Source organism: Streptomyces sp. NPDC088785 (assembly GCF_044750685.1).
GTDB lineage: Bacteria > Actinomycetota > Actinomycetes > Streptomycetales > Streptomycetaceae > Streptomyces.
Genome location: NZ_JBIVKH010000014.1, coordinates 10985 through 66698, shown reverse-complemented (window position 1 = coordinate 66698; position 55714 = coordinate 10985). Strand labels below are relative to the sequence as shown.

The window sequence follows — 55714 nt, the reverse complement described above, 5'->3', positions numbered from 1 at the left end:
CCGGGGTTGCGCACGAGGGCGCGCTGGACGGTGTCGTACGCGGCCCGCCGCTCGGCGTGGTCGCCGCTGCGGCGGGCGTCCTCCAGGGCGGCGTCGACCTTCGGGTCGTCGTACCCGGCCATGTTGTTGAAGCCGTCGCCCGCGAGCGAGGACATGAGGAGCGGGTACTGGTCGAAGTCGGGGTCGGCGGGGGCGCCGCCGCCCGCGAGCACCGCGTCCTCGGCCATGCGCGGCTCGATGACCTCCCAGGTGCCGCTCTCGACCGTGATGTCGATGCCGAGCTTCTTGGCGTCGGAGGCGTAGGCGAGGGCGTGCTCCTGGCGGAGCCTGTCGCCGGTGAGGTACCAGAGCGGGAAGGCGGCGCGGACGCCGTCGCGGGTGCGGACGCCGTCGGCGCCGGGCCGCCAGCCGGCCCGGTCGAGCAGCTTCCTTGCGGCGGCGGGGTCGTGGGTCCGCTCCGTGCCCCGGGTGAACCAGGGGCTGTCGGTCGGCACCGGGCCGTACGCCTCCTTGCCCGCGCCCTCCAGGATCCGGTCGACCATGGTCGCGCGGTCGACGCCGGTGTCGAGGGCGCGGCGGATCGCCGTGTCGCCCGCGACCTCGTTGCCGGTGGGGAGGGTGACGAGGCGGTAGTCGAAGGTCTTCGCCGCGTACGTCCTGCGGTCGCCGTCGTCGTCGAAGGTCTTGGCGAGGTTGGGCGGCAGGATGGCGCCGTCGAGGTCGCCGGAGCGCAGCCGGGTGGCGCGCACGTCGTCGTCCTTGACGATCGCCATGGTGAAGCCGGTGATGTTCGGCGCGCCGCCCCAGTAGTCGGGGTTGGCCTCGAAGACGAGCTTCTCGCCCTTGGACCACGTCACCAGTCTGTAGGGTCCGGTGCCGATGGGGCTGGTGGTGAACTTCCCCGTGTTCACGTCCTGCCGGCCGGCCACGTGCTCGGGCGCGATGGGCAGGACGGTGCGCTCGGCGAACGGCGCGTAGGGGTACTTGAGGTGGAAGACGACGGTGTCGTCGCCGCGCGCCTGGACGCTCTCGACGGCGTCGAGCTCGGTCTTCGAGGCGTTGTTGGTCTTCGCGTCGAGGATGGTCTCGTAGGTGAAGACGACGTCCTTCGAGGTGAACGGCTCGCCGTCGCTGAACGTCACGCCGTCGCGCAGCTCGTACGTGTAGGTGCGGCCGCCGTCGGTGACCTTCGGCAGCGCGGCGGCGAGGGCGGGCTTCAGCTCCATGCGCGCGTCGTGCGTGAGCAGCCCGTCGAAGATCTTGGAGTTGCCGTCCTTGCCGTAGCCGAGCAGCGGGCTGAGGGTCTCCGGTTCGTAGGCGATGCCGACGACGGCGCTGTCGGGCGTCCCGCCGTCCCGCGCGCCGTCGTCCGGTGCCGTGCACGCGGCCGCGGTCACCACCAGTGCGGTGACCGCGGCCGATATCGACGCGTTCCGTGCCGGCCTCGCCACGACACCCACCCCTATTCAAGATCAACAGTTATTGCGAACAAATCGCAATAATGCCATCCCGTCAAGGGAAGGTAAAACCCGGCCGTGCCGGTCTCGCTCACGGCGCGCGCAGATCGACCAGCTCGGCCAGCTCCTCCCGGTGCCGGCCCGCCGTACCGAGGGCGAGGGCGGAGGACTTGGCGCGCTTGAGGTAGAGGTGGATCGGGTGCTCCCACGTCATGCCGATGCCGCCGTGCAGTTGCAGCGCCTCCTCGGCCACGTGCACGGCGACGGGCGCGGTGTAGGCCTGGGCGACGGCGACGGCCACATCGGTGTCGTCGCTGCCGGCGGCGAGGGCGTCCGCGGCGTTGCGGGCCGCGGCGCGGGCGTTGACCACTTCCAGCCACAGCTGGGCGAGCCGGTGCTTGAGCGCCTGGAAGGAGCCGACGGGCCGGTTGAACTGGTGGCGCTCGCGGGTGTAGCGCACCGTCTCCGTCAACAGCCAGTCGGCGGCGCCGAGTTGCTCGGAGGCGAGCAGTCCGGCGCCGGCGCGCAGGGCCCGCCGCACGGCGGGCGCGGCGGTGCCGGCGAGGAGTTGTCCCGCGGCCGACTCGAAGGTGACGGCGGCCAGCGGGCGCGTGGGGTCGAAGGACGTCTGCGGCGCGACGGCGACCCCGTCGGCCGAGGCGTCCACGGCGAACAGGCCGTCGGCCGTGGGCACGAGGAACACGTCCGCGAAGGCCGCGTCCGCGACGCCGGTCACCCGGCCGCTCAGGACGCCGTCCTGGACGCGCACGTCGGTGAACTCCCGGCCGGGCGCGGCCGACAGCGGCACCGTGAGGGCGCCGACGGTGCGCCCGGAGGCGAGGGCGGAGAGCAGCGTCGCGGCCTCGTCGGCCTCGCAGGCGAGCAGTGCCTCGGTCGCGATGACGGCGCTGGTCAGGTAGGGGACGGGGGCGACGGCGCGGCCCAGCTCCTCCAGGACGACGGCGGCCTCGCGGTGCGAGGCGCCCTGTCCGCCGCGCTCCTCGGGCACGAGCAGTCCGGCCAGGCCCATGCTCTCGGCGAGGTTCTTCCACAGGGCGCGGTCGTGCGGCTCGTCGCCCTCGACGCGCGCGAGCACAGCGGCGGGGCCGCAGTGGTCGGTGAGCAGGTCGCGGACGGCCGAGCGGAGCGCCTCTTCGTCCTCGGAGTACAGGAGGTCGGGCTGTGTGCTCATCGGGAGAGGTCCTTCCAGGCGACGTCCTTGTCGGTGCGGGGCTCGGGCGGCAGGCCCAGCACGCGCTCGGCGACGATGTTCAGCAGGACCTCGCTCGTCCCGCCCTCGATGCTGTTGCCCTTGGCGCGCAGATAGCGGTACCCGGCGTCGCGGCCCGCGAAGTCGACGATCTCCGGGCGGCGCATCGTCCAGTCGTCGTACAACAGGCCCTCCTCGCCGAGGAGTTCCAGCTCCAGTCCGCTGATCTGCTGGTTGAGGCGGGCGAAGCCGAGCTTCATGCCGGCGCCCTCGGGGCCGGGGTGTCCGGCGACCAGCTGCTGGCGCAGGCGTTCGCCGGTGAGGCGGGCGACCTCGGCCTCGACCCAGAGCGTCATGAGGCGCTGGTGCAGGTCGTGGGTGCGCAGTCCGGGGCGCTCGCGCCAGGTGTCGGCGACGATGCCGATGAGCCCGCCCTCGCGCGGGATGCGCATGCCGCCGATGGCGACGCGTTCGTTGTTGAGGGTGGTCTGGGCGACCTTCCAGCCGTCGCCGACCTCGCCGAGCCGGTGGGCGTCGGGGATCCGGACGTCGGTGAGGAAGACCTCGTTGAACTCGGCCTCGCCGGTGATCTGGCGCAGCGGCCGCACCTCGACGCCGGGGTCGGTCATGTCGCACACGAAGTACGTGATGCCCCGGTGCTTGGGCACGTCCGGGTCGGTGCGGGCGATGAGGATGGCGAACCGGGCGTTGTGCGCCCCGGAGGTCCACACCTTCTGTCCGTTGACGACCCAGTCGTCGCCCTCGCGCACCGCGCGGGTGCCGAGCGCGGCCAGGTCGGAGCCGGCGCCGGGCTCGCTGAACAGCTGGCACCAGATCTCCTCACCGGCCCAGAGCGGCTTGAGGAAGCGCCGCTTCTGCTCGTCGGTGCCGTAGCGCAGGAGGGTGGGGGCGGCCATGCCGAGCCCGATCCCGTTGCGCCGCGGGTCGTTGTCCGGGGCGCCCGCCGCCTCCAGCTCCGCGTCGACGACGGCCTGGAGGGCGCGCGGCGCGTCGAGTCCGCCGAGGCCCTCGGGGTAGTGCACCCAGGCGAGACCGGCGTCGAAGCGCGCGCCGAGGAAGTCCGCGCGCGAGGTGGTGGCGACGGGGTGCGCGGCCAGGAACTCCTGGGTGAGGGTGCGCAGTCGCGCGGCGTCGACGCTCATGCGGCGGCTCCTTCCGTACGGGCGTGGAGACCGGGCACCACGACGACGCGGCCGGTGGTGACGCCGTCCGCGACGCGCTGCACGGCGGCCGGGGCGTCGGCGAGGTCGACGCGGTCGCTGACGAGCGGCTTGATCGCGCCGCGCGCGGCGAGTTCGGTGAGCTTCTCGTGGCAGTGCGGGATCAGCTCGGGCTTCTTCTGGGCGTACAGGCCCCAGTGCAGACCCATGATCGAGTAGTTCTTCACCAGTGCGTGGTTGAGCGCGGGGGCCGGGATGCTGCCCGAGGCGAAGCCGACCACGACGATGCGGCCCTCGAAGGCGACGGTCTTGGCGGACTGCTGGTAGGCGTCGCCGCCCACCGGGTCGTAGATCACGTCGGCTCCGCGTCCGCCCGTCGCCTCCTTGATGGCGGCGATGACGTCGTCGGACCGCCGGTCGATGACGACGTCGCAGCCCAGCTCCCGGGCGGCCTTCGCCTTGTCGGGGCCGCCGACGACTCCGACGACCCGGGCTCCGGCGGCCTTGCCGAGCTGGACGGCGGCGCTGCCGACCCCGCCCGCGGCGGCGTGCACGAGCAGCGTCTCGCCCTCCTGGAGACGGGCCCGCTGGTGCAGCCCGAACCAGCCGGTCTGGTAGCCGATGTGCAGGGCGGCCGTCTCGGCGTCGTCGAGCGCGTCCGGGGCGGGCAGCAGGGCGCGGGCGTCGGCGACGGCGTACTCGGCGAAGCCGCCGTACGGCAGGGCCGGATTGGCGATGACCCGGCGGCCGTCCTCGGTCTCGCCGCAGATCTCCACGCCGGGGGTGAACGGCAGGGGCGGCCTGACCTGGTACTGGCCGCGGCAGAGCAGCGCGTCCGGGAAGTTGATGTTGGCGGCGCGCACCTTGAGCAGGACCTGCCCCTCGCCGGGCTCGGGACGTGCCACCTCGGCCAGGCGCATCACCTCGCTCGGCTCGCCGTTCTCGTGCACTTGCCATGCCTGCATGCGGGGCCTCCACGGGACTGCTTCGTCGAACCGGGTTCCGCTGCATACTAAGCGGTCGCTTGCCGGTCTGTGAATGCCCTGGTCCCGCCCGCCGCGCCGTCACTCCTCCTTCGCGGTCACTCCTCCTTCGCACGGGCGGGGCGCGCCCGGACGTGCATCCGCTCGCCCTGCGGCCCGAAGAGGCTCAGGAACTCGGCGGGCCCCTCCCCCGTCGAGCCGAACCAGTGCGGCACCCGGGTGTCGAACTCGGCGGCCTCGCCGGGCCCCAGCACCACGTCGTGCTCCCCGAGGACGATCCGCAGCTTCCCGGAGAGCAGGTAGATCCACTCGTAGCCCTCGTGGGTCTGCGGGTCGGGCTCGGCCCGCCGGTTCGGCTCGATGATCTTGTAGGCCTGGAGGCCGCCCGGCTGCCGGGTGAGCGGGATCATCGTCCGGCCGTGCCGCACGACGGGCTTGGCGCGCACCCGCGGGTCCCCGACCGGCGGGGCGCCGACCAGCTCGTCCAGCGGGACCTGGTGGGCGCGGGCGATGGGCAGGAGCAGCTCCAGGCTCGGCCTGCGCAGCCCGGACTCCAGGCGGGAGAGGGTGCTGACGGAGATGCCCGTGCTCGCGGAGAGACCGGAGAGGGTGGCGCCGCGCTCCTTGCGCAGGGCGCGCAGCCGCGGTCCGACCCCGGACAGCACGTCGTCCATGGTCGGGTCCGGTCCGGTGGTGGTCTCGTCCTCGTGTGCGCTCATGAATCCATTGCAGTTTCGGCAAAGCCGTTTGTCAATCCGGCGAGGGGGCGTGCACCGTCGGAAGGGACGAGGCCAGCCACCACCGGACGAGGTGAACCCCATGAGCAGCACCGAGAAGGACATGTACGAGGTCGTGGTTGTCGGCGGCGCCACGGCGGGCCTGTCGGCCGCGCTGATCCTGGGGCGTTCGCGCCGCTCGGTCCTGGTCGTCGACGCCGGCGAGCCGCGCAACGCCCCGGCCGCGCACATGCAGGGCTACCCGTCGCGCGACGGCACGCCGCCCGCCGAGTTCCTGGCCGAGGTGCGCCGGGAGGTCACCGGGTACGGCGTGGAACTGGTGGCGGACCGGGTGACGGCGGCCGAGCCGGACGGGGACGGCGAGTTCACGGTGACGCTCGCGTCCGGCGGCCGGGTGCACGCGCGCCGGCTGGTGATCGCGACGGGCCTGGTGGACGAGCTGCCGGAGGTGCCCGGTGTCGCGGAGCGCTGGGGCAGGGACGTGCTGCACTGCCCGTACTGCCACGGCTGGGAGGTCCGGGACCGGGCGATCGGCGTGCTGTACCGCCCGGCGACCGGCATCCACCAGGCCCTGCTGTTCAGCCAGCTCTCCGACGACGTGACGCTCTTCCTCGACGGCACGGACGCGGACGGCCTCCCGGACGGGGACTGGCAGCTGCTGGCCGCGGCCGGGGTGAGCGTGGTCGCCGGCGCCCTCGACCGGCTCGTCGTGGCGGACGACCGGCTGACCGGGGTGCGGCTCGCGAACGGCCGGGAGTTCCCGCGTGCGGTGTTCGTCGTGCCGACCAGGACCGTGCCGCGCGACGGCCTGCTGTCCGCGCTGGGCGCCGCCACGAAGCAGACCCCGGCCGGACCGTTCGTCGACGTCGATCCGACCGGGCTGACCAGCGTGCCGGGGGTGTGGGCCGTGGGGAACGCGGCGGGCCCGGCGGAGCAGGTCGTCAACGCGGCGAGCGCCGGATACCGGGCGGGCGCCTTCATCAACGCGCAGCTGGTGACCTTCGACGCGGCGCGGGGTGCGCAGCGGCGGCGGGCCGGCGTGTTCTCCCCGGAGGGCGAGCGCGCGGTGGCCCGGGCCCGCACCACGTCCCGCACGACTGTGGCACGTTGACGACGCAGCGGGTATCCATGCCCGCATGACGACGCCGACGCCCTCCCCGCCCGGACTGCCCACTCCTCCCCCGCTCGGCGTGTCGGCGCTGCCCCCGGACACGTACCGCGGCCGGCTGGTCCTGGTGACCGGGGGCGGCACCGGGCTGGGGCGGGCGGTCGCGGCGGAGTTCGCCCGGCTCGGCGCGGATGTGATGATCGTCAGCCGGCGGAGTGAGCATCTGGCGCCGGCCCGCGAGGAGCTGGCGGCGGTGGAGGGCGCGGGCAAGGTCACGGCGGCGACCTGCGACATCCGGGACGCGGGCCGGATCGCCGAGGTCCTCGACACCGCACGGGCGGCGCACGGGCGCGTCCCGGACGTCCTGGTGAACAACGCGGCCGCCAACTTTCCGGTGCCGGCAGAGGAGTTGAGCCCCAACGGCTGGCGGTCGGTCGTCGACATCACGCTCACCGGCACGTTCCTCATGACCCGCGAGTTCGGCCGCCGGCATCTCGCGGCGGGCACCCCGGGGTCGGTGCTCGCGGTGGGCGCGTCGTACGCGTGGACCGGCGGGCCCGGTTTCGCGCACAGCGCGGCGGCGAAGGCGGGCGTGAAGAACCTGGTGGAGACGCTGGCCGTGGAGTGGGGTCCGTACGGCATCCAGGTCAACGGCCTGGTGCCGGGGCTGATGCCGCACGAGGACATGACGGAGGCGATCCGGGCGAACCTGGACCGCGCCGACACCCCCGCCGCCCGGCAGCCCGCGCTCCGGGTGGGCGCGCCGCGCGAGCTGGGCTGGGCGGCCACGTTCCTCGCCTCCCCCTACGCCCGGTTCATCAGCGGCCACACGCTGGTGGTGGACGGGGCGAACTGGCAGCGCCGCGATCTGGTGAACGGGCCGGTGACGACGGTGCGCGAGCAGTTGGGCCGGGGGCCGTTCACCCTCTGAACGAGCCGAGCCGAGGCGAGCCGAGCCGAGGCGCGGCCCGCGGGACCGGGCCGGCGCTGCGCCGACGCGTGGGGACCGCCCCGGTCCGGGCCCCGGGGCGGTCCGCGTCACGCACCCCGGAACTCGGGCGGCCGCCGCCGCGCCTTCGCCGTGAACCCCTCCGCCGCGTCGTCGGAGGTGAGGGTGAGCGCCGCGCTCATCGCCACCCGGTCGAGGGCGGCGTCGAGACCCGCGTCGGCGTAGGCGTCGATGTCCCGCTTGACGGACTGCACCGCCAGCGGGGCGTTCGCCGCGATCTCCCGCGCCACCTCGCGGGCCGCCTCCTCCAACTCCGCCGCCGGGACGAGCTGTTGGAGCAGTCCGAGCCGGTGCGCGGTGCCTGCGTCGACGCGGCGGCCGGTCAGCGCGAGGAACTTGGCCCAGCCCGCGCCGGCCTCCCGGGCGATGCGCAGATCGCCGCCCGCGTCGACCGCCACGCCGAGCCTGGCCTCCGGCAGGGCGAACACGGCGTCGTCGGCGGCGAGCCGGATGTCGGCCATGAGGGCGAGTTCGAAGCCGAAGCCGAGGCAGTACCCCCGCACGGCGGCGACGACGGGCTGCGGCAGCCGCGCGAACGCGGCGAACCGCTCGTGCACCCACCGGATGCCCTCGTAGTAGGCGCGGTTGCGGGCCGATCCGCTCGCCCCCTCGATCCCGCCGCCGGGCGCGGTGACGTCGATGCCCGCGCAGAAGGCGCGCCCCTCGGCCCGCAGCAGGACCACCCGGACGCGGTCGTCGAACCGGATCCGCTCGGCCATCACCCCGAGCTGGCGGCTCGACTCCCAGCTCCAGGCGTTCAGGTTGGCCGGCCGGCACAGCGTGAGCACGCCGACGCCGTCCTCCCCGACCTCCAGGCGCAGCCGCCGCTCGTCGCCTTCGGGGATCGAGGTGTCGGTCGTGTCGATCATGCGGCCCCCAGCCGGTCGTCGGCGCCCTCTGGCGGCGCGCAGCGTACCGGCCCGGCCCCGCACCTTGAAGAGCCACGCGCCCCGGAAAGGAACGCGCGCGGGCGGTGCGCGAGCGGGCCGCCCGGGGTGCTCAGTGGGCGATGCCGTCGATCAGCTCGCGGGCGCCCTGCCGCAGCAGCGCGACCGCGACGGACATGCCGAGCGTCGCGGGGTCCAGCGGGCCCGCCCACTCCTGGGCGTTGAGCACCCGCTTGCCGTCGGGGGTGAACACGCAGGCCCGCAGCGACAGATCGCCGTTGCGCTCGGAGCGGGCGTACCCGGCCACGGGCGAGTTGCAGTGCCCCTGGAGGACGTGCAGGAACATCCGCTCGGCGGTGGCCTCGCGCCAGGTGTCGCGGTGCCCGAGGCCGCTGACGGCATCCAGGGTCGACCCGTCGTCGGCCCGGCACTGGAGGGCGAGGATCCCGGCGCCGATGGGCGGGCACATCACCTCGGGCGCGAGCACGTCGGTGACCACGTCACGGCGGCCGATCCGCTCCAGCCCGGACAGGGCGAGGAGCAGCACGTCCGCGTCGCCCGCGGCCATCTTCTCCAGTCGGCGGTTGGCGTTGCCGCGCATCGGAACGCACTCCAGGTGCGGGTGGGAGGCCGCGAGTTGGGCGACGCGGCGGACGGACGAGGTGCCGACGCGGGTGCCCTCCGGGAGCTCGTCGAGGCGGCGGCCGGCCGGGTCGATCAGCGCGTCGCGGACGTCGTCGCGCTTCAGGTAGGCGCCGAAGGTGCAGCCCTCCGGCAGCGGCCGGTCCGCCGGGATGTCCTTCAGGCAGTGCACGGCGAGGTCGGCGCGGCCGTCGAGCAGCGCCTGGTCGACCTCCTTGGTGAAGGCACCCTTGCCGCCGAGCTGCGCCAGGTCGCCCATCCACCTGTCACCGCTGGTCGTCACGGGGACGACCTCGGTGCGGAGGCCGGGGTGGAGTGCGGCGAGTTCGGCCCGGACGCGCTCCACCTGGGCGAGGGCCATGGGCGACGAGCGGGAGACGATACGGATCAACTCAGGTGCCATCCCGCCACGATAGTCGCCTCCGCTCGGGTGCTGGTGCACCGTCCGGGCGGGAGGCGTGGGGCGCGTGCGGCGCGCCGTGCGGGCGCCGGCCCTGTCGTCGCTGGTGGGGCGCCGGACCGGCGGCGGCGCGGCGGACGTACGGAACGCGCCGGACCGCACGGACCGCACGGCGCGGTGGACGGGCGCTCGACGCGTCCTCCGCGCGCCGACCCGTGGGCGGGGCCGGGTCCTGTCCGCGCGGCGACCGGTGGGCGGGGCCGGGGCCTGTCCGCGCAGCGAGCTCCGCACCGCCCCCGCCACCCCGCCCCCTCAGAGATCGCCGTGCAGCATGCCCAGCAGCCGGTCCAGGACCCGCGGGCCGCCCGCGCGGAGACCGTCGTGCTCGAACTCGTTCGTCACCCAGGGCCGCAGCCCCCGTACCGCGTCCGCCGTGCGCAGCGCGTGCCCGGTGTCCACGTACATGTCGTCGTGGTAGACGGCGGCGACCACCGGCACCTCGTTGGCGGCGAGTCGCGTCCGGTCGTACAGCGGCGTCCATCCGGTGTGCTCCGCGAGCGCCGTCGCGACGTCCTTCAGGGGCCGCAGCGCGGGATCGTGGTCGAACTGCCAGGGGTGGACGGACTCGCCGGTGAAGTACAGCGGGCCGCCGGAGGCCAGCGCCTTCGCGCCGTCGAACTGCGGGAACTCGGCGCGGACCCGCTCGGCGGCCCAGGCGGTCGCCCGGCCGTCCTGCGCGTAGATGGCCTCGTGCAGCAGCGCGTACAGCGGGTGGGCGGCGTACGACAGTGCCGCGGCGACCTGTTCCCGGAAGGAGTCCGACAGCTCGCGGCCGCCGGGGGTGCGGACGAAGGCGTCCTCCAGCAGATAGTGCAGCCGGTCGCTGCCGTCGCCGGCGCCGAGCCAGATGCCGAGGGACTGGAAGGCTTCGAGGGTGAGCCGGTGGCCGCCGGGCAGCACCGGTTCCCGTTCGGAGACGAACGCGCCGATCTCGCGGGCCCGCTCCACGTCCATCGGATAGCGGGCGTAGTGCGCGCGGACCTTGCGCTCGACCCGCGGGTAGGCCGCGCGGTAGACGTCGTCCGCGGCGCCGTCCAGCGTGGGCAGGCCGCCGGTGACGACGGCGGCCGCCAGGCCCTCGGGCGCGGCGGAGAGGTAGTGCGTGGCGCAGAAGCCGCCGAAGCTCTGGCCGAGCACGGTCCAGGGGGCGCCGCCGGTCACCTCGGGCCGGATGGTCTCGCAGTCGCGGACGATGGAGTCGGCCCGGAAGTGCGTCAGGTACGCGGCCTGCTGAGCGGCGTCGCCGCGCAGCGGGAGCGTCTGGCGGTTGGCGGGCGAGGAGGCGCCGGTGCCGCGCTGGTCGAGGAGCAGCACGCGGTGGTCCCGCAGGGCGCGGCCCAGCCACGCCTGCGCGCCGGAGAACCGGTTGGCGCCGAAGCCCGGGCCGCCCTGGAGGTAGACGAGCCAGGGCAGCGACTCGTCCTCGCGGCCGGCGGCGACGGCCTCGCGCGCATACAGCTCGATCCGCTCGCCGTCGGGGACGCGGTGGTCCAGCGGGACGGTGAAGCGGCGGTCGGTGAGGACGACTCCGGGCTGGCGGTAGCGGGCGGCGCTCAATTCGGCTCCTGTGCGCGGGGGCGGTACGGGATGTCCGGAGTGCGGCATTCCGGATCTGTGGACCAGTTCAGCACACGGGCCGCGCGGGGTCAGCGCGGGCCCAGGGTGGAGCCGCGTACGACGAGTTCCGGCTGGAGCACGACGCGCCGGTGCTCGTGGCCGCCGTCCGGCCGGTCGGCGGCCCCGATCTCCTCCAGCAGGAGTTCCGCGGCGAGTGCGCCCATGGTGACGGCCGGCTGCCGCACCGAGGTGAGCGGCACCGCCGCGGCGGCGGCGAACTCGATGTCGTCGTAGCCGACGATCGCGATGTCCTCGGGGACGCGCACCCCGGCCGCGTAGAGCGACTGGAGGACGCCGAGGGCGAGCAGGTCGTTGGCGCAGAAGACGGCGGTGGGGCGGTCGGCGAGGCCGAGCAGCCGGGCGCCCGCGTCGCGTCCGGCGACGACGTCGAGGCGCTCGGTGGGCAGTTCGTGCAGGGCGGCGGCGGGCAGTCCGGCCTCGCCGAGGGCGCGCAGCGCGCCCTGGCGCCGGTCCTCGACCTGGTTCAGGGCGGGCGGTCCGCTGACGTAGGCGATCCGCCGGTGGCCGGCGGAGACGAGGTGGCGCACGGCGAGCGCGCCGCCGTTGACGTCGTCGACGGAGACGGAGCACTCGGTGGCGCCCTCGGCGACCCGGTCGACGAGCACGAAGGGGATGTCGTGGCGGCGGAACTGCTCGACGGTGCGGCCGGTCGCCTCGGCCGGGGTGAGGAGCACGCCGCGCACCCGCTGCTCGGCGAAGAGGGACAGGTAGTCGGCCTCCTCGGAGGGGCTCTGCGCGCTGTTGCACACCATGACGCCGAGTCCGGCCGCGCGGGCGGCGCGCTCGGCGCCGCGCGCGACGTCGACGAAGAACGGGTTGCCCATGTCGAGCACCAGCAGCCCCATGATGCGGCTGCGTCCGGCGCGCAGTTGGCGGGCCGACTCGCTGCGGACGTAGCCGAGCCGGTCGATGGCCGACAGGACGCGGGCCCGGGTCTCGTCGGCGACGGACTCCGGCCGGTTGATCACGTTCGAGACGGTGCCCACGGACACCCCGGCGACACGGGCGACGTCCTTGATCCCCACGGACTGTGCCATCGAGTGTGATCCTCCAGGTGAACGGGTGCGGCAGACGGAGTCTACGTCGGGCGCCCCCGCCCGTGCCCGGCCCGCCGGACGGACCGTGACGCGGGCGGACCCTCTCCGTTGAATCGTTTCGGTCGGACTCGTCCCTGGTGCGCCGGGCGGACGCTCCGCCACCGGACCGATCACACCAGGGTCATCACTGCACACCTCTTGCCACTGACTACGGCGGCCCGTAGGTTCCTGGGCCCCGCGTTGAATCGTTTGAAACCGTTCAATCGCGGGGCTGTGCCGCACCGCTCCCCCACCATCCGGAGCACCTTCACCGTCGAAGGGAAACCTCACCGATGAGCAGCGACATCCGACGCAGGACCGTCCTCGCCGCGACCGCGGGCGCCGTGCCCGTCGTGGCCGCGGCGGGCACGTTCGCGTCCGCGTCCCCCGCCCAGGCGGCGCCCGCGGCCCCGGGCGGCGACGACGCCGTGACCGGGCTGACCGTCGAGCACCGCGTCGATCCGCTCGGCACCGACGCCGCCCGGCCGCGCCTCGGCTGGCGGCTCGGATCGACGCGGCGCGGGCTCGCGCAGGGCGCCTACCGCATCCGGGTGGCGTCCTCCGCGGCCCGGGCCGCCGCCGGGCGCGGCGACGTCTGGGACAGCGGGCGCGTGCGCTCCGCCGACTCGGTCGCCGTCGCCTACGACGGACCCCGACTCCAGGCGTCCACACGGTACTTCTGGACCGTGGCCGTCTGGGACGACAGGGGCCGCCCGGTCGGCACCTCGGCCCCCGCCCGGTTCGAGACGGGTCTGCTGAGCACCGACGGCGTCACGCGCTGGGACGGCGCGCAGTGGATCGGCATGAAGGGCAAGGCCCCGAACTCGGCGGGCGCGCCGCAGCTGCGCGCCGAGACCCCGCTCGGCGCGCGCAAGAAGGTCCGCGAGGCCCGGCTGTACGTCTCGGCGCTCGGCGTCTACGAGTTCTACGTCAACGGCGCCCGGGTCACCGTGCCGCAGGACGGCGGCCGCGCCACCGAACTGCTCACACCCGGCTGGACCAACTACGACATGACCGTGAACTACATGACGTACGACGTCACGGACCTGGTCGCGGGCGGTGGCGGCCGGGTCACGGTGGGCGCGGTGCTCGGCAACGGCTGGTACAACGCCCGGATATCCGAGGGCAGTACGTACTACTCCGAGGACGGCAACCCCCTCGCCCTCAAGGCCAAGCTGCTCGTGCGCTACACCGACGGCTCCACCCAGTCGCTGGTCACGAAGGAGGGCAGCGGCTGGAAGGCCACCGACACCGGGCCCCACCGCGCCGACGACATCTACGACGGCCAGACCTACGACGCCCGGCGGGAGCTCGACGGCTGGGCGGACCACGGCTTCGACACCGGGGACTGGGCCGACGTCGAACAGGTCGGCTACGCGGCGAAGTACCCCGACGCGAAGCTCGTCGCCTACCCCGGCGAGACGGCCCGGCTGATGGACGCCTGGGACCGCACGCCGACGTCGGTGACCGTCTACGCCGAGGTGACCGGGGAGTCGTCCAGCGCGAACGGCAGGGGCGAGATCGTCCCCGACCCGGACCGCTCGACGACGACGCGGCCCGGGCCGCTCACCCTGCGCACCGGCGACACCGCCGTGTTCGACCTCGGCCAGAACCTGGTGGGCGTCCCCCGCTACGCGGTGCGGGGCCCGGCCGGGGCCCGGCTCGTCGTCAGGACGGGCGAGATGCTGAACGACGACAGCGCGGGCGCGGACGGCCCGGCCGGCTCGCTCTACCGCGCCAACCTGCGCTCGGCGAAGTCCACCAGCACCTACGTCCTCAAGGGCTCCGACAGCGCGGAGACCCATGAGGACTCGCTGTCGTTCTACGGCTTCCGGTACGTGTCCGTGGAGGTGACCACGCCCGACACCGAGGTCACCTTCTCGGGGCTCGTGGGCCGGGTCGGGACGTCGTCGCTGCACGACACGGGCAGCATCAGCACGGACGACGACGCCGTCAACCAGCTGATCAGCAACGTGCGGTGGGGGCAGCGCGGCAACTACCTGTGGGTGCCCACCGACTGCCCGCAGCGCGACGAGCGGCTCGGCTGGACCGGCGACACCCAGGTCTTCTCGCACACCGGCCTGTACAACACGCGCGACGCGGTCCCCTTCCTCAGCCAGTTCGAGTCGATCCTCATCGAGTCGCAGCGGATCTACGGCGTGGACGGCGCCCAGTTCACGGCGGTGGCCCCCGGCAACCGCTACAACGCGGCGTCCCCGTGCAGCGGTTGGGCGGACTGCGGCGTCGTCGTGCCGTGGACGGTGTGGCAGATGAGCGGCGACGCGACGATCATCGACCGCAGCTGGGACGCGATGGCCCACTACCTCGACTGGATCCGGCGGAAGGGCGGCGACACCTACGTGGGCCAGGGCGCGATCTTCGCGGACTGGCTGGCGTTCCAGAACACCGGCACGCAGTTGATGAGCGACGTCTACTACGCGTACAGCGTGCGCCTGATGGCCCAGATGGGCCGGGCCACGGGCCGCGCCGCCGAGGCCGCCGCGTACGACGACCTCTTCACCCGGATCCGCAGGGCGTTCCTCGCGAAGTACGTCCGGACCGACGGCGACGCGATCACCGTGAGGTCGAGCATCGGCGGCAAGCCGCCGATGGGCGGCGACCCGGAGGACAACAGCCAGTCCGCGCTGCTGTGGGTCCTCAAGCTCGGCTTCTACGACACCGAGGCGCAACGCCGCGCGCTGGTGGACCTGCTGGCCGAGAACATCGGCAACGACGCCGCGTACAAGGCGGCCCATCCGGACAGTGCGCGCGTGCCCTACGCGGAGAACACCCTCTCGGTCGGCTTCCTCGGCTCGAACGTCATCGCGCCGGTCCTCACCGACGAGGGCCGCGCCGACCTCGCGTACCGGCTGCTCCACCAGGACGCGATGCCGTCGTGGCTGTACTCGGTGAAGAACGGCGCCACGACGATCTGGGAGCGCTGGAACTCGTACTCCGAGGAGGACGGGTTCGGGCCGGTGGAGATGAACTCGTTCAACCACTACTCCTACGGCGCGATCATGGAGTGGATGTACACCTCCATGGCGGGCATCGCCGGGGATCCCGACCACCCGGGCTTCCGGCGGTTCCGGCTGCGGCCGCACCTGGACCCGACCGGTGGCATCACCCGGGTCGAGGGACGGCACCTGTCTCCGTACGGCGAGATCACCAGCGCGTGGTCGCTGGCGGCCGACGGGACGCTGACGTACGAGGCGACGGTGCCGGCCGGCACCGAGGCGACGCTGGCGCTGCCCGCGCTGTCGGCGGACGCCGTCCGGGAGGGGCGCACCCCGCTCGGTTCCGTGGCCGGGGTGCGGCTGGAGGGCTTCGCGGACGGCACGGCCACGTTCCGGCTGCCGTCGGGCCGGTACCGGCTGACCAGCACGGTCCGCTGACGCGGGCGGGGGCCGGACGTGTCGTCCGGCCCCCGTGGCGGGCGGGCGCGGTCAGGGCCGCGCCCTGCTGGAGTCCCGCACGACCAGCTCGGGCCGCAGCACCACGTGGCGATGCCGGTGCTGCGCCGCCCGCTCCCCCGTCTCCTGGAGCAGCAGTTCGGCGGCGATCGTGCCCAGGGTGAGCGCGGGGCGCCGTACCGAGGTGAGCGGGACCGTGGCCGCCGCCGCGAACTCGATGTCGTCGTAGCCGACGATGGACAGGTCCTCGGGAACCCGCACCCCGGCCGCGTACAGCGCCTGGAGCACGCCGAGCGCGAGGAGGTCGTTGGCGCAGAACACGGCGGTCGGCCGCGGGGAGAGGCCGAGCAGCCGGGCGCCCGCGTCGCGGCCCGCCGCCACGTCGAGGCGCTCGGTGGGCAGTTCGCGCAGCAGGGTGTCCGGCAGGCCGGCGTCGGTGAGCGCCTTGCGGGCGCCCTTCCTGCGGTCCTGCACCTGGCGCAGGTGCGGCGGTCCGCTGACGAACGCGAGCGAGCGGTGGCCGCCCGCGACCAGGTGCCCCAGGGCGAGGGCGCCGCCCGACACGTCGTCGACGGCGACGGAGCAGCCCTCCTCGTCCCCGGCGACCCGGTCCACGACCACGTACGGAATGCCGTGCCGGCCGAAGTCGCGCAGGGTGCTGCCGCTGGGGTCCGCCGGGGTGATCAGCGCGCCCCGCACCCGCTGCTCGGCGAAGAGGGAGAGGTATTCGCCCTCCTCGGCCGGGTCCTGGCCGCTGTTGCACACCATGACGCCCAGGCCCGCGTCGCGTGCGGCGCGCTCGGCGCCGCGCGCGACGTCGACGAAGAACGGGTTGCCCATGTCGAGGACGAGCAGGCCCATCATGCGGCTGCGGCCCGCCCGCAGCTGGCGGGCGTACTCGCTGCGGACGTAGCCGAGACGGGCGATGACCTGCTGGACGTGCCGGCGGGTCGGCTCGGCGACCCGGTGCGGCTGGTTGAGGACGTTGGAGACGGTGCCCACGGAGACTCCCGCCGCGTGGGCCACGTCCTTGATTCCGGCCGTGGACCGGCCGCCCGGCCGCTCAGGCAAGGTGGAAGACCTCGGTGAGCGGCCGCATCGCGGCGTCCGGTGCCCGCCCGTCGAGTTCCTCGAAGAAGGAGGCCGTCCCCGCCTGCCAGCGGGCGTTGACGTCGGTGGCGTCCATGGCGGCCCGCGCGGCGTCGAAGTCCTCCGTCTCCAGATAGCCGACGAGGGTGCCGTCCTCGTGCAGGAAGAGCGAGTAGTTGTGCCAGCCGGCCGCCGTCAGCGCCTCCCGCATCTCCCGCCACACGTCCTCGTGGCGGGCGCGGTAGGCGTCGACGCGGTCGGCCCTGACCTTGAGCAGGAAGCAGACGCGCTGCATGTCCGTCGGGTCCCTTCGCCGCTCAGAACTTGTAGTCGTCGATGTTCTTCTCGTCGAAGACGGTCGGCTTGCCGAGCGAGACGACGCCGTCCTTGCCGATGGTGAACTCGCCGAGGTCGCCGGCCTTGAAGGTCTCGCCGTCCTTGCCGGTGATCTGGCCGGACTGGAGGGCGACGGCGGTGTGGGCGGCGAGCGCGCCCAGCTTCGCCGGGTCCCACAGCTCGAAGGCGTCGACGGTGCCGTTCTTGACGTAGGCCCGCATGTCGTTGGGGGTGCCGAGGCCGGTCAGCTTGACCTTGCCCTTGTACTTGGAGCCGGCGAGGTACTGGGCGGCGGCCTTGATGCCGACGGTGGTCGGGGAGATGATCCCCTTCAGGTTCGGGTGCTCCTGGAGCAGGCCCTGCGTCTGCTGGAACGACTTCTGGGCGTCGTCGTCGCCGTAGGCCGTCTTGACGAGCTTGATGTCCTTGTAGGCGGGCTTCTTCAGCTCGTCCTTCATGTAGTCGATCCACGTGTTCTGGTTGGTGGCCGTCTGGGCCGCCGAGAGGATCGCGATCTCGCCCTTGCCGCCGATCTGCCGGGCCAGCTGCTGGACCTGGGTGCGGCCGAGGTCCTCGGCGGAGGCCTGCGAGACGAACACGTTGCGGCAGTCGGCCTTGGTGTCGGAGTCGTACGTGACGACGCTGACGCCGTTCTTCATCGCCTGCTTCAGCGCGGTGCACAGGGCGCCCGGGTCCTGGGCGGACACGGCGATGCCGTCGACCTGCTGCTGGGTGAGGGTGTTGACGTAGGAGACCTGGCCGGAGGTGTCGGTGCCGCTGCTGGTGCCGACCTCCTTGTACGACGAGCCGAGTTGCTGGAGCGCCTTCTTGCCGCCGTTGTCGGAGGTGGTGAAGTACGGGTTGTTGACCTGCTTGGGCAGGAAGGCGACCGTGAGGCCCTTCTTGGTGGCCGCGTTCGGGTCGGCCTTGCCCGCGGCGTTGGACTTCGCCGCCTCCTTGTTCGCGTCGTCCTTCGTGGTGCCGCCGCACGCGGTGGCACCGACGACGAGGGCGGTGGTGACGGCGAGCGCCGCGGTGAGCCGGCGGGTTCGGGCGGTGACGGACATGAGGGTTCCTTCGCGCTGGTGGTGCGGACGGGTGGGGTGGGCGAGCGGGGTGCGGGGCCGCGCGTCAGGTGACGGCGGCGGGTGCGGGCGGTGGCGCGGCGGCGGTCCTGCGGCGGGCGCGGGACTGGGCGACCTGACGGCCGACGCGCGGGGCGAGCACGGAGATCACGAGGAGGACGCCGGTGACGACGATCTGGGACTGCGAGGAGACGTTGAGCAGGCTCATCACGTTCTGGAGGGAGCCGAGCAGGAACACTCCGGCGACGGCGCCGCCGAGGGTGCCCCGGCCGCCGTCGAAGTCGATGCCGCCGAGCAGCACGGCGGCGATGACGGACAGCTCCAGGCCGGTGGCGTTGTCGTAGCGGGCGCTGGCGTAGTGCAGGGCCCAGAAGACGCCGGTGAGGGCGGACAGCAGGCCGGTCGTCACGAACATGGACAGCTTGAGCCGCTTGACGCGGACCCCGGCGAACCGGGCGGCCTCCTCGTTGGCGCCGATCGCGAACAGCGAGCGGCCCACGCGGGTGGCGTGCAGGACGACGAGGGCGAGGGCGAGCAGGATCACGAAGGGCAGCGCGGCGTACGGGACGAACGTGTCGCCGAACCGGCCCGCGCCGAAGTCCAGGTACCGCGTGGGGAAGTCGGTGACCGAGTCGGAGCCGAGGACGATCTGCGCGATGCCCCGGTAGGCGGCCATGGTGCCGATGGTGACGGCGAGGGAGGGCAGTCCGAGCCGGGTCACGAGCAGGCCGTTGACCAGGCCGCAGACGACGCCGAGGAGCAGGCAGAGCGGGATGATCGTCTCGATGGCCATGCCGTTGTTCCACAGGGCGCCCATGACGGCGCCGGACAGGCCCGCCGTGGAGCCGACCGACAGGTCGACCTCGCCGGACACGACGAGCAGCGTCATGGGCAGGGCGATGAGCGCGATCGGCAGGGTGTTGCCGATCAGGAACGACACGTTGAGCGCGTTGCCGAAGTTGTCGACGAACGAGAAGGAGCAGAGCAGCAGGACGATCAGCAGGGCGCCGACGGCGGTGTCCCAGCGCACCAGGTTCTTCGCGGATGCGGCCTTGAGCGGGTCAGGCATGGCGGGCGCTCCTCATCTGTGCGGCCTGCTTGCGGAGCACGGCGGCGACGCGCAGCGCCAGGATCCGGTCGACGGCGATGGCGAGCAGCAGCAGCACGCCGTTGATGGCGGTGACCCAGACGGAGCTGACGCCGATGGCGGGCAGCACGCTGTTGATGGAGGTCAGCAGCAGGGCGCCGAGGGCCGCGCCGTAGACGGTGCCGGAGCCGCCGGTGAAGGCGACGCCGCCGACCACGACGGCGCTGACGACGGTGAGTTCGTAGCCGTTTCCGGTGCCGGAGTCGACGTTGCCGAAGCGGGCCAGGTACAGGGCGCCGGCGAGTCCGGCGAGCGCGCCGCACAGCACGTAGGCGGTCATGATGCGTTTGCGGACGGGGATGCCGGCGAGGTTCGCGGCCTCGGGGCTGGAGCCGAGCGCGTACATCTCCCGGCCGCTGCGGAAGCTGCGCAGGTAGTAGCCGACGCAGAGCAGCACGGCGAGGGCGAGCAGCGCCAGGTAGGGGACGATCCACAGCCCGTCGTGGCCGAAGTCGACGAAGGTGTCCGGCAGGTCGGCGGCGACGATCTGTTCGGAGCCGACCCAGATGGAGTCGATGCCGCGGACCACGTAGAGCGTGCCGAGGGTGACGACGAGGGCGGGCACCTTGCCGAGGCTGACGAGCGCGCCGTTCAGGACGCCGAACACGGCGCCGATGGCGACGGCGTAGACCACGGCGACGAGGGAGCTGCCGCCGCTCTGGAGGTAGTCGCCCGCGGCGAAGGCGGAGATGCCGAGCACCGAGCCGACGGAGAGGTCGACGTTGCGGGTGAGGACGACGACGGCCTGGCCGGTGGCGACGAGGACGAGGATGGTGGCGTTGAGGAGGAGGTCCTTGACGCCCTGTTCGGACAGGAACTCGGTGTTGGACAGTTCGGTGGCGAGCAGCATCAGGACGAGCACGCCGGCCACGGCCAGCTCGCGCGCCTTGAACACCTTGTCGAGGAGGCGGCGCCCGGCGGTGGGCCCGGGGGCGGCGTCCTCGTGCACGGGCTGCGCTGTCATGGTCACGGTGCGGACAACTCCCTCGGGGACGCGGGACCGCGTCGGTCGGCGGCCGCGCCGCGGGGTGCGTTCGGGAGGATCACGCGGCCCTCCCCGTCGCGGCGGCCATGACGGTCTCCTCGGTGGCCTCGGCCCGGGAGAGTTCGGCGGCGAGGCGGCCCTCGTGCATGACGAGCACCCGGTCGGCCATGCCGAGGACCTCGGGCAGGTCCGACGAGATCATCAGGACGGCGACGCCCTCGGCGGCGAGCGACGACAGGAGGCGGTGCACCTCGGCTTTGGTGCCGACGTCGATGCCGCGCGTCGGCTCGTCGACGATGAGCACCTGCGGCCCGGTGGCCAGCCACTTGGCGAGGACGACCTTCTGCTGGTTGCCGCCGGAGAGGGTGCCGACGACGTCGGCGAGACGCGCGTACTTCACCTGGAGGCGCACCGCCCAGTCGAGGGAACGGCTGCGCTCGGCCCGGCGGTTCATCAGGCCGGCCCGGCTGGTGTCGGCGAAGCCGGTCAGGCCGATGTTGCGCTCGATGGAGAGGTCCATCACCAGGCCCTGGGCGCGCCGGTCCTCGGGGACGAGGGCGAGGCCCGCGTGCATCGCGAGGCTGGGGGCGCCGGGCCTGAGCCGCTTGCCGAGCACCTCGACCTCGCCGCCGTTGAAGCGGTCGACGCCGAAGACGGCGCGGGCCACCTCGCTGCGTCCGGCGCCGACGAGCCCGGCGAGGCCGACGATCTCGCCGCGGCGCACGTCGAAGGAGATGTCGGTGAAGACGCCCTCGCGGGTCAGCCGGCGCACGCTGAGCGCCACGTCGCCCAGGCGGGTCTCCTGCTTGGGGTAGAGCTCGTCGAGGTCGCGGCCGACCATGCGGCGCACGAGGTCGTCCTCGGCGAGCCCGTCGAGCGGTTCGCTGCTCACCCAGGCGCCGTCGCGCAGGGTGGTGACGCGCTGGCACAGCTCGAAGATCTCCTCCAGGCGGTGCGAGATGAACAGGACGGCGGCGCCCTGTTCGCGCAGCGTCCGCACGACGCCGAAGAGGCGGGCGACCTCGCTGCCGGTGAGGGCGGCGGTCGGCTCGTCCATGATGAGGACCCGGGCGTCGAAGGAGAGCGCCTTGGCGATCTCGACGAGCTGCTGGTCGGCGATGGACAGGCCGCGGGCGGGCTGGTCCGGGTCGAGTGCGACGCCGAGCCGCTCGAACAGGGCGGCCGTCGCGCCGTGCACCGCGCGGTGGTCGACGCGGCCGAGGGAGCGGCGCGGCTGGCGGCCCATGAAGATGTTCTCGGCGATCGACAGGTCGGGGAAGAGCGTCGGCTCCTGGTAGATGACGGCGACGCCGGCGTCGCGCGCGTCGGCGGGGCCGTGGAACTCCACGGGCGCGCCGTCGAGCAGCACCCTGCCGGAGTCCGGCCGGTGCACCCCGGCCAGGGTCTTGATCAGGGTCGACTTGCCCGCGCCGTTCTCCCCGGCCAGGGCGTGCGCCTCGCCGGGGTACAGGCGCAGGCTGACGCCGCGCAGGGCGCGTACGGCTCCGAAGGACTTGCTCACCTCCTCCAGCGCGAGCACCGGAGTCGTCTCCGGTTCGGGATGCGTCATGACATGTCTCCGTGGGTCTGCGAGAGGGGGGCGGGCCGGTGCCGTGCCGGGTGCACGAGCGGTGGCCGAGGGCGTCGGACGGACTTCCCCGCCACCCGACGTGAAATGTTTCAGTGAAGTTGCCCGGAAGCTAGCCCCGCCCCGGCGAGGAGGTCAAGGGGTGGGGGCCAGAGGGATCGCACGACGTGCGACACGATTGCGTAACGCAGTTGACGTCTCGCGCGACCTCTTGACGGCCGCTTCCGCCGGGGCTAACTTCCCCACCAAAGTGAATCGATTCACGCATCGTGGTTCACGTTTTCCCGCTCCTCGCCCGTGCCCGCCCCGACCGGGGGCATGCGGCAACCCGCGCACTCAGAGGTGGACATGCCTGACATCGCTGCCGTGAAGGCCGCACTCGCCGACCAGCGGATCGAGACACCGTCCTGGGGCTACGGCAACTCCGGCACCCGGTTCAAGGTGTTCGCCCGGGCCGGTGTGCCGCGCACGCCCCAGGAGAAGCTGGACGACGCGGCGAAGGTCCACGAGTTCACCGGTATCGCCCCGAAGGTCGCGCTGCACATCCCCTGGGACACGGTCGACGACTACGCGGCGCTCGGCGCGTACGCGAAGGAGCGCGGCCTGGAGCTGGGAACGGTCAACTCCAACACCTTCCAGGACGACGACTACCGGCTGGGCAGCGTCTGCGCCCCCGACCCGAAGGTCCGCCGCAAGGCCGTGGAGCACCTGCTGGCCTGCGTCGACATCATGGACGCGACGGGGTCGAAGGACCTGAAGCTGTGGTTCGCCGACGGCACCAACTACCCCGGCCAGGACGACATCGTGGCCCGCCAGGACCGGCTCGCCGAATCGCTGGCGACGGTCTACGAGCGGCTCGGCGCCGACCAGCGGCTGCTCCTGGAGTACAAGTTCTTCGAGCCGGCCTTCTACGCGACGGACGTCCCCGACTGGGGCACCTCCTACCTCCAGTGCGTGAAGCTCGGCGACAGGGCGCAGGTCGTGGTGGACACCGGGCACCACGCGCCGGGCACCAACATCGAGTTCATCGTCGCGCTGCTGCTGCGCGAGGGGAAGCTCGGCGGCTTCGACTTCAACTCCCGCTTCTACGCCGACGACGACCTGATGGCGGGCTCCGCCGACCCCTTCCAGCTCTTCCGGATCCTGTACGAGGTCGCGCGGGGCGACGGCTTCGACCCGGCGACGAACGTGGCGTTCATGCTCGACCAGTGCCACAACGTCGAGGAGAAGATCCCGGCGGTCGTCCGCTCGGTGATGAACGTGCAGGAGGCGACGGCGAAGGCGCTGCTCGTCGACCGCGAGGCCCTCGGCGCGGCGCAGGCCGGGGGCGATGTCCTGGCGGCGAACGCGGTGCTGATGGACGCCTACAACACCGATGTGCGCCCGCTGCTGGCCGAGTGGCGCGAGGAGCGGGGCCTGCACCCGGACCCGGTCGCCGGGTACGCGGCCTCGGGGTGGCAGGAGCGGATCGTGGCCGAGCGGGTGGGCGGCCGACAGGCCGGCTGGGGCGCGTGAGCCGCACCCGCACCACCCGCACCACCCGCACCACCCCGGAGCGGCACCCACCCCGGAGCGGCACCACCCGGGCCGCCCCACCGGGCCGCTCGCGCAGAACCCCTCGGCCCCCGAACCACTAGGACCCTTCATGGCTGTGCACCCTGACGTCGCCGCTCTCCTGGAGCGCTCCAACCGGCTCGGCGCCGACCCCCGCAACACCAACTACGCAGGCGGCAACACCTCCGCGAAGGCGTTCGGCCCCGACCCGGTGACCGGCGGCGAGGTCGAGCTGATGTGGGTGAAGGGCTCGGGCGGCGACCTGGGCACGCTCACCGAGCCCGGTCTCGCGGTGCTGCGCGTCGACCGGCTGCGCGCCCTGACCGAGGTGTACCCGGGCGAGGCGCGCGAGGACGAGATGGTCGCCGCGTTCGACTACTGCCTGCACGGCAGGGGCGGCGCCGCGCCCTCCATCGACACGGCCATGCACGGTCTGGTGGACGCCGCCCACGTCGACCACCTGCACCCCGACTCCGGGATCGCGCTGGCCTGCGCCGCCGACGGCGAGAAGCTGACCGCGCGCTGCTTCGGCGACCGGGTGGTGTGGGTGCCGTGGCGGCGCCCCGGCTTCCAGCTCGGCCTGGACATCGCCGCCGTCAAGGCCGCGAACCCCGGGGCCGTCGGCTGTGTCCTCGGCGGGCACGGCATCACCGCGTGGGGCGACACGGCCGCGGAGTGCGAGGCGAACTCGCTGTTCATCATCCGTACCGCGGAGGCGTTCCTCGCCGAGCACGGCAGGGCCGAGCCGTTCGGCCCGGTCCTCGACGGGTACGCGGCGCTCGACCCGGCCGGACGACGGGCGCGGGCCGCCGCGCTCGCCCCGCTGATCCGCGGCCTCGCCTCCACGGACCGCCCCCAGGTCGGCCACTTCGACGACTCCGACGCCGTCCTCGACTTCCTCGCCCGCGCCGAGCACCCGCGCCTGGCCGCGCTCGGCACCTCCTGCCCCGACCACTTCCTGCGCACGAAGGTCCGCCCGCTCGTCCTCGACCTGCCGCCCACGGCCGGCCTCGACACGGTGGCGGCCCGGCTGCGGGAACTGCACGCCGCCTACCGCGAGGAGTACGCCGCCTACTACGAGCGCCACGCGCGCCCCGACTCCCCCGCGATGCGCGGCGCCGACCCGGCCGTCGTCCTCGTCCCCGGCGTCGGCATGTTCTCCTTCGGCAAGGACAAGCAGACGGCGCGGGTGGCGGGCGAGTTCTACCTCAACGCCGTCAACGTGATGCGCGGCGCCGAGGCGGTCTCCACCTACGCGCCGATCGAGGAGTCGGAGAAGTTCCGCATCGAGTACTGGTCCCTTGAGGAGGCCAAGCTCCGGCGGATGCCCTCGCCCAAGCCGCTCGCGACCCGGGTGGCGCTCGTGACGGGCGCGGGCAGCGGCATCGGCCGGGCGATCGCCCACCGGCTGGCGGCCGAGGGCGCCTGCGTCGTGGTGGCCGACGTGAACGCCGGGGGCGCCGCCGCCGTCGCGGACGAACTCGGCGGGCCCGACACGGCGATCGCCGTCACCGTCGACGTCACGTCGCAGGAGCGGATCGCCGAGGCGTTCGCGGCGGCCGCGCTCGCCTTCGGCGGAGTCGACCTGGTCGTCAACAACGCCGGTATCTCCATCTCCAAGCCGCTCCTGGACACCACCGTCGAGGACTGGGACCTCCAGCACGACATCATGGCCCGCGGCTCCTTCCTCGTCTCGCGCGAGGCGGCCCGTGTGATGAAGGCGCAGGGCATGGGCGGCGACCTCGTCTACATCGCCTCCAAGAACGCGGTCTTCGCGGGCCCGAACAACATCGCCTACTCCGCCACCAAGGCCGACCAGGCCCACCAGGTCCGCCTCCTGGCCGCCGAGTTGGGCGGCGACGGCATCCGGGTCAACGGCGTCAACCCCGACGGGGTGGTACGCGGCTCCGGAATCTTCGCGGGCGGCTGGGGGGCGCAGCGCGCGGCGACGTACGGGATCGAGGAGGAGAAGCTGGGCGAGTTCTACGCCCAGCGCACCCTGCTCAAGCGGGAGGTCCTTCCCGAGCACGTCGCGAACGCCGTGTTCGCCCTCACCGGCGGCGACCTGACCCACACGACGGGTCTGCACGTCCCGGTCGACGCGGGAGTGGCGGCGGCCTTCCTGCGCTGAACCCCGGTCCGGGGAAGTGGAGGGGCGGGGAAGCGGAGGGGGCGGGGGAAGCGGAGGGGGCGGGGGAAGCGGAGGGGGCGGGGGGGAAGCGGGGTGGGCGGGGCGCGGCGGGCGGCCGCACACCGCCCCGCCGCGTACCGCCTCGCCAGCCACCCCCGCCGCACACCGCCTCGCCGGCCCTCTCCCGCCGTGCCCCGCCGCCCCTCGCCCGCCGCCCCTCGCCCGCCGCGCCCCGGCCACCCCGACCCGCACCTCCCCCGGAGCCACACCATGCCCGAACTCCCCTACGCCGCGGTCGACCTGGGCGCGTCGAGCGGCCGCGTCATGACCGCGCGGGTCGCCCCCGGCACCCTCACCCTGACGCAGGCCCACCGCTTCCCGAACCGGCCGGTCCGCACCGGGAACGCCCTCCGGTGGGACGTCCTCGCGCTGTACGCGGGCGTCCTCGACGGGCTGCGTGCGGCGGGCCCGGTGCGTTCCGTCGGCATCGACAGCTGGGCCGTCGACCACGGGCTGCTCGACGCCGACGGACAGCTGCTCGGCAATCCGTACCACTACCGCGACACCCGCACCGAGCACATCGCGGAGCAGGTCTGGGCGAAGATCCCCGCGTCCGAGCTGTACGCGGCCACCGGCATCCAGTACGCGCCGTTCAACACCCTGTACCAGCTCGCCGCCGCCCGCGACACCAGCCAACTCCGTGCCGCCGAAAGGCTGTTGCTGATACCGGACCTGCTGGCGTTCTGGCTGACGGGCCGCGCGGGCACGGAGCTGACCAACGCCTCCACCACCCAGCTGATCGACCCGGGCACCCGCGACTGGGCGCGCACGGTGGCGGCCCGCGCGGGCATCGACCTCGGGCTCTTCCCGCCGCTGCGCCGGCCCGGGGACCCGGCCGGGGAGCTGCTGCCGCACGTGCTGGAGGAGACCGGCCTGACCGGTCCGGTCCCGGTCACCACGGTCGCCTCCCACGACACCGCGTCGGCGGTGGTCGCGGTCCCGGCCGCCACCCCCCGCTTCGCGTACATCTGCACCGGGACGTGGTCCCTCGCGGGCCTCGAACTCGACGCGCCGGTCCGCACCGAGGAGAGCCGCGCCGCGAACTTCACCAACGAGCTGGGCATCGACGGCACGGTCCGCTACCTGCGCAACATCATGGGTCTGTGGCTGCTCCAGGAGTGCCAGCGCGACTGGCGGGAGCCGGACGTGACCGCGCTGCTCGACGCGGCGGCGAGGGTGGCGCCGCTGCGCTCGGTGGTGGACGCCGGCCACCGCGACTTCCTGGCACCCGGCGGCATGCCCGCGCGGATCGCCGCCGCCTGCCGCGCGAGCGGCCAGCCCGAGCCGCGCACCCGCGCCGAGATCACCCGCTGCATCCTCGACTCGCTCGCGCTGGCGCACCGCGGGGCCGTCACGGACGCGGCCCGGCTGGCGGACCGGGAGGTCGATGCCGTGCACATCGTCGGCGGCGGCGCCCGCAACGCGCTGCTGTGCCAACTCACCGCCGACGCCTGCGGACTGCCCGTCGTGGCCGGTCCCGCGGAGGCGGCGGCGCTCGGCAACGCCCTCGTGCAGGCCCGCGCCGACGGCGTCGTGGGCGACCTGCCCTCGATGCGGCGACTCGTCGGGGCCACGCAGCCGTCGACCCGGTACGAGCCGCGCGGCGACCGGGCGGCGTGGACGGCCGCCCACGCCCGGGTCACCGACTCGTGACCGGGGGTCGCCGACCACGTACGCTGCACGCAACCGCAGTACCCGTCCGATGACCGAGCCGCACCGACGACCGAAGGGGCCACGATGCGTGTCGCGCTCTTCCTGACCTGCGTCAACGACACGCTGTACCCGGACACGGGCCGTGCCGTGGTGAAACTGCTGACCAGACTGGGCGTGGAGGTGGACTTCCCGGCCGCCCAGACCTGCTGCGGACAGCCGCACTACAACACCGGGTACCGCCACGAGGCCGAACCGCTGGCTCGCCACTACTCCGATGTCTTCGGCCCGGGTCTCGCCTCGGGTGATTACGACGCGATCGTCACGCCGTCCGGTTCGTGCGCGGCGATGGTGCGCGAGCTGTACCCGCGCATGGGCGAGCGGGCCCGCGCGGAGGGCCGCGGCGACCACCTCGCCACGACGCTGGCGCCGGTCGTCCCGAAGACGTACGAGCTGACCGAGTTCCTGGTGGACGTGCTCGGTGTCACCGACGTCGGGGCCAGCTACCCGCACACGGTGACGTACCACCCGACCTGCCACGGCCTGCGCTCGCTCGGCCTCGGCGACCGGCCGACCCGACTGCTGCGCGCCGTCAGGGGACTTGAGCTGGTGGAGCTGCCCGGCGCGCAGGAGTGCTGCGGCTTCGGCGGCACCTTCGCCGTGAAGAACGCCGACGTGTCGGCGGCGATGGGCACCGACAAGGTCCGCAACGCCGAGTCCACCGGCGCCGACACGCTCTGCGCGGCCGACAACTCGTGCCTCATGCACCTGGGCGGCACGATGTCGCGCCTGCGGGTCGGCATGCGGCCGGTGCACCTCGCGGAGATCCTGGCGAGCACGGAGGAGGACCCCCTGTCATGAGCGGCACGAACGGTACGAGCGGCACCTATCTCGGCATGCCCGCCTTCCCCGCGGCCGCGCACGACGCGGTGCGGAACACCACGCTGCGTGCCAACCTGCGGCACGCCACGCACACCATCCGCGACAAGCGGGCCCGCGCCGTCGCCGAACTCGACGACTGGGCGCAGCTGCGCGAGGCCGGCAAGCAGATCAAGGACCACACGCTGCGCCATCTGGAGCACTACCTGGTCCAGTTGGAGGAGTCGGTCACGGCGGCGGGCGGCACCGTCCACTGGGCGGTCGACGCGGACGAGGCCAACCGCATCGTCACCCGGCTGGTGCGCGAGACCGGGGAGACGGAGGTCGTCAAGGTCAAGTCGATGGCCACCCAGGAGACCGGCCTCAACGAACACCTGGAGGCGGCCGGCATCCACGCCTACGAGACCGACCTCGCCGAACTGATCGTGCAGCTCGGCGAGGACCGCCCCTCGCACATCCTGGTCCCCGCCATCCACCGCAACCGCGGCGAGATCCGCGACATCTTCGACCGGGAGATGGGCCGCTGGGGCCGGCCGGCGCCGGACGGGCTCACCGACACCCCCGCCGAACTCGCCGAGGCCGCCCGGCTGCACCTGCGGGAGAAGTTCCTGCGGGCCAAGGTCGGTGTCTCGGGCGCCAACTTCATGGTCGCCGAGACCGGCACCCTCGTCGTGGTCGAGTCCGAGGGCAACGGCCGGATGTGCCTGACCCTGCCCGAGACCCTGATCTCGGTCGTCGGCATCGAGAAGATCGTGCCCACCTGGCGGGACCTGGAGGTCTTCCTCCAGACCCTGCCCCGCTCCTCGACGGCCGAGCGGATGAACCCCTACACGTCGATGTGGACGGGCACCCGCGACGGCGACGGCCCGCGCGCCTTCCACCTGGTCCTCCTCGACAACGGCCGCACCGACACCCTCGCCGACGAGGTCGGACGGCAGGCGCTGCGCTGCATCCGCTGCTCGGCCTGCCTCAACGTCTGCCCCGTGTACGAGCGGGCCGGCGGACACGCCTACGGATCGGTCTACCCCGGCCCCATCGGCGCCATCCTGAGCCCGCAGCTGCGCGGCACCGGGAGCGCCGTCGACGCCTCCCTCCCGTACGCGTCGTCGCTGTGCGGCGCCTGCTACGAGGTCTGTCCCGTCGCCATCGACATCCCCGAGGTCCTCGTCCACCTGCGCGAGCGGGTCGTGCAGGGCGGTGAGGCGACCCGGCGCGGCGCGCGGGTCACCCTCAAACCCGCCAAGGGGCACGCGGCGGAACGCGCCGCGATGCGCGCCGCGCGCTGGGCCTTCACCCATCCGGCCGCCCTCGCCACCGGGCAGCGCCTCGCCGCGCGCACCCGCCGCTTCCATCCCCGCACGCTCCCGGGTCCGGGACGGGCCTGGACGGCGACCAGGGACCTCCCCGCGATCCCCGCGGAGTCCTTCCGCGACTGGTGGCAGCGGACCGACGGCGGAAAGGACACCGGCAAGTGAGCAGCAGCAGGGACGTGGTCCTGGGCCGGGTCCGGCGGGCGCTCGGCGGCCCCGTCGCGCCCCCGGCCTCGTACGCCACCGACATCGACCGCGCGTACCGGAGCGAGCACGGCGAGCGGACCGCGCAGGAGACGGTCGAGCTGCTCGCCGAGAACCTCTCGGACTACCGGGCGATCGTGCACCGCGCGGACTCCGCCGGGCTGCCGGAGCTGCTCATGCGGCTCCTCGCGGCGCGCGGAGCGCGCAGCGTGCTGGTCCCGCCGGGGCTGCCCCCGCGGTGGATGTCGGCCGTCACGGCGACACCGGTCCCCGACCGGGCGGACAGCACCGCGGCGGAACTCGACCGGGTCGCCAGCGTGGTCACCGGGTGCGCCGTGGCAATCGCCGAGACGGGCACCCTCGTCCTCGACGCCTCCCCCGACCAGGGCCGCCGCCGGATCACCCTCGTGCCCGACCACCACATCGTGGTCGTACGGGTGCCCGACCAGGTCGTCCCCGCCGTCCCGCAGGCCCTCGGCCGGCTCGACCCGACGCGCCCGCTGACCTGGATCTCGGGCCCGTCCGCGACCAGCGATATCGAACTGGACCGGGTCGAGGGGGTGCACGGACCGCGCACCCTGGAGGTGGTCCTGGTGAGCGGGGAGTGAGCGGCGCGGTTAGCGTGACTGCATGATCCGGTTCGATCAGGTCACCAAGCGGTACGCGGACGGCACGACGGCGGTGGACGGCCTCTCCTTCGAGGTCGCCGAGGGCGAACTGGTCACGCTCGTCGGCCCGTCCGGCTGTGGCAAGACCACGACGATGATGATGGTGAACCGGCTCATCGAGCCGACGTCGGGCCGCATCTTCGTCGACGGCGAGGACATCGCCACCGTCGACCCGGTGCGGCTGCGCCGGCGCATCGGCTACGTCATCCAGCAGGTCGGCCTGTTCCCGCACCGCACCATCCTCGACAACACCGCGACCGTCCCGGCCCTGATCGGCTGGAAGAAGGCCCGGGCGCGGGCGCGCGCCGCCGAACTGCTCGACCTGGTGGGCCTGGACCCGTCGACGTACGGCGACCGCTACCCGGAGCAGCTCTCGGGCGGCCAGCGCCAGCGCGTCGGCGTGGCCCGCGCGCTCGCGGCCGACCCGCCGGTCCTCCTCATGGACGAACCGTTCGGCGCGGTCGACCCGGTGGTGCGCGAGCAGTTGCAGGACGAGTTCCTGCGGATGCAGGCCGCGGTGCGCAAGACGGTCCTCCTCGTCACCCACGACATCGAGGAGGCGGTCCGGCTCGGCGACCGCATCGCGGTGTACGGGCAGGGGCGCATCGAGCAGTTCGACACGCCGGGCGCGGTCCTGGGCACGCCCGCGACGCCCTACGTCGCCGATTTCGTCGGCGCGGACCGGGGCCTGAAGCGGCTGTCGGTGACGCGGATCGAGCCGGACGACCTGGAGCAGCCCGCGGTGGCCCGGCTGGACGACTCGGCGGCGGACGCGGCGGCCCGGATGCGGGAGGCGGGCGCCCGCTGGGCGGTGGTCCTCGATCCGGAGGGCGATCTGCACGGCTGGGTCGGGCTCGACGAGGCGGCGCTGGCCGGGCGGGGCGGCCGGGTGTCGGACCTCGCGCACCGCATGAACGCCTGGGTGCCGGTCGGCGCCCCGCTCAAGCAGGCGTTCGGCGTGATGCTCCAGCACGACGCGGGCTGGGTCGCGGTCCTGGACGGCTCCCGCTTCCTCGGGGTCCTCACCCCGGCGAAGCTGCACGAGGCGCTGCGCCGCTCGGTCGACGCCGACGCGCAGGGGATCGGGCGGGACGAGGTGTCGTTCGACTCGGTCGCCGACGCGTGACAGCGCCGCGGGAGCGGAAAGCCTCACCCTAGACCTCAGCTTGAGCCTCGGCGTCGTGGACCGCGGCCGAGGGGCGGGCGCCCCGCCGGTCCATGGCGCGCAGGTTCTCGTCGTGCACGGCGTCGTCGGCCGGCCGGTCCGGACGGTAGGCGGCGAGGTCGGTCACGGCCGTCCCGCCGACGATCTCCCGCGCGGCGAGTTCGCCGAGGACGGGGGCCAGGGTGACACCGCTGTGCGACACCAGGTGGTACAGGCCGGGCGCCGCCACCGCCGCTCCCACCAGCGGCAGACCGTCCAGGGGTACGGGCCTGACGCCGGTGCGGGCGTCGGCGATCCCCACGCGGGCGACGCCGGGGAGGAGGGCGGCGGCGCGCCGGTGCAGTTCCCGCGGGAGGCCGGCGTCGGCGCCGCGCAGCCGGGCGTCGATCTCCCAGGACAGCGCGAGCACCCCGCCGTCGGCGGTGGGCCGCAGGTCGAGGCCGGGCACGGTGAGGATCGCGGTGAGCGGCGCCCCGGGCAGCGGCCGGGTCGTCATGATGAGGCCGGGCACCCGTCGCAGCGGCAGCCGCACCCCGGCGAGGGCGGCGACGCGGTCGGCGCCGGGGCCCGCGCAGTTGACGACGGTGTCGGCGTGCCAGGTGCGCGCTCCCGCCCGGACCCCCGTGACGCGCTCCCCGTCGCGCGACAGGCCCGTCACCCCCGTGCCGTAGTGCAGTTCGACGGTGCCTCGGCGGGCGGCGGCGTCGAGCAGCGTCCGCACGAAGCGGGGCGCGTCGAACCAGGCGCCGCCGCCGTGCACGACGATCTCCTCGCCGGCGCAGGCGGCCGGGTCGGCGGCGGGGGCGAGGTCGCGCAGCGCGGAGGCGGGCGCGAGGCGGCAGTCATGGCCCCACTCGCGGGCCCGTGCCGCGTTCTCGCGCAGGGTGCGCCGCCCGTCCTCGTCGTCCGCCCACTGGAGGTGCGGCACCGGATGCCGCCAGCCGGGCCCGCCCAGTTCGTCGGCGAGGCGCAGATGGCCCTCGGAGCCGCGCCGGTTCAGCCGGTGGTAGGCGTACGGGGTCTTGAGGTGGGCGACGTCGGCGGCGAAGGTGGCCCCGGACGTCCCGGCCGCGGGTCCGGGGGCCTGCTCCACGAGGACGACGTGGGCGCCCGCGCGGGCGAGGTGGTAGGTGACACTGGCGCCGAGGACGCCCGCGCCGATGACGACGACCCGGTTCATAAGAGTCCCCGTTTCCGGTGCTCAAGGAGGGGAGGGTGGGCGTCCGCGTTCCCCGAACCGGCCGCCGCACACCCGCTTCCCACCGGTCTACTTCAGCAGCCCCTTGTCCTTCAGATAGGTGCGTGCGACGTCCTCGGGCAGCCGCCGCCAGCTGTCGACCTGCTGGTTGAGGGAGGCGAGGTCCTCGGTGGTGAGCACCGGATCGAGGGCGCCGAGCGCCCCTGCGACCTTGTCGCTGCCGGCGCGGGAGCGGTTGACGACGGGCACGATGTAGTCGGCGTTCTGGAGGTGCTTGTCATCGTCGAGGAGCACCAGCCCGAAGTCGGTGAGGGTGGCGTCCGTGCTGGTGGTGAGCACCATCTGGTCCTGCCCGTTCTGCACGGCCTGCTTCGCCTGGGTGGTGCCGACGCCCTTGGGGTCGACGCCGGTGATGTCGATGCCGTAGACCTTCTTCAGCCCTGGCTCGCAGTACGGGCGTTGCACGCACTCGTCGCCCGCGGCGAGCCGCACCTTCAGCCCGGAGGCGCCCAGGTCGCTGAGGGTCTTGAGGTGGTGTTCCTTCGCGTAGGCGGCGGTGACGGCGAAGGCGTTCTGGTCGACGGCGCGGCCGGGGTCGAGGACCGTCAGGCCGCGGGGTGCGGCGAGGGCGCGCAGTGCCTCGACGGTGGCGTCCAGGTCGGGCGAGCCGACCGGTTGCGCGTCGGCGCCGTGCGTCTTGGCGTTGAGCCAGTCGGCGAAGGTGGCGGCGTACTCCGGGACGACGTCGATCTGCCCGGATTCGAGGGCGGGTTCGTACAGCTCGCGGTTGGCGACGGAGAGGATCTCGGTCTTGTAGCCGGCGTTCTCCAGCAGCAGGGAGTACATGGTGGCGAGGAGGTCGCTCTCGGTGAACCCGGCCGAACCGATCACCAGGTGCTTGCTGTCCCCCGGCGGCGCGGTCACCTCCCCCCGGTTCTCCAGGGAGGGCCCGCCGCCGCACCCGGCGAGCAGCGCCGCCGAGGCCGCCGCCGCGGCGCACCACCGCAGCCGCCTCATCCGGCCCTCCCCCGCGTCCAGGCGGGAGCGAGCCGCTCGGCGACCTCGAACAGCCCCTCGACGACGAGGGCGAAGCCCGCGACGAGCACCGCCCCGGCGACCACCTGCGGGGTGCTCGCCAAGTTGAACCCGGCGGTGATGATCCGCCCGAGCCCGCCGCCGCCCGCGAGGGCGGCGATGGTCGCGGTGGCGACGAGCTGTACGGCGGCGATCCGCACCCCGTTCATGATCATCGGGAGGGCGAGCGGCACCTCGACCTTCCACAGCATCTGCGAGCCGGTCATGCCCATGCCGCGGGCGGCCCGCACGACGCCGCGGTCCACGCCGCGCATGCCCACGTACGCGTTGGTGAGCAGCGGCGGCACCGCGAACAGGACCAGCGCGACGACGGTGGGCCCCTCCCCGTACCGCCCGAGCGGGGTGAGCAGGAGCAGCACGAGCACGGCGAAGGTGGGCACGGCCCGTCCCACGTTGGAGATGTTGACGGCGAGCGCGCCGCCCCGGCCGAGGTGTCCGAGGACGAGGGCGACGGGCAGGGCGATGAGGCAGCTCACGACGAGGCAGACGACCGTCAGCAGCAGGTGTTCCTGGAGGCGGTGCCAGATGCCGTCGCCGCCCGACCAGTGGGCCGGGTCGGTGAGCCAGTTCCAGGCGTCGGTGAGGGTCTTCACGCGTTCGCCGCCCTCGTCCAGGGGGTGAGCAGCCGTCCGAGCCAGAGCAGCAGCAGGTCGGCGACGACGGCGATGACGACGCACAGGACGGACGCGGTCAGCACCTGCGCCTTGAAGTACGTGTTCATTCCGGAGTAGATGAGGTTGCCGAGTCCGCCGTGTCCGACGATGGCGCCGACGGTCACCAGGGACACGGCCGACACGGTGGCGATGCGCAGCCCGGCGAGGGCGGCGGGCAGGGCGAGCGGCAGTTCCACGGTGAGCAGCAGCCGGACGGGCCCGTAGCCCATGCCCCGGGCGGCCTGCCGGGTCTCCTCGGGGACGGCCCGCAGCCCGGCGAGGATGTTCCGGACGAGCAGCGTCAGGGAGTACAGCACGAGCCCGGCGACGACGAGCGTCGCGGACAGCCCGTACGCGGGCAGCAGCAGCGAGAACATCGCCAGCGACGGAATCGTGTACAGGACGGTCGTCAGCGCGAGCACCGGGCCGGTGGCCCAGCCCCAGCGCCGGGCGACGACGGCCAGCGGCACGGCGATGACCAGCGCGATCGCGACGGCCACGACGGTGATCTGGAGGTGCTGGAGCACCGCGTCGAGCAGGATGTGGCGGCGCGTGCTCAGGTACGCGCCGCAGATCCAGTCGTTGCGGGCGAGACAGTCGTCCGGCGGCGCGCCGGACACCGCGTTCACCGCCGGTACTGCGATCACGAGGGGCACTCCACCATTCCAGGGGCCCGCGCGGGAGTCGGCGCGTTGGGATGGCCCGTACGGGCGGTGTCCGCCCGGCCCGCGCCGGGCGGGCGCGGGGCCCGGTGGGGCGATTTCCCGTCGCCCGACTGACGCGGCACGGCCGCGGGGCTAGGTTGTCGGGCATGAGCAATCTTGATCGCGAGGCGGTTCCCTCGGTGTGCGGCGGCCGCGGCTTCGTCGTCGCGGAACCGGTCCGCGAACTCCTCAGCCCGCGGCACGTGAAGCTGGGCGAGTCCACCGAGGTGCGCCGGCTGCTGCCCAATCTGGGCCGCCGGATGGTCGGGGCCTGGGCGTTCGTCGACCACTACGGCCCGGACGACATCGCCGGCGAGCCCGGCATGCAGGTGCCGCCGCACCCGCACATGGGGCTCCAGACCGTGAGCTGGCTGCACGAGGGCGAGGTCCTGCACCGCGACTCGACGGGCAGCCTCCAGACGATCCGCCCGCGCGAGCTGGGCCTGATGACGTCGGGCCGGGCGATCTCCCACTCCGAGGAGTCGCCCCGGGAGCACGCCCGTCTCCTCCACGGCGCCCAGCTCTGGGTCGCGCTCCCCGACGCCGACCGGCACACGGACCCGCGCTTCGAGCACCACGCGGCCCTCCCGACGGCGACGGCCCCCGGCCTGACCGCGACCGTCATCCTGGGCTCACTGGACGGCTCGGCCTCCCCCGGCACCACGTTCACCCCGATCGTCGGCGCGGACCTGTCGCTCACCGAGGGCGCCGACGTCCGCGTCCCGCTGGAGCCGGACTTCGAGTACGCCGTCCTGTCGATGTCGGGCGAGACCCACGTCGACGACGTCCCGCTGCTCCCCGGTTCGATGCTCTACCTGGGCTGCGGCCGCACCGAACTCCCCGTCCGCGCCGCCTCGGACGCGGGCCTGATGCTCCTGGGCGGCGAGCCGTTCGAGGAGGAGCTGGTGATGTGGTGGAACTTCGTCGGCAGGTCGCAGGACGACATCACTCAGGCCAGGGAGGACTGGATGAGTGGGTCACGATTTGGGGATGTGAAGGGGTACGACGGAGGACGGCTGGATGCGCCCGAGCTGCCGCCGGTGCCGCTCAAACCACGGGGTCGAGTACGTTGAACTGGACTTTCCCAGTCTGACCTCACAAAGTCGAGCGGGTGACCGGGGCGATCTGCTCGGCTTCGCTTCACCTCGATCGCAAACACCTCTCGCAGCGCCTGGGGCAACGTCTTCGAGTCGCAGGTTTCGCCACCTGTAGGCAGCTCTAGTCAGACTGATGCTGACCCAATGCCGACTTTCGTGACGCCCCGTCAGTTCTCATTCAGCTTCCGAACTACGCTCGCTCGCAGCATGCCGAGCTTCTGCTTCTCCAGCCCAGGCGGTACAGCAATGCTCAGGGAGGGGGAGCCGAACCAGCACAGCACTGGTCGGCGCCGTCGCCGTCAGCGCAGGCGTTTGGGCCTGGGGTCACCACTCGGGCGGTCACCAGGCCGAGGCGAACGGGAAGAAGGGCGTGCTGGTCAGCGCTGGCGCGGCCCTTCTGCTCGGCGCGGCCAACGGCGTGGTCGCCTTCTTCTCGACGCTCGGGACGCAGGTCCACTGATGGCTCAGCACTCCACCCACCCCGGCGGCGTATCTCGCATGCGCCGCCGGGCGCTGCTCGGCATTGCCGTCCTGGCGGTCCTCGTCGCACTCGCCGACCTGGCCGCTTACCCCACCCGCGACGACCGAAGCCCCTCCGACACTGCTGCGCCACCGCCGAGTTCGCCCACGGCGTCCCCGCCGTCCGCGGCACCGTCCGGGCCGCACACCCGGCCCCGCGCTCTCCCCGTTCCGCCGAAAACCCACGACCCGATCACGCACGGCAAGGCCGCCGCAGAGGCGCTGTGGTCGTACAACACCCGCGCGTTCGACTGGATCGAGGCCTTCCGCCAGGGGAAAAAGTGAAGGTATATATAGCTTCGCCGCCCACCACGCGAGAGCCTGCGCCCCCCGCGTGACCCGGCAGTGTCCATCGCAGCTTCCGGGACGGGTGCCGGTCCGGGGTACGGGGCCCGAAGATGCGGCTGCACCCTACGGGCTCGTGCCTGTCGACATCGTGCTGCCCGGCGACGAGTCTCCTTCCCCGTGGAGAGCCCCCGCCGTGACCGAGGTCGCCGATGGTCAGTGCCCTCCACGCTTTGTTCAGGGTGTGGGCGCGGTGAGATATCGCTGGATCGTGGGTCCGAGCCAGTCCACGATCTCCTCGCGTCCGAGCGACACACTCGCCGGGAAGCGCAGTACGTAGCGCGTCAGGGCGAGCCCTAGCACGGTCGACGCGCACAGCGCCGCCCGCGCCGGTGCCTGCTCCGGGTCAGGGCCCAGTCGGCGTGCCAGCGGGATCAGCTGGTCGCGCAGCACGCTCTGCATGCGATCGGCGGCGGCCGCGTCGGTGGCGCCGACCCGCATCAGTGCGGTGAGCTCGCCGTTCTCCTCCCACAGGGTGAGGAAGCGGCGTACCAGCGTGCGGCCGATCTCCTCGCCCGGTTCGAGAGGCAAGCCGGGCAGGCCGGGGTCGATCGCGACGGCGGCCGCGAACAGGCCCGCCTTGTTGCCGTAGTAGCGCATCACCATCGACGGGTCGATCTTGGCGTCGCGCGCGATGGCCCGGATGGTCGCCTTCTCGTAGCCGTCGGCCGCGAACCGCTCGCGGGCCGCGGCGAGGATCGTGGCGCGGGTGGCGTCGGAACGCCGTGCGGCCTGCTGGTTCTCCGTGGTACTGGTCACGCCAACAAACATAGGCCAACGCGCGTTGACGAGTCCAGAGTCCACGAACCGAAGCTCGCCAACATCTGTTGACCAACGGGCGTTGACAGCCCAGAGGTGCGGCCGTAGGTTTGCCAACACGAGTTGGCCAACACCCGTTGGCGTGCATCGTCAGACCCCTCGTGCCACAGGTAGCAACCGTTAGTGAGAGGACGTACCGGAAATGGTTAAGCTGCAGAGTCTCGACCCGAACACCCCGATGTTCGCGCAGTTCAAGGAGAAGACCGGGCCCATCGTTCTGGCCAACACCTTCGTCGTGCCGAAGGAAAGGGCGGAAGCATTCCTGGCCCTCTTCCACCGGCAGGCTGAGTTCATGAAGGCCCAGCCGGGATTCGTCTCCCTGCGGATGCACAAGGGAACGGCTGACAGTCAGCTTCTGATGAACGTCGCCGTCTGGGAGTCGACCGAGGCACTCGCCACTGCGTTCGCCAGCCCGGAGTTCCAGCGCATGGTGGCTGAGTCCCCCGACGACATCGTGTCCTACCCGCACATCTTCGAGCAGATCGACGTGTGACACGGCAGCCGTCGCCGGGGGGGCAGAGCGGCCGCAAACGGGGCCCTGCCTCCCCGGGCAGGCGGCCCCACCTCGTGGACCGTGAGACCAGCGGCCCGGGGCGGATCACGCCCTCACTGGTGACAGCGACATCGCGTGCGTAGCCGGGGCGATGCCGGTCGGCCATGTCGGTGCCCGTTCCCCCGTCTGCCATCTGCAGGACAGCACTGCGAAGCACTTCTGCTCCGCGGGTCCACGGATGCCCCGAGTCAGGCGGCCGTGTCCGCCCCGGCCGCGCCCGCCGCCGAACCCTGCCCCACTCCCGCCTGAGCATCAAAGGAGAAGCGTCATGTCGCTGAAGAACGTCAACACCGCCCTGGCTGCCGTCTGCGCCCTGTTCGTCCTCTAGCCTTGGGGTCGGGTGCGCTGAGCCACTTGTGCCGGACGTGATCCAAGTGATGGAACGGGTCCTCCCCCAGCAGCGCCCAAGCCCCTTGAGGCGAGGCAGGTTGTGCGAGATGACCCTGTTGTGGAGGGTCGACTACTGACCTTTGACTCGCCGGAAGCGACACCCGATGCTGTTGTCCGGGTCGTCGCCAGGAATCTGAAGGAGAATCAGACCGCCATGGTCCGAACGCAGGAGGGACAGCTGTTCACCACCGGCGCTCGTCTCCACGTTGAGAACCTGACTGCCGCCCAGGGTGTCCAGCGTCCAACTCCCTCGGCCGTCCTCCCAGCTGGTGATACGGGACTCGTCCACGCTGAAGTTCTTGGCCCAGTGTGCGAACCTGGCTGAACCCTGCCGGTCCAGCACGAGTGAACTGTCACACGACTCGCCGGCGTGCCAGCGGCCCACGAGGTCCGCGCGGTGCACATCCGTCGCTTCAGCCTCCATGCACCCGGTCGTGAGACCGAGACTCGCGCACAGAAGAGCTGTCACTGCGCAACGCCGCTTCATCCATTCCCCCGCCATGCGATGACGAGTCGGACACGACGCGGCCGCGGTCGGCGTGTCCAACTCAGGAGTCCAAGATTCTTCTACGGGAGGACGTGCCTGCCGCCTCGTTCACTCCGGCACGGCCGCTCACCCCGCGCGGATGTCGCCGCCTTTCCCCCCTGCGGCGGGCGATGCAGCATTACGCTAACACGGAGTTGAACGTGTTCAAACAAACCCACTGAGGCGTTCGTGACACGATCGCGCGACCCCTCAACTGACCTTCAAAGCGTGGGCGACGAGCACCCGGTCATCGCTCACGACCTGCGGGTCAGTGTCCGGTCGGTGCAGCTGTGGCGCAGGGCCTGGTCAAGGCATGGTCCTCACTGAGCGTCGTCCCGTAATCCCACGAGGCTGAGGGTCATGCCGTGTCCGGGTCCGCGCCGATGACACCGGCCGAGCGAAGCGAACGTCCGAGGTCTCCGGTGAGGATGCGGGGGTGGCGCCGCCACCACCACAGGTCGGGGCCAGGCAGCCTGTGGAACTGATCGAGTGCGTGGCCGTCGTCGTCGAGGGTCGCGGCCTTGTACCGCGCGTCCAAGGCCCTGACCCGCGGGGTCCAGAGCTGGACGACGTATTCGTCCAGCAGGAGCCACGCCTCGTGCAGCCAGTTTCGGCAGTACAGGTCGTTGGTGTACGCGTAGATGTCGTCGCCGTAGCCGCGTTCGACGGCGCCCACCAGGGCAGCCCACGCGTTCACCCTTTCAGCGACCGTGAACGCCGTCCTCCAGCCGCGTTGGTGCAGCAGCTCTCCCACCTCGGTCTCCGTAGCCACGGGCGTGAGGCTCTCATGCCGAATCCGTCCGGGCGACCGAGATGTGTCAGGTCAGAGGCCGGTCCTGGTCGTGATCCAGGCGCGGTAGGCGCCGACGCCGGTGAATACGGACGGGTACTGTCCGCTGCAATTGGAGACGCCCCAGCTGACGATGCCGACCACCCGGCCGGTCTGGGCGAGCGGGCCGCCGCTGTCGCCCTCGCACGCGGACAGGTGGGCGGCTCTGTCGTAGGTGCAGACGTGCGTAGTGTTGATGTTCTGTCCGGGCCAGCGCAGTTGGCACTCGGACACCGGCAGGATGGTCACGGTGGCCTGCTGGAGGGTGTTGGGCTCCGGGCCGCTCCCGCTGAGCAGGCCCCATCCGGTGAGCACCGCGCTGCCGCTGGGGGGATCGGTGGCGGCCGGGAGGGCGATCGGCTGAATCTGCGGGGTGTAGCTGATCGGGGTGCTCAGCTTCAGCAGCCCGATGTCGTTCGGTAGGCCGGGGGCGTTGGGCGCGTAGTCCTGGTGCGGGATCAACTCCCGTACCGGGTACGCCGTCCCCGCGGGGTCGAGGGTGTTCGACCCCGCGACCACTCTGGTCCGGGAGGCGGTCTGGCCCGACAGGCAGTGGGCCGCGGTCAGCACCCACTGCTGGCCGATGATCGATCCGCCGCAGGTGTGGTACCAGCGGCCTGAACTCTGTACCTGCAACGACACTTGATACGGATACGTGCCCGCCGGGGCGTCCGTCCCGCCCACCACCGCGCCCGCCGGGCCCGTACCGCCGGCGATCAAACCGGCCGTCAGGAGCGCCGCTCCCAGACCGGCCGCCAGTATGCGTCCGAGCCGCTCGACCGTTCGCGTCACGTCCCCCACCGCCCCACCCGTATCCGCGCCCCGCGCCCCTCCTCGCAGGGGCGTCCACCCCGGAGCCTGGCCCAGTCGACGCGGCGTCCACAAGCAGTGAATCGGGCGCTTTCGCTGTACACGTTCGGCCTGGCGGTCAAGCGACTTGAGGCCACCCCGCCGGAGTCACCGGCCTGCTAGCGGGCGCTGCCCGCGCGGTGCCGCCGAAGGCGCCGCGACGTTCCAGGGGGGGGGAGAAAGCCGGGGCCCGTCGTCTCTTCAAGGCCCCTCCCCCGGTGTCTTACGAAGCGGTGACGTGCGGGCCGCGTCCGCGTGGCGTCGGCGGTGCCGGTCCTACCGTGGGCGGCATGCGTGTACTGGTCACCGGCGGTGCCGGGTTCATCGGGTCCCATGTCGTCGACGTCCTCGCGGAACGCGGCCACGCCCCGGTCGTCTTCGACGTGCGCGACCGCGCGGCGGACGACGTCCGCGACGTGCACGCGGTGCGTGCGGCGCTGGTCGGTGTCGACGCCGTCTGCCATCAGGCGGCGATGGTCGGGCTCGGCGACGGGGTGGCCGACGCCGCGGCGTACGTCTCCCGGAACGATCTCGGCACGGCCGTGCTGCTGGCCGAGATGGCGGCGGCCGGTGTGCGCCGGCTCGTCCTCGCGGGGTCGATGGTCGTGTACGGCGAGGGCAGGTACCGGTGCGCGGCGCACGGGGTGGTCCGGCCGGGGCCGCGCGCGGTGGCGGACCTGGAGGCGGGTCGCTTCGAGCCCCGATGCCCGCGCTGCGGCGACGCCCTCTCCCCCGGCCTGGTCGGCGAGGACGCGCCGCTCGATCCGCGCAACGTGTACGCGGCGACGAAGGTCGCCCAGGAGCACCTGGCGTCGGCCTGGGCCCGCTCGGCGGACGCGTCGGCGGTGGCGCTGCGCTACCACAACGTGTACGGCCCCCGGATGCCCCGCGACACCCCGTACGCGGGCGTCGCCTCGTTCTTCCGCTCGGCCCTGGCCCGCGGTGCGGCGCCGCGGGTGTTCGAGGACGGTGCCCAGCGGCGGGACTTCGTGCACGTACGGGACGTGGCGCGGGCCAACGCGGTGGCCCTGGAGGCGGATGTCCCGGCCGGGGCGTGTGTCGCGTACAACGTCGGCAGCGGTGAGCCGCACACGGTCGGTGAGATGGCGGCCGCGCTGGCGAGGGCGTGCGGTGGACCTGATCCCCAGGTCACGGGCGAGTTCCGGCGCGGCGACGTCCGGCACGTGACGGCGGACTCCTCGTTGCTGCGCGCGGAGTTGGGCTGGCGGCCGCGGGTCTCGTTCGACGCCGGGGTGCGGGAGTTCGCGCACGAGCGGCCGCCGGCGGCCTGAGGCGACGCGGGGGCGGGCCGCTCAGGGCTTGGCAACGGGGAGCGTCACCTCGAAGCGGCAGCCGCCCGAGACGTTGCGCACCGACGCCCGCCCCTGGTGGGCCTCCACGATGCCGCGGACGATGGCGAGGCCGAGGCCCGCCCCGGCGGGCGGGGTGCGGGCGGCCGAACCGCGCCAGCCCGCGGTGAACACCTGGGGCAGGTCCTGTTCGGGGATGCCTCCGCAGGCGTCGGTGACGGAGAGGGTCACGCCGTCGGTCGAACGCTCGGCGGCGACGGCGACCGTTCCGTCGGGCGGGGTGCGACGGATCGCGTTGACCAGGAGGTTGCCGAGCACGCGGCTCATCTCTTTGCCGTCGACCTCGACGGGTACGGCGTCGACGCGGCCCCCGTCGAGCCGGACCCCGAGCTCGCGGGCGAGCGGGTCGACGCCGGCGAGGGCGTCGCCGACGAGATCGTAGACGGACATGCGGGACGGGCTGAGGGCGAGGGTCCCGGCATGGATGCGGGAGAGCGCGAAGAGGTCGCCGACCATGCCGTCGAGGCGCTCGACCTCGGTGCGGATCTGCCGCAGGTAGCGGTCGGGGTCGGCGGCGACCCCGTCCTCCAGCGCCTCGGCCATGGCGCGCAGTCCGGCGAGTGGGGTGCGCAGGTCGTGTGAGATCCAGGCGACCAGTTCGCGGCGGGAGTTCTCCAGGGCGCGCTCCCGCTCGCGGGAGCGGGTGAGCCTGTCGCTCGTGGCGGCCAGTTCGCGGCTGAGCGCGTCGAGTTCCGCTGTGGCGGGTCCGGTCGGTGTGGTGAAGTCGCCGCCGTCGCCGAACGACCGTGCCGCGTCGGCCAGTTCACGGCTGTGGCGCACCACCCGGCGGCCGAGCAGCAGCGCGGTGGCGAGCGAGACGACGGCGGCCATCGCGACGACGGTGGTGACCACGGTGAGGTCGTGCGGGGAGAGGAACATCGCCCAGGCGACGGCGAGGGTGCCCGCGAGCATGGCGCCGACCGCGACCGAGGCGACCACGGCCAGCGACACCGTCAGGGAACGGCGCCTGCTGAGCCGCAGCACGGCGGCGCCGGCCAGCCCCGCGGCGGCCGCGCCCGCGAAGGCGTACAGGGCGATGAGCAGGATGTCGCGCACGTCAGCGCTCCGTCGCCGGGTCGGCGGTTTCGAAGCGGTAGCCGACGCCCCACACCGTCTGGATCAGGCGGGGGTGTGCCGGGTCGTCCTCGATCTTGCCCCGCAGCCGCCGTACGTGGACGGTCACGGTGGACAGGTCGCCGAAGTCCCAGCCCCACACCTCGCGCATGAGGTCCTCGCGGCTGAAGGCGCGCCCGGGGTGGGCCAGGAAGAACGCGAGGAGGTCGAACTCGCGCAGCGTCAGGTCGAGCGGGCCGTGGTGCTTGGTCGCGCGGCGGGCGGACGCGTCGAGGGTGAGTCCGCCGGCGCTGAGGGTGCGGGGAGCGGTGCCGGGACGGGCGCGGCGCAGGACGGATGCGACGCGTAGCACGAGCTCGCGGGGGCTGAACGGTTTGGTGACGTAGTCGTCGGCGCCGACCTCCAGGCCGAGGATGCGGTCCTCCTCGTCGCCGCGTGCGGTCAGCATGATGACCGGTACGGGGCCGCGCTCGCGGAGTCTGCGGCACACGTCGAGGCCGTCCATGCCGGGCAGCATGAGATCGAGGACGACGAGGTCGGGCCACCGGCGGGCGGCCAGCGCCAGGGCGGTGGGGCCGTCCGGGGCGCGCTCGGCGCGGCAGCCCGCGCGCTCCAGGTAGGTCACGACGACCTCGGCGACGGTGGCGTCGTCCTCGACGACCAGGACGCGGGCGCCCGCCGCGCGGGAGGGCGCCGCGGTCTCGGCGGACGGGTGCGGGGGCTGGTGCATGCCTCAAGGCTGCCACTCGCCGCGGCGGGCGCCGCACGGCTCAGGGGGACGTCCTTGTTTCGTAAGACGGTGACGCCCGCTTTGCCGGTTTCGCGTTCGTAGGGTGAGTGCCGTGACTGACTCCCCTCCCCCGCCTGAGACCTCATCGGTGCGCCCGCCGGCGCCGGTCGACGTCGTCCTGCCCTGCCTGGACGAGGCCGCCGCGCTGCCCTGGGTGCTGGAACGCGTCCCACCCGGCTGGCGCGCCATCGTCGTCGACAACGGCTCCCGGGACGGTTCGGCCGGGATCGCCCGCGCCCTCGGGGCGAGCGTGGTGCACGAGGAGCGGCGCGGGTTCGGCGCGGCCTGCCACGCGGGGCTGCTCGCCGCGACGGCGGAGATCGTCGGGTTCTGCGACTGCGACGCCTCGCTCGATCCCGGGCTGCTGGCGCCGTTCGCGGCCGAGGTGCGGGCGGGCGCCGCCGACCTGGTGCTCGGACGCCGCCGCCCGCAGGCGCGCGGGGCCTGGCCCGTGCACGCGCGGGCCGGGAATCTGGCGCTGGCCCGGCTGCTGCGCCGGCGCACCGGCCTGCGCCTGCACGACCTGGGTCCGCTGCGCGCGGCCCGCCGCACGGCGCTGCTGGGCCTGGGCGTCACCGACCGGCGCAGCGGCTATCCGCTGGAGACGGTGGTGCGGGCGGCGGACGCCGGCTGGCGGATCGTGGAGCACGACGTGGCGTACCTGCCGCGTACGGGCGTCTCGAAGGTGACCGGCACCTGGCGCGGGACGGCGCAGGCGGTGCGGGACATGAGCCGGGTGCTGGCCGCGCCGGGCGGCCCGGTGGCGGGAGGCGCCCGGTGACCACACTGCTCGTCGTCGCCAAGGAGCCCCGGCCCGGCCGGGTCAAGACCCGGCTCACCCCGCCGTTCACCCCCGCCGAGGCCGCGGGTCTCGCCGAGGCGGCGCTGCACGACACCCTGCGCGTCGTCGCCGGGACGCCGGCGACGCGCCGCGTGCTGGTCCTGGACGGGCGGCCCGGCGGCTGGCTGCCGCCGGGCTTCGACGTCGTACGGCAGTGCGCGGGTGGTCTCGACGAGCGGCTCGCGGCCGCGTTCGCCGCCTGCACCGGGCCCGCGCTGCTGATCGGCATGGACACCCCGCAGGTCACACCCGAGCTGCTGGACGGCGCCCTCGACGGGTGCGACGCGTGTCTGGGACCGGCCGAGGACGGCGGATTCTGGGCCCTGGGGTTCACCGAACCCGACCCGTCGCTGGTCCGGGGAGTGCCCATGTCGACCGCGACGACCGGACACGTACAGCACCGACGCCTCGTGGACGCCGGCCTGCGGGTGCGGACGCTGCCCGCGCTGCGGGACGTGGACACGGCCGGCGACGCGGCGGCCGTCGCCGCGCTCGCCCCGGGCACGCGCTTCGCCCGCGCGCTGGCCGCCACGGCGGCGAAGGCAGCCGCCCGGTGACCGCGGTGCGGGATCCGTCCCGGCCGCTCACCTGGTCGGGCGACGATCCGTACGCACGCGCCCTGCGCAGCGGACGCGGCCCCCTGTTCCTGCGCCGTGTCGACGGCTGGCTGCTGCCGCTGGACGTGGAGCGCTGGTGCGCCACGGCGGATCCGGTCGATCTGGACGTCCTGGCCCGCTGCCCCGGATCGGTGCTCGACATCGGCTGCGGCCCGGGACGCCTGGTCGCGGCGCTGGCCGCACAGGAGCGGCGGGTGCTCGGCATCGATGTGAGCGGGGCGGCGGTCGCCCACACGGTCCGGCGCGGCGGGCACGCGTTGCGGCGCAGCGTGTTCGCACCGGTGCCCGGCGAGGGCGCGTGGGACAGCGCGCTGCTCCTCGACGGCAACATCGGAATCGGGGGCGACCCGTCCGCCCTGCTGGGCCGGGTCGCCGAACTCGTCACCGCCGACGGGGTGTTGCTCGTCGAGACGGCCGCCGTGGACGTCGACGAACGCCACGAAGTGGAACTGATGCCGGGTGGTACCGGGGACTCGTTCCCCTGGGCGCGGCTCGGCGCCCCGGCGCTGCGCCGCCACGCCCGGCGGGCCGGATGGCGGGCCGAGGATCAGTGGTCGGCGGGCGGCCGGAACTTCGTCCTGCTGCGCCGCGCGCCCCGCCGGACGAGCAGGACGAGCGCGCTGCCCGCGAAGAGCGCGGCGGTGATCAGCAGCCAGCGGGCGAAGTAGCCGCCGCCGGACAGGGTGGTGGCCGACCGGTAGCGGTCGGCCACCCTCGCGCTGATCATCGGGGACCAGATCAGCAGCAGGAGTCCGGACAGCAGGGCGGGCACGCGCACGTACCCGGCAGCGGGCCGGGCGGCGCCGACGCCGTCGGTGAGCCGCAGCAGTCCCCTGTCCAGGGCCGAGTACAGCGGCAGCAGCAACAGATCGTGCAGGAGCGCCGCGCCGACGAACCAGAGGGCGACGCCGACGAGGTCGCCGTCGAGCAGGCGTGTCCCCGCGTAGGCGGCGAGCGCGGACGAGGAGCACAGCAGCAGGAGGTGCACGGGGCTGCCCAGGGGCGGGCGTCGACGCATCAGAGCTCTCCGAAGGTGATCCGGGCGACCCACTTGGTGTGGAGCACGCCGGGTGCGGCCGGTACGACGATCCGTGCCGGGTAGCCGTGATCGGGCGTCAGGGGCGCTCCGTTGACGTGGAGGGCGAGCAGGCTGCGCGGATCGGCCACCTGGTTCGAGCGCAGCGCGGCGCGGCGGAACGAGCCGTGCGCCTGGAGCGAGGCGACGAGCGCGTCGGTGGCGGGCTCGGCGCCGACGAGTGCGGCCAGGTCACGCAGCCGCACCCCGTGCCACCGCTGGTCGGATGTCGACCATCCCTCGACGCAGGCGATCGGCAGGGCGGCGCCGTGCCGGGGCATGGCCAGGAGGGCGGCCCGGCTCAGCCGGACCGTGCCGCCCGGGCCCGTCACCGTCAGACGCCACACGTCGTCGGCTGTCTCCCGCGCGTCGATCCGCGCGTAGGCGGCGGTCTTGTTGATCTGAAAGGCGCCGGGGCCGTGGCCGGGTTCGGCGCCGCCGTGCGGGGCGAGCAGCGCGGTGCGGCGCACCGGCCCGTCGAAACTGCGGCCGGCCGTGGTCGCGAGCAGCAACAGCGACGCCCCGCCGACCACACCGAGCGCTCCGCGCCGGGTCACGCTCGGGGCGTCCGGGGCGGGGGCGGACAGCGTGTCGTCGTCCCCGTCCCGTACGCGGGACAGGTTCCGCAGCGCGAGCGGCAGCTTGAGGGCGGTGTGCGCGAGGAAGGCGGCGAAGAACACCCAGGCCCCGTAGAAGTGCAGCCGGTAGAAGGAGCCCGGGAACACGTAGTCGAGCTGGATGTTGAGGATGCCGGTCGTGAACTCGAACAGCGCGCCGCCCACCAGAAGCAGCAGGGAGAGCCGCTCCAGGGCGTGGGCGAGGGACCGGGCGGGCGGCAGCGCGAACAGCCGCGGGACGACCGACCACAGCTTGGCGAGCAGCACCGGGACCAGGGTGGTCCCGAGCGTGACGTGGACTCCCTGGGTCAGGCGGTACAGCCAGTGCGGGCCGGTCGGCCAGGCGGTCAGGTAGAAGCCGAGCAGGCCCTTGTCCGGGGTCTTGTCGTTGACCGGCGACAGGTTCGGGTTGTACGCGGCGTACGACACGAGTCCCGTCACGAACAGGACGGTCATGCCGCCGAGCAGGACGATCCCGAGCACGGCGGTGAACCGGCCGTCACGCAGCGGGCTGCGCCAGAACGCGGGGGACGAGGGAGTGCGTGCCATGACTGGACCGTAGGACGCGCACGGCGCGAGAAGTGCCGTGCGACTCATGACGAAACGCTGACGTCGGTGCGCCTCCGCCGCCGTCCGGCGATCTTCGCGCCTAGCGTCGTCGGGGTGAAGCCCCCTCGATTCCGCGATGCCGTCCGCGACGTGCGGGCCGTGCTCGTCGCCGCGCTCCTCGTCCTCGCTGCCGTCCTCGTCGGACGGCACATCGAGGGCACCGCCCACACGCTGCATGTCGGCTGGCCCCCGCTGTACGCGGAGTGGGGCCCGCACCGGGGTCCGGGCACGCCCGCCGCCCTGCTCGTCGCCGCCCTCGTGGTGGCCCACGGCCCGCCGCTCGCCGCCCGGCTCCGCTGGCGGCGCCTTCTCCTCGCCGCGTGGGCCGCCTCCCTGATGTGGATCTGGTCCCTGGCCCTCGTCGACAGGTGGCGGCGCGGCGTCGCCCAGCGGCTCACCACCCGCTACGAATACCTGCGGGTCATCGACCGCTTCGACGACATCCCCGCCACGCTCCGGGACTTCACCCACCACATCCTCCTCGGCGCTCCCGACCACTGGCCGCCGCACGTGGCCGGCCACCCGCCCGCCGCCACGCTGACCTTCGTCCTCCTGGACCGGATCGGCCTGGCCGGCGGCGGCTGGGCCGGCGCCTTCGTCATCACCGCCGCGTCGACCGCGTGCGCCGCCGTGCTGATCGCCGTGCGTGCGCTGGTGGACGAGGAGACGGCGCGCCGCGCCGCGCCCTTCCTCGTGCTCGCTCCGGGCGCGGTGTGGATGGGAGTGTCCGCCGACGGGTACTTCACGGCCGTCGCCGCCTGGGCCCTGGCGCTGCTCGCCCTCGCGGTGACGGGACGCCCGGGGTGGGGGTGCGGCGCGGGACTGCTGCTGGGCCTGACCGTCTACCTCTCCTACGGTCTGACGCTCGTCGCGCTCCTGGCCGGCGCCGTTCTGCTGCTGGGCCGCGCCCGCCTGCGGCCCCTGCTCCTCGTGCTGCCGGGCCTGGCCGTCGTGCCCCTGCTGTTCACCCTGCTCGGTTTCCAGTGGTGGGAGGGGTACCGCATGCTCACCGAGCGCTACTACCAGGGAGCGGGCGGCATCCGGCCGTACGGCTACTGGGTGTGGGCCGATCTCGCCTGCACGGCACTGATCACCGGTCCCGCCACCGCGGCCGGGCTGCGCCGCACGACCTCGCCCCTCGTGCGGGTACGCGGCGGCCGCACCCCTGACGTGCGGCTCGCCGTCCTGGTGGCCGCGGCCGGTCTCTGTGTGCTGGCCGCCGACGTGTCGGGCATGAGCAAGGCGGAGACGGAGCGGATCTGGCTCCCCCTCGCCCTCTGGCTGCTCCCGGCCTGCGCCCGCCTCCCCCGCCCCCGTCTCTGGCTGACGGGCCAGGCGCTGCTCGCACTCACCGTCAACCACCTGCTGTGGACGGGCTGGTGAGGCCGCACCCGCCCCCCCCCCGGAAGCAGTGTCAGAGCGGTACGCCAGTACGTCGCGAACGGCCCTATCCAGTCAGGTGATTGGTCTGAACCTTGACAGGTCCAGACCAACCCGGTTCAGTCTGTTGGGATCCCACTCACCTCCCAGAAGGAGTGGTCGCGTGTCGAGACAACGGCTCATAGCTCTTCTCACCGCACTGGCGGTCGCGGTAGGACTCGCCATCCTCGTGCCTTTCGCATCCACCGCCTCCGCCGCCTCCTGCGCCACGGCCTGGAGCTCGTCCTCGGTCTACACCGGCGGGACGACGGCGTCGTACAACAGCCACAACTGGCAGGCCAAGTGGTGGACCCAGGGCGAGACGCCCGGCAGCACCGACGTCTGGGCCGACCAGGGCGCCTGCGGCGGCGGGACCGGCGGCACCGGCGGAAGCTGCGCCTACCCGGCGTGGGCCGCGGGGCACGCCTACGCGGCCGGCGACATCGTCAGGTACACGGACGGCAACTACTACATCGCCGAACACGACAACCCGGGCTACGACCCGGTCATCAGCACCTGGTACTGGGACCCGTACAGCTGCACCGGCGGTCCGACCACTCCGCCGTCGAACGGCTCCTTCGTGGTCAGCGAGGCCCAGTTCAACCAGATGTTCCCGAACCGGAACTCCTTCTACACCTACAGCGGTCTGACCGCGGCCCTGGGCGCGTACCCCGGCTTCGCGAAGACCGGCAGCGACACGGTCAAGAAGCAGGAGGCGGCGGCCTTCCTCGCCAATGTGAGCCACGAGACCGGCGGCCTCGTCCACATCGTCGAGCAGAACACGGCCAACTACCCGCACTACTGCGACACGAGCCAGTCCTACGGCTGCCCCGCCGGCCAGTCCGCCTACTACGGCCGCGGTCCCATCCAGCTCAGCTGGAACTTCAACTACAAGGCGGCGGGCGACGCCCTGGGCATCGACCTGCTCCACAACCCCAACCTCGTCCAGACCGACTCGGCCATCGCCTGGAAGACCGGCCTGTGGTACTGGAACACCCAGAGCGGCCCCGGCACCATGACCCCGCACAACGCCATGGTCAACGGTGCCGGGTTCGGGGAGACCATCCGCAGCATCAACGGCAGCATCGAGTGCAACGGCGGCAACCCCGCGCAGGTGCAGAGCCGCATCAACGCCTACCAGTCCTTCGTCTCGATCCTCGGGGTGCCGGCGGGCAACAACCTCGGCTGCTGATCCTGCCGGGACCGTTCAGGCCACGGCGGTGGAGGCGCGAAGAGGGGCTCCGGACCCGCTGTCCGGGGCCCCTCCCTTCTCAGAGGCCGGCCGCGAGCAGCCGGTCCGGGGTGAGGGGGAGGTCGCGCAGGCGCAGGCCGGTCGCGTGGTGGACCGCGTTGCCGATGGCGGCCGCCGTGCCGACGATGCCGATCTCCCCGATGCCCTTGCTGCCCATGGGGTTGAGGTGCGGGTCGTCCTCGTCGATCCAGTGCGCCTCGATCTCCGGGACGTCCGCGTGGGCGGGGACGTGGTACGAGGCGAGGTCGGACTCGGTGAAGTCGCCGAAGGCGGCGTCCATCGTGCTGCCCTCGGTGAGGGCCATGCCGATCCCCATGGTCATGCCGCCGATGAACTGCGAGCGTGCGGTACGGGCGTTGAGGATGTGCCCCGCGGCGTACACGCCGAGCAGACGGCGGACGCGGACCTCGCCGGAGACGGTGTCGACCGTGACCTCCGCGAAGTGGGCGCCGAAGGCGTGCCGGGCGAAGGCGCTCTCCGCGTCGGCGGTGCCCTCCGTGTCGGCGTCGGCGCCGACCCCCTCCGCGGGCACGGGGTCCGTCCTCCCGGCGAGCCGTGCGGCCAGACGCGTGCACGCCTCGTGCACCGCCCAGCCCCAGGACGCGGTGCCGGACGACCCGCCCGCCAGCGGGGCGGACGGCAGATCGCTGCTGCCGATCTCGGTGCGGACCGCGTCCAGCGGCGCGCCGAGCGCGTCGGCCGCGATCTGGGCGAGGACCGTGCGCGCGCCCGTGCCGATGTCGGTGGCGTTGACCTGGACGACGTACCGGCCGTCGGGCAGCGCACGGGCGCTCGCCCGCGACGGCGAGACGAGGACCGGGTAGGTGGCCGAGGCGACTCCGGTGCCGAGGAGGAGCGGGCCCCGGCCACGGGCGCGTGGGCGCGGGTCCCGGTCGTGCCAGCCGAAGCGGCGGGCGCCCTCGCGCAGGCACTCCGTCAGATGGCGGCTGCTGAACGGCAGGCCGCTGCCCGGCTCGGTGTCGGTGTCGTTGCGCACGCGCAGGGCGACCGGGTCCATGCCGAGTTCGGTGGCGAGTTCGTCCATCGCGGACTCCAGCGCGTACATGCCGGGCGCTTCGCCGGGGGCGCGCATCCAGGAGGGGCTGGGCACGTCGAGGGGCACGACCCGGTGGGTGGTGCGGCTGTGGGGCGAGGCGTACATGGTCCGGGCGGGGGTGGCCGCCTGCTCCACGAACTCCTTGACGCGCGAGGTGTGCGTGGTCACCTCGTGGCTGACCGAGAGGAGGGCGCCGTCGCGGTCCGCCGCCAGCCTGACGCGGTGCAGCGTCGGCGCGCGATGTCCGACGACGGCGGGCAACTGCCGCCTGGGCAGCACCAGTTTGACGGGCCGGCCGGTCGCGAGGGCGGCCATGGCGGCGAGGACCACATGGGGCCTCGGGGTGCCCTTGGAGCCGAAGCCGCCGCCGACGTGCTCGGAGACGACCGTGATCCGGTCGCGGGGCACGTCGAAGAGGCCGGCGAGCGTGTCGCGCACGGTGGTGGCGCCCTGGCTGGAGTCGTGGACGGTCAGCCGGCCGTCCTCCCAGCGGGCGGTGGCGGCGTGCGGCTCCATCGGGTGGTTGTGCAGGGGCGGTACGCGGTAGGCGACGTCGACCCGGGCCGGCGCGGTGCGGAAGGCGCCCTCGGGGTCTCCGCGGAGCACTTCGCCGGGGGCTCCGGCGTTCGCCTCGTCGGGGACGTACGCGTCGGGGTGGTCGGTGCGCAGGGTGACGTCGTGGGGTTCCTCGCGGTACGTGACGTGCAGGGCGGCGGCGCCCGCGCGCGCCGCCTCCGGGGTGTCGGCGACGACCAGGGCGACGTACCAGCCACGGTGCGGCACCCGGGCGTTCTGGAGGACGAAGAGCGTCGGGTCGTCCGGCTCGGTGAGGCGGGGCGCGTCCTCGTGGGTGATGACGGCCCGGACGCCCGGCTGGGCGAGCGCGGCGGTCCGGTCCACGGCGCCGACCTGCCCGGAGGCCACCGTGGCGGGCACCGGCCGGGCGTACAGACAGCCGTCCGGGGTGTGCTCGGCGGCGTAGCGGGCGGCTCCGGTGACCTTGTCGCGGCCCTCCCTGCGCTCGGCGGGAGCGCCGAGCGCGGGGGCGCTGGTGTCCGTCATGCGGTGTCTCCCTGGGCGGTCGGTCGTACGGCGGGCGGAGCGGCGCGCGGGCCGGTGCGGGGGCACGGGGCGGAGCCCGGCGCGGCGGGGCCCGGGGTCACGGGGTCAGGCGGTGCAGGACGTCGCGTGCGAGGCGGTGCGCGAGCCCGACCTTGAAGGCGTTGTCGCGCAGGGGTTCCGCGGCGTCGAGTTCGGTGTCGAGGGCGGCCAGGAACGCGGCGTCGACGGCGGGCCCGCCCACCAGCGCCTCCTCGGCCCGGCGAGCGCGCCAGGGCCGGTGGGCCACACCGCCGAACGCGATCCCGGCGTGCCGGACGACGCCGTCGCGCACGTCGAGCACCACGGCGACGGAGGCGAGCGCGAAGGCGTACGAGGCCCGGTCGCGGGCCTTGCGGTACGCGGACGGGAGGCCGGACGCGGCGGCCGGGAGGACCACCCCGGTGATGAGTTCGCCGGGGGCGATCTCGGTGTCCTGGTCCGGGCGGTCGCCGGGCAGCCGGTGGAACTCCGTCACGGGAAGGGTGCGCTGTCCGTCGGGCCCGCTCAGTTCGACACGTGCGTCGAGCGCGGCGAGCGCGACGGCCATGTCGGAGGGGTGGGTGGCGACGCACTGCGCGGAGTGGCCGAGCACCGCGTGGTCGCGGTGGACGCCTTCCCGCGCGCCGCAGCCGGTGCCCGGTTCCCGCTTGTTGCAGGGTTTCGACGGGTCCTGGAAGTAGGGGCAGCGGGTGCGCTGGAGGAGGTTGCCGCCGGTCGTGGCGATGTTGCGCAGCTGGCCCGACGCTCCGGCGAGGAGTGCCTGGGCGAGGACCGGATGGCGGTCGCGGACCAGGGGGTGGGCGGCGAGATCGCTGTTGCGGACCGTGGCGCCGGCCCGCACCGAACCGTCGGGCAGCTCCTCGACCGCGCCGAGGGGCAGGCCGCTGACGTCGACGAGGGCGGCGGGCCGCTCCACGCCCAGTTTCATCAGGTCGACGAGATTGGTGCCGCCGCCCAGGTACCGGGCGTCCGGCCGGCCCGCGTGGGCGGCGACGGCCTCTTCGACGGTGCGTGCGCGCATGTACGAGAACGGCTTCACCGGGTCACGTCCTCGACGGCGTCGACGATGTGCGGGTAGGCGCCGCAGCGGCACAGGTTCCCGCTCAGCCGCTCGCGGATCTCGTCCCGGGTCAGCGCGACGGGGGCGCCGGTGGCGTCGGCGGGAGCGGTGACATGGGAGGCGTGGCCCGCCGCGGCCTCGGCGAGGGCGCCGACCGCCGAGCAGAGCTGGCCGGGCGTGCAGTAGCCGCACTGCAACGCGTCGCGGTCCAGGAACGCCCGCTGGAGGGGGTGCGGCGTGTCGGCGCCGGGCCCGGCGAGCCCTTCGACCGTGACCAGGTCGGCTCCGTCCTGCGCGACGGCGAGGAGCAGGCAGCTGTTGGCCCGGCGGCCGTCGATCAGAACGGTGCAGGCGCCGCACTGCCCGTGGTCGCAGCCCTTCTTCGTGCCGGCCAGGCCGAGGTGCTCGCGCAGCGCGTCCAGGACGGTCGTCCGGTGGTCGACGGTGAGCGCGTACGTCTCGCCGTTGACGCGCAGCGTGAGGGCCGAGCCGGTCGGCGGGCCGCCGGGCGGGGCGGGTGGTGAGCCGGGGGACGTGTCCACGGGGAGCCTTCCGCGTGTTCCTGTGGGTGCCGGTACCCGGTGCGCAGGACTCCCGGCAATGGTGCTGGCCTCTCCCAGCCTGGGCCAGGAGCGGCGTTCCGGCACGCCGAGCGGCCACGCTGCGTACGGTCGGTCGGTCCCCGGGCCCCCCGGGGAGCCCGGAGGGGGCCCGGGGGCTTCACGCCTCTTCCCTCGGTTCCGTGCGGTGATCGAAGTACGCCCACACGAAGATGCCCACCACGGCGACGAGGCCCACCGCGGCGCACCGGAGCCCGATCGGCGCTCCCCGGGTGAAGTAGCCGGTGGCGCCCGCGGCCACCGCACCCGCCATCATGATCATGCGGCTGGCGAAGTTCTGTCCCGGGCTGCTGCCCCGCTCCAGGAACAGCCCGCGCGCCGCCGCCTTCGCCGGGCGCCGCGCACCGCGCCGCCGCTTCGCCCGCAGTTCCAGGCCGTACCCGATCGCCATGTACAGCACGATGACGCCGGCGAGGACGGCCCAGTCGGCCGGACCGTCCAGAGAGTTCCCGCGCGCCATCACCGGGGACCACATCGCCCTCTCCATACAGACTCCTTCATCGGTACCCGGGTGCTCCTGCACGCCCTCGGGGTTCCGATCCAACTACCCTCATATGGAAGTGAGTTGCCTTCGGTGCACCGCTCCGTCCAGGCGACTCCCGGCGGCGCCGGACGGCTCCGGCGCCGGGGGTCCTAGGGTGCCGTCATGGCGATCCACTACTCGACGTTCGTGCTCCCGCCCACAGCCGAACGCCCCGCGCGCGTACCGATGGTGCTCCTCTTCGCGGACAGCGCCCGGGAGATCGGGACGATCCCGCTCATCACCTCGGTGCACCGCGTGGAGGACGAATTGACGCCTTATCGCCGCGCGACCGCTGTGCTGGATCCGCTCGCCGTGAGCGGTGCGTGGGCGCGCGCGGTGCGCAAGGACTACGGCGGTGGGGGCCCCGGGGGCAGACAAGGGGCGGCCGGGGCATAAGGGGATGGAGAGCCCGCGGCGGCAGGGCGCAGGGCGGGAGGACCGGTCGGCGAGCAACTACCGA

At 73.4% G+C, this 55714-nt stretch carries 50 protein-coding genes and 1 pseudogene (1 of these 51 only partly in view); 21 read left to right on the top strand and 30 right to left on the bottom strand.

The window, feature by feature from the left end:
* From ACIP5K_RS29355 to ACIP5K_RS29335, 5 genes are all read right to left on the bottom strand, one after another.
* Positions 1-1460: the 5' portion of an ABC transporter substrate-binding protein gene (locus tag ACIP5K_RS29355; RefSeq protein WP_401414330.1), read on the bottom strand. Its footprint begins 136 nt before the window's first position; the window shows 1460 of its 1596 coding nt (coding positions 1-1460); it begins with the start codon at positions 1458-1460; the stop codon falls past the left edge of the window.
* Positions 1461-1548: 88 nt separating this feature from the next.
* Positions 1549-2649 carry an acyl-CoA dehydrogenase family protein gene (locus ACIP5K_RS29350; protein WP_401414328.1) on the bottom strand — a complete coding sequence of 367 codons (1101 nt, stop codon included), beginning with the start codon at positions 2647-2649 and terminating at the stop codon, positions 1549-1551.
* The gene (locus ACIP5K_RS29345; protein WP_401414327.1) at positions 2646-3830 is read right to left on the bottom strand and encodes an acyl-CoA dehydrogenase family protein; all 1185 of its coding nucleotides are present in this window, start codon (positions 3828-3830) and stop codon (positions 2646-2648) included. Before ACIP5K_RS29345 ends, ACIP5K_RS29350 begins: the two co-directional genes overlap by 4 nt.
* A complete protein-coding gene (locus ACIP5K_RS29340; RefSeq protein WP_401414325.1) occupies positions 3827-4813 on the bottom strand; it encodes an NADPH:quinone oxidoreductase family protein in 987 nt (328 codons plus the stop codon). Before ACIP5K_RS29340 ends, ACIP5K_RS29345 begins: the two co-directional genes overlap by 4 nt.
* 116 nt (positions 4814-4929) lie before the next feature.
* Complete coding sequence (locus tag ACIP5K_RS29335) at positions 4930-5550, bottom strand: helix-turn-helix domain-containing protein (protein ID WP_401414323.1); 621 nt, start codon at positions 5548-5550, stop codon at positions 4930-4932.
* Positions 5551-5650: 100 nt separating this feature from the next.
* Here ACIP5K_RS29335 and ACIP5K_RS29330 point away from each other — a divergent pair, with 100 nt between their 5' ends.
* A complete protein-coding gene (locus tag ACIP5K_RS29330; RefSeq protein ID WP_401414322.1) occupies positions 5651-6679 on the top strand; it encodes an NAD(P)/FAD-dependent oxidoreductase in 1029 nt (342 codons plus the stop codon).
* 25 nt (positions 6680-6704) lie between these two features.
* Positions 6705-7607, top strand: a complete 903-nt coding sequence (locus ACIP5K_RS29325) for an SDR family oxidoreductase (protein WP_401414320.1) — start codon at positions 6705-6707, stop codon at positions 7605-7607.
* Positions 7608-7714: 107 nt separating this feature from the next.
* Here ACIP5K_RS29325 and ACIP5K_RS29320 read toward each other — a convergent pair whose 3' ends face one another.
* The 4 genes from ACIP5K_RS29320 to ACIP5K_RS29305 all read right to left on the bottom strand — a co-directional run bounded on the left by ACIP5K_RS29320 (position 7715) and on the right by ACIP5K_RS29305 (position 12349).
* Positions 7715-8554, bottom strand: a complete 840-nt coding sequence (locus ACIP5K_RS29320) for an enoyl-CoA hydratase/isomerase family protein (protein ID WP_401414318.1) — start codon at positions 8552-8554, stop codon at positions 7715-7717.
* Positions 8555-8684: 130 nt separating this feature from the next.
* Entirely contained in the window at positions 8685-9617 is a 933-nt protein-coding gene (gene hemC / locus ACIP5K_RS29315; RefSeq protein WP_401414317.1) for a hydroxymethylbilane synthase, read from the bottom strand.
* Between the two features lie 309 nt (positions 9618-9926).
* Positions 9927-11279: an alpha/beta fold hydrolase gene (locus ACIP5K_RS29310; protein ID WP_401414315.1), complete on the bottom strand. Its 1353-nt coding sequence runs from the start codon at positions 11277-11279 to the stop codon at positions 9927-9929.
* Positions 11280-11320: 41 nt separating this feature from the next.
* Positions 11321-12349: a LacI family DNA-binding transcriptional regulator gene (locus ACIP5K_RS29305; RefSeq protein ID WP_401414313.1), complete on the bottom strand. Its 1029-nt coding sequence runs from the start codon at positions 12347-12349 to the stop codon at positions 11321-11323.
* A gap of 332 nt (positions 12350-12681) precedes the next feature.
* On the opposite strand from ACIP5K_RS29305, the gene ACIP5K_RS29300 reads away from it, so the two are divergent.
* Positions 12682-15783 (top strand): family 78 glycoside hydrolase catalytic domain, encoded by a 3102-nt coding sequence (locus ACIP5K_RS29300; protein ID WP_401414312.1) that lies wholly within the window; start codon positions 12682-12684, stop codon positions 15781-15783.
* A 51-nt stretch (positions 15784-15834) separates the two neighbouring features.
* Here ACIP5K_RS29300 and ACIP5K_RS29295 read toward each other — a convergent pair whose 3' ends face one another.
* From ACIP5K_RS29295 to ACIP5K_RS29270, 6 genes are all read right to left on the bottom strand, one after another.
* Positions 15835-16872, bottom strand: a complete 1038-nt coding sequence (locus ACIP5K_RS29295) for a LacI family DNA-binding transcriptional regulator (RefSeq protein ID WP_401414311.1) — start codon at positions 16870-16872, stop codon at positions 15835-15837.
* Entirely contained in the window at positions 16865-17185 is a 321-nt protein-coding gene (locus tag ACIP5K_RS29290; RefSeq protein ID WP_401414309.1) for an L-rhamnose mutarotase, read from the bottom strand. The genes ACIP5K_RS29295 and ACIP5K_RS29290 overlap by 8 nt, the downstream gene beginning before the upstream one ends.
* Before the next feature lie 22 nt (positions 17186-17207).
* A complete protein-coding gene (rhaS, locus tag ACIP5K_RS29285) occupies positions 17208-18293 on the bottom strand; it encodes a rhamnose ABC transporter substrate-binding protein (protein WP_401414307.1) in 1086 nt (361 codons plus the stop codon).
* Between the two features lie 64 nt (positions 18294-18357).
* Entirely contained in the window at positions 18358-19380 is a 1023-nt protein-coding gene (locus ACIP5K_RS29280; RefSeq protein WP_401414305.1) for an ABC transporter permease, read from the bottom strand.
* Complete coding sequence (locus tag ACIP5K_RS29275; RefSeq protein WP_401414303.1) at positions 19373-20428, bottom strand: ABC transporter permease; 1056 nt, start codon at positions 20426-20428, stop codon at positions 19373-19375. The genes ACIP5K_RS29280 and ACIP5K_RS29275 overlap by 8 nt, the downstream gene beginning before the upstream one ends.
* A gap of 73 nt (positions 20429-20501) precedes the next feature.
* Positions 20502-22013 carry a sugar ABC transporter ATP-binding protein gene (locus ACIP5K_RS29270; RefSeq protein WP_401414302.1) on the bottom strand — a complete coding sequence of 504 codons (1512 nt, stop codon included), beginning with the start codon at positions 22011-22013 and terminating at the stop codon, positions 20502-20504.
* A 366-nt stretch (positions 22014-22379) separates the two neighbouring features.
* Here ACIP5K_RS29270 and rhaI point away from each other — a divergent pair, with 366 nt between their 5' ends.
* The 7 genes from rhaI (at position 22380) to ACIP5K_RS29235 (ending at position 31613) form a co-directional block, all read left to right on the top strand.
* Positions 22380-23546: an L-rhamnose isomerase gene (gene rhaI / locus ACIP5K_RS29265; RefSeq protein WP_401414299.1), complete on the top strand. Its 1167-nt coding sequence runs from the start codon at positions 22380-22382 to the stop codon at positions 23544-23546.
* Between the two features lie 130 nt (positions 23547-23676).
* Entirely contained in the window at positions 23677-25716 is a 2040-nt protein-coding gene (locus ACIP5K_RS29260) for a bifunctional aldolase/short-chain dehydrogenase (RefSeq protein WP_401414297.1), read from the top strand.
* Positions 25717-25986: 270 nt separating this feature from the next.
* Positions 25987-27429 (top strand): rhamnulokinase family protein, encoded by a 1443-nt coding sequence (locus ACIP5K_RS29255; protein WP_401414295.1) that lies wholly within the window; start codon positions 25987-25989, stop codon positions 27427-27429.
* An 84-nt stretch (positions 27430-27513) separates the two neighbouring features.
* On the top strand, positions 27514-28287 hold the full coding sequence (locus tag ACIP5K_RS29250) for a (Fe-S)-binding protein (RefSeq protein ID WP_401414293.1): 774 nt from the start codon (positions 27514-27516) through the stop codon (positions 28285-28287).
* The gene (locus ACIP5K_RS29245; RefSeq protein ID WP_401414291.1) at positions 28284-29780 is read left to right on the top strand and encodes a lactate utilization protein B; all 1497 of its coding nucleotides are present in this window, start codon (positions 28284-28286) and stop codon (positions 29778-29780) included. The genes ACIP5K_RS29250 and ACIP5K_RS29245 overlap by 4 nt, the downstream gene beginning before the upstream one ends.
* Positions 29777-30427, top strand: a complete 651-nt coding sequence (locus tag ACIP5K_RS29240; protein WP_401414288.1) for a lactate utilization protein C — start codon at positions 29777-29779, stop codon at positions 30425-30427. The genes ACIP5K_RS29245 and ACIP5K_RS29240 overlap by 4 nt, the downstream gene beginning before the upstream one ends.
* 22 nt (positions 30428-30449) lie before the next feature.
* Positions 30450-31613, top strand: coding sequence for an ABC transporter ATP-binding protein (locus ACIP5K_RS29235; protein ID WP_401414286.1), 1164 nt, complete (start codon positions 30450-30452; stop codon positions 31611-31613).
* 28 nt (positions 31614-31641) lie between these two features.
* Here ACIP5K_RS29235 and ACIP5K_RS29230 read toward each other — a convergent pair whose 3' ends face one another.
* From ACIP5K_RS29230 to ACIP5K_RS29215, 4 genes are all read right to left on the bottom strand, one after another.
* Complete coding sequence (locus tag ACIP5K_RS29230; RefSeq protein ID WP_401414284.1) at positions 31642-32832, bottom strand: NAD(P)/FAD-dependent oxidoreductase; 1191 nt, start codon at positions 32830-32832, stop codon at positions 31642-31644.
* A gap of 87 nt (positions 32833-32919) precedes the next feature.
* The gene (locus ACIP5K_RS29225) at positions 32920-33867 is read right to left on the bottom strand and encodes an ABC transporter substrate-binding protein (protein ID WP_401414282.1); all 948 of its coding nucleotides are present in this window, start codon (positions 33865-33867) and stop codon (positions 32920-32922) included.
* Positions 33864-34538, bottom strand: coding sequence for an ABC transporter permease (locus ACIP5K_RS29220; protein ID WP_401414280.1), 675 nt, complete (start codon positions 34536-34538; stop codon positions 33864-33866). The genes ACIP5K_RS29225 and ACIP5K_RS29220 overlap by 4 nt, the downstream gene beginning before the upstream one ends.
* Positions 34535-35218 (bottom strand): ABC transporter permease, encoded by a 684-nt coding sequence (locus ACIP5K_RS29215; protein ID WP_401414540.1) that lies wholly within the window; start codon positions 35216-35218, stop codon positions 34535-34537. The genes ACIP5K_RS29220 and ACIP5K_RS29215 overlap by 4 nt, the downstream gene beginning before the upstream one ends.
* Before the next feature lie 191 nt (positions 35219-35409).
* Between ACIP5K_RS29215 and ACIP5K_RS29210 the strand changes: the two genes are divergently transcribed.
* From ACIP5K_RS29210 to ACIP5K_RS29200, 3 genes and pseudogenes are all read left to right on the top strand, one after another.
* On the top strand, positions 35410-36375 hold the full coding sequence (locus tag ACIP5K_RS29210) for a pirin family protein (protein WP_401414278.1): 966 nt from the start codon (positions 35410-35412) through the stop codon (positions 36373-36375).
* A 301-nt stretch (positions 36376-36676) separates the two neighbouring features.
* A pseudogene (locus tag ACIP5K_RS29205) lies at positions 36677-36859 on the top strand (hypothetical protein); the annotation flags it as partial.
* On the top strand, positions 36859-37203 hold the full coding sequence (locus ACIP5K_RS29200) for a hypothetical protein (protein ID WP_401414277.1): 345 nt from the start codon (positions 36859-36861) through the stop codon (positions 37201-37203). The pseudogene ACIP5K_RS29205 and the gene ACIP5K_RS29200, both read left to right, overlap by 1 nt.
* 237 nt (positions 37204-37440) lie before the next feature.
* Here the strand turns inward: ACIP5K_RS29200 and ACIP5K_RS29195 are convergent, their stop codons facing one another.
* The gene (locus tag ACIP5K_RS29195; RefSeq protein ID WP_401414275.1) at positions 37441-38022 is read right to left on the bottom strand and encodes a TetR family transcriptional regulator; all 582 of its coding nucleotides are present in this window, start codon (positions 38020-38022) and stop codon (positions 37441-37443) included.
* A gap of 202 nt (positions 38023-38224) precedes the next feature.
* Here ACIP5K_RS29195 and ACIP5K_RS29190 point away from each other — a divergent pair, with 202 nt between their 5' ends.
* The gene (locus tag ACIP5K_RS29190) at positions 38225-38575 is read left to right on the top strand and encodes an antibiotic biosynthesis monooxygenase family protein (RefSeq protein WP_401414273.1); all 351 of its coding nucleotides are present in this window, start codon (positions 38225-38227) and stop codon (positions 38573-38575) included.
* A 520-nt stretch (positions 38576-39095) separates the two neighbouring features.
* Here the strand turns inward: ACIP5K_RS29190 and ACIP5K_RS29185 are convergent.
* The 3 genes from ACIP5K_RS29185 to ACIP5K_RS29175 form a co-directional block, all read right to left on the bottom strand.
* Positions 39096-39449 carry a hypothetical protein gene (locus ACIP5K_RS29185; RefSeq protein ID WP_401414271.1) on the bottom strand — a complete coding sequence of 118 codons (354 nt, stop codon included), beginning with the start codon at positions 39447-39449 and terminating at the stop codon, positions 39096-39098.
* A 460-nt stretch (positions 39450-39909) separates the two neighbouring features.
* The gene (locus ACIP5K_RS29180) at positions 39910-40323 is read right to left on the bottom strand and encodes a hypothetical protein (protein ID WP_401414269.1); all 414 of its coding nucleotides are present in this window, start codon (positions 40321-40323) and stop codon (positions 39910-39912) included.
* Positions 40324-40374: 51 nt separating this feature from the next.
* Complete coding sequence (locus ACIP5K_RS29175) at positions 40375-41172, bottom strand: serine protease (protein WP_401414266.1); 798 nt, start codon at positions 41170-41172, stop codon at positions 40375-40377.
* 347 nt (positions 41173-41519) lie between these two features.
* Between ACIP5K_RS29175 and ACIP5K_RS29170 the strand changes: the two genes are divergently transcribed.
* Complete coding sequence (locus ACIP5K_RS29170) at positions 41520-42521, top strand: NAD-dependent epimerase/dehydratase family protein (RefSeq protein WP_401414263.1); 1002 nt, start codon at positions 41520-41522, stop codon at positions 42519-42521.
* Between the two features lie 21 nt (positions 42522-42542).
* On the opposite strand, the gene ACIP5K_RS29165 is transcribed toward ACIP5K_RS29170, so the two are convergent.
* Entirely contained in the window at positions 42543-43655 is a 1113-nt protein-coding gene (locus ACIP5K_RS29165) for a sensor histidine kinase (RefSeq protein ID WP_401414260.1), read from the bottom strand.
* Position 43656: 1 nt separating this feature from the next.
* Positions 43657-44403 carry a response regulator transcription factor gene (locus tag ACIP5K_RS29160; protein ID WP_401414258.1) on the bottom strand — a complete coding sequence of 249 codons (747 nt, stop codon included), beginning with the start codon at positions 44401-44403 and terminating at the stop codon, positions 43657-43659.
* Positions 44404-44506: 103 nt separating this feature from the next.
* Here ACIP5K_RS29160 and ACIP5K_RS29155 point away from each other — a divergent pair, with 103 nt between their 5' ends.
* The 3 genes from ACIP5K_RS29155 to ACIP5K_RS29145 are packed head-to-tail and all read left to right on the top strand — an operon-like array spanning position 44507 to position 46589.
* On the top strand, positions 44507-45244 hold the full coding sequence (locus tag ACIP5K_RS29155; RefSeq protein ID WP_401414256.1) for a glycosyltransferase family 2 protein: 738 nt from the start codon (positions 44507-44509) through the stop codon (positions 45242-45244).
* Complete coding sequence (locus tag ACIP5K_RS29150) at positions 45241-45861, top strand: DUF2064 domain-containing protein (RefSeq protein ID WP_401414254.1); 621 nt, start codon at positions 45241-45243, stop codon at positions 45859-45861. Before ACIP5K_RS29155 ends, ACIP5K_RS29150 begins: the two co-directional genes overlap by 4 nt.
* Positions 45858-46589 (top strand): methyltransferase domain-containing protein, encoded by a 732-nt coding sequence (locus ACIP5K_RS29145; protein ID WP_401414252.1) that lies wholly within the window; start codon positions 45858-45860, stop codon positions 46587-46589. The genes ACIP5K_RS29150 and ACIP5K_RS29145 overlap by 4 nt, the downstream gene beginning before the upstream one ends.
* 349 nt (positions 46590-46938) lie before the next feature.
* Here the strand turns inward: ACIP5K_RS29145 and ACIP5K_RS29140 are convergent, their stop codons facing one another.
* Positions 46939-48162: a molybdopterin-dependent oxidoreductase gene (locus ACIP5K_RS29140; protein WP_401414250.1), complete on the bottom strand. Its 1224-nt coding sequence runs from the start codon at positions 48160-48162 to the stop codon at positions 46939-46941.
* A 114-nt stretch (positions 48163-48276) separates the two neighbouring features.
* On the opposite strand from ACIP5K_RS29140, the gene ACIP5K_RS29135 reads away from it, so the two are divergent.
* On the top strand, positions 48277-49605 hold the full coding sequence (locus tag ACIP5K_RS29135) for a hypothetical protein (protein WP_401414248.1): 1329 nt from the start codon (positions 48277-48279) through the stop codon (positions 49603-49605).
* Between the two features lie 178 nt (positions 49606-49783).
* Entirely contained in the window at positions 49784-50833 is a 1050-nt protein-coding gene (locus ACIP5K_RS29130) for a glycoside hydrolase family 19 protein (RefSeq protein WP_401414539.1), read from the top strand.
* Positions 50834-50912: 79 nt separating this feature from the next.
* Here ACIP5K_RS29130 and ACIP5K_RS29125 read toward each other — a convergent pair whose 3' ends face one another.
* From ACIP5K_RS29125 to ACIP5K_RS29110, 4 genes are all read right to left on the bottom strand, one after another.
* Positions 50913-53012 (bottom strand): xanthine dehydrogenase family protein molybdopterin-binding subunit, encoded by a 2100-nt coding sequence (locus ACIP5K_RS29125; protein WP_401414245.1) that lies wholly within the window; start codon positions 53010-53012, stop codon positions 50913-50915.
* A 97-nt stretch (positions 53013-53109) separates the two neighbouring features.
* Positions 53110-54090, bottom strand: a complete 981-nt coding sequence (locus tag ACIP5K_RS29120; RefSeq protein ID WP_401414243.1) for an FAD binding domain-containing protein — start codon at positions 54088-54090, stop codon at positions 53110-53112.
* Entirely contained in the window at positions 54087-54653 is a 567-nt protein-coding gene (locus ACIP5K_RS29115; protein ID WP_401414240.1) for a 2Fe-2S iron-sulfur cluster-binding protein, read from the bottom strand. Before ACIP5K_RS29115 ends, ACIP5K_RS29120 begins: the two co-directional genes overlap by 4 nt.
* A 178-nt stretch (positions 54654-54831) precedes the next feature.
* A complete protein-coding gene (locus ACIP5K_RS29110) occupies positions 54832-55218 on the bottom strand; it encodes a hypothetical protein (RefSeq protein WP_401414239.1) in 387 nt (128 codons plus the stop codon).
* Between the two features lie 159 nt (positions 55219-55377).
* Here ACIP5K_RS29110 and ACIP5K_RS29105 point away from each other — a divergent pair, with 159 nt between their 5' ends.
* Positions 55378-55650 carry a hypothetical protein gene (locus tag ACIP5K_RS29105; RefSeq protein WP_401414238.1) on the top strand — a complete coding sequence of 91 codons (273 nt, stop codon included), beginning with the start codon at positions 55378-55380 and terminating at the stop codon, positions 55648-55650.
* Positions 55651-55714 lie beyond the last annotated feature (64 nt).

What these genes read in the sequence shown, in the direction of transcription:
- ACIP5K_RS29250 (WP_401414293.1), top strand. Translation starts at nt 27,514, where the DNA reads ATGCGTGTCGCGCTCTTCCTGACCTGCGTCAACGACACGCTGTACCCG.
- ACIP5K_RS29340 (WP_401414325.1), bottom strand. Translation starts at nt 4,813, where the DNA reads ATGCAGGCATGGCAAGTGCACGAGAACGGCGAGCCGAGCGAGGTGATG.
- ACIP5K_RS29320 (WP_401414318.1), bottom strand. Translation starts at nt 8,554, where the DNA reads ATGATCGACACGACCGACACCTCGATCCCCGAAGGCGACGAGCGGCGG.
- ACIP5K_RS29305 (WP_401414313.1), bottom strand. Translation starts at nt 12,349, where the DNA reads ATGGCACAGTCCGTGGGGATCAAGGACGTCGCCCGTGTCGCCGGGGTG.
- ACIP5K_RS29290 (WP_401414309.1), bottom strand. Translation starts at nt 17,185, where the DNA reads ATGCAGCGCGTCTGCTTCCTGCTCAAGGTCAGGGCCGACCGCGTCGAC.
- ACIP5K_RS29110 (WP_401414239.1), bottom strand. Translation starts at nt 55,218, where the DNA reads ATGGAGAGGGCGATGTGGTCCCCGGTGATGGCGCGCGGGAACTCTCTG.
- hemC (WP_401414317.1), bottom strand. Translation starts at nt 9,617, where the DNA reads ATGGCACCTGAGTTGATCCGTATCGTCTCCCGCTCGTCGCCCATGGCC.
- ACIP5K_RS29310 (WP_401414315.1), bottom strand. Translation starts at nt 11,279, where the DNA reads ATGCCGCACTCCGGACATCCCGTACCGCCCCCGCGCACAGGAGCCGAA.
- ACIP5K_RS29280 (WP_401414305.1), bottom strand. Translation starts at nt 19,380, where the DNA reads ATGCCTGACCCGCTCAAGGCCGCATCCGCGAAGAACCTGGTGCGCTGG.
- ACIP5K_RS29235 (WP_401414286.1), top strand. Translation starts at nt 30,450, where the DNA reads ATGATCCGGTTCGATCAGGTCACCAAGCGGTACGCGGACGGCACGACG.
- ACIP5K_RS29190 (WP_401414273.1), top strand. Translation starts at nt 38,225, where the DNA reads ATGGTTAAGCTGCAGAGTCTCGACCCGAACACCCCGATGTTCGCGCAG.
- ACIP5K_RS29225 (WP_401414282.1), bottom strand. Translation starts at nt 33,867, where the DNA reads ATGAGGCGGCTGCGGTGGTGCGCCGCGGCGGCGGCCTCGGCGGCGCTG.
- ACIP5K_RS29330 (WP_401414322.1), top strand. Translation starts at nt 5,651, where the DNA reads ATGAGCAGCACCGAGAAGGACATGTACGAGGTCGTGGTTGTCGGCGGC.
- ACIP5K_RS29200 (WP_401414277.1), top strand. Translation starts at nt 36,859, where the DNA reads ATGGCTCAGCACTCCACCCACCCCGGCGGCGTATCTCGCATGCGCCGC.
- ACIP5K_RS29160 (WP_401414258.1), bottom strand. Translation starts at nt 44,403, where the DNA reads ATGCACCAGCCCCCGCACCCGTCCGCCGAGACCGCGGCGCCCTCCCGC.
- ACIP5K_RS29335 (WP_401414323.1), bottom strand. Translation starts at nt 5,550, where the DNA reads ATGAGCGCACACGAGGACGAGACCACCACCGGACCGGACCCGACCATG.
- rhaI (WP_401414299.1), top strand. Translation starts at nt 22,380, where the DNA reads ATGCCTGACATCGCTGCCGTGAAGGCCGCACTCGCCGACCAGCGGATC.
- ACIP5K_RS29345 (WP_401414327.1), bottom strand. Translation starts at nt 3,830, where the DNA reads ATGAGCGTCGACGCCGCGCGACTGCGCACCCTCACCCAGGAGTTCCTG.
- rhaS (WP_401414307.1), bottom strand. Translation starts at nt 18,293, where the DNA reads ATGTCCGTCACCGCCCGAACCCGCCGGCTCACCGCGGCGCTCGCCGTC.
- ACIP5K_RS29325 (WP_401414320.1), top strand. Translation starts at nt 6,705, where the DNA reads ATGACGACGCCGACGCCCTCCCCGCCCGGACTGCCCACTCCTCCCCCG.
- ACIP5K_RS29105 (WP_401414238.1), top strand. Translation starts at nt 55,378, where the DNA reads ATGGCGATCCACTACTCGACGTTCGTGCTCCCGCCCACAGCCGAACGC.
- ACIP5K_RS29350 (WP_401414328.1), bottom strand. Translation starts at nt 2,649, where the DNA reads ATGAGCACACAGCCCGACCTCCTGTACTCCGAGGACGAAGAGGCGCTC.
- ACIP5K_RS29245 (WP_401414291.1), top strand. Translation starts at nt 28,284, where the DNA reads ATGAGCGGCACGAACGGTACGAGCGGCACCTATCTCGGCATGCCCGCC.
- ACIP5K_RS29185 (WP_401414271.1), bottom strand. Translation starts at nt 39,449, where the DNA reads ATGGAGGCTGAAGCGACGGATGTGCACCGCGCGGACCTCGTGGGCCGC.
- ACIP5K_RS29270 (WP_401414302.1), bottom strand. Translation starts at nt 22,013, where the DNA reads ATGACGCATCCCGAACCGGAGACGACTCCGGTGCTCGCGCTGGAGGAG.
- ACIP5K_RS29140 (WP_401414250.1), bottom strand. Translation starts at nt 48,162, where the DNA reads ATGGCACGCACTCCCTCGTCCCCCGCGTTCTGGCGCAGCCCGCTGCGT.
- ACIP5K_RS29255 (WP_401414295.1), top strand. Translation starts at nt 25,987, where the DNA reads ATGCCCGAACTCCCCTACGCCGCGGTCGACCTGGGCGCGTCGAGCGGC.
- ACIP5K_RS29230 (WP_401414284.1), bottom strand. Translation starts at nt 32,832, where the DNA reads ATGAACCGGGTCGTCGTCATCGGCGCGGGCGTCCTCGGCGCCAGTGTC.
- ACIP5K_RS29170 (WP_401414263.1), top strand. Translation starts at nt 41,520, where the DNA reads ATGCGTGTACTGGTCACCGGCGGTGCCGGGTTCATCGGGTCCCATGTC.
- ACIP5K_RS29210 (WP_401414278.1), top strand. Translation starts at nt 35,410, where the DNA reads ATGAGCAATCTTGATCGCGAGGCGGTTCCCTCGGTGTGCGGCGGCCGC.
- ACIP5K_RS29300 (WP_401414312.1), top strand. Translation starts at nt 12,682, where the DNA reads ATGAGCAGCGACATCCGACGCAGGACCGTCCTCGCCGCGACCGCGGGC.
- ACIP5K_RS29125 (WP_401414245.1), bottom strand. Translation starts at nt 53,012, where the DNA reads ATGACGGACACCAGCGCCCCCGCGCTCGGCGCTCCCGCCGAGCGCAGG.
- ACIP5K_RS29260 (WP_401414297.1), top strand. Translation starts at nt 23,677, where the DNA reads ATGGCTGTGCACCCTGACGTCGCCGCTCTCCTGGAGCGCTCCAACCGG.